This is a genomic window from Amycolatopsis orientalis DSM 40040 = KCTC 9412, from assembly GCF_000478275.1.
In the GTDB taxonomy this organism is placed as follows: Bacteria; Actinomycetota; Actinomycetes; order Mycobacteriales; family Pseudonocardiaceae; genus Amycolatopsis; species Amycolatopsis orientalis.
Genome location: NZ_ASJB01000031.1, coordinates 57,672 through 115,342 on the forward strand (window position 1 = coordinate 57,672; position 57,671 = coordinate 115,342).

Annotated in this window: 51 protein-coding genes and 1 pseudogene (2 of these 52 cut by a window edge); 38 read left to right on the top strand and 14 right to left on the bottom strand. The window is 65.0% G+C overall.

Annotated features, from left to right (window positions below; genetic code table 11):
- Positions 1-1,344, top strand: partial view of a helix-turn-helix domain-containing protein gene (locus L324_RS09420; RefSeq protein ID WP_161780837.1) — the 3' portion only. It extends 15 nt beyond the left edge of the window; only the last 1,344 of its 1,359 coding nucleotides appear in the window; its start codon lies off the left edge, out of view; the stop codon is at positions 1,342-1,344.
- Here the strand turns inward: L324_RS09420 and L324_RS09425 are convergent, their stop codons facing one another.
- A complete protein-coding gene (locus L324_RS09425; RefSeq protein ID WP_037305738.1) occupies positions 1,345-1,986 on the bottom strand; it encodes an HAD family hydrolase in 642 nt (213 codons plus the stop codon).
- 356 nt (positions 1,987-2,342) lie between these two features.
- On the opposite strand from L324_RS09425, the gene L324_RS09430 reads away from it, so the two are divergent.
- The 5 genes from L324_RS09430 to L324_RS09450 all read left to right on the top strand — a co-directional run bounded on the left by L324_RS09430 (position 2,343) and on the right by L324_RS09450 (position 7,377).
- Positions 2,343-3,263, top strand: coding sequence for an SAM-dependent methyltransferase (locus L324_RS09430; RefSeq protein WP_161780838.1), 921 nt, complete (start codon positions 2,343-2,345; stop codon positions 3,261-3,263).
- Between the two features lie 193 nt (positions 3,264-3,456).
- The gene (locus L324_RS42220; RefSeq protein ID WP_037305740.1) at positions 3,457-3,963 is read left to right on the top strand and encodes a hypothetical protein; all 507 of its coding nucleotides are present in this window, start codon (positions 3,457-3,459) and stop codon (positions 3,961-3,963) included.
- Between the two features lie 55 nt (positions 3,964-4,018).
- Positions 4,019-5,035 (top strand): ABC transporter substrate-binding protein, encoded by a 1,017-nt coding sequence (locus tag L324_RS09440; protein WP_152546767.1) that lies wholly within the window; start codon positions 4,019-4,021, stop codon positions 5,033-5,035.
- 150 nt (positions 5,036-5,185) lie between these two features.
- Positions 5,186-6,937, top strand: a complete 1,752-nt coding sequence (locus tag L324_RS09445; protein WP_161780839.1) for an SAM-dependent methyltransferase — start codon at positions 5,186-5,188, stop codon at positions 6,935-6,937.
- Positions 6,934-7,377 carry a hypothetical protein gene (locus L324_RS09450; RefSeq protein ID WP_152546768.1) on the top strand — a complete coding sequence of 148 codons (444 nt, stop codon included), beginning with the start codon at positions 6,934-6,936 and terminating at the stop codon, positions 7,375-7,377. The genes L324_RS09445 and L324_RS09450 overlap by 4 nt, the downstream gene beginning before the upstream one ends.
- Positions 7,378-7,420: 43 nt before the next feature.
- On the opposite strand, the gene L324_RS42225 is transcribed toward L324_RS09450, so the two are convergent.
- Entirely contained in the window at positions 7,421-7,606 is a 186-nt protein-coding gene (locus L324_RS42225; protein ID WP_152546769.1) for a hypothetical protein, read from the bottom strand.
- Positions 7,607-7,651: 45 nt separating this feature from the next.
- Here L324_RS42225 and L324_RS09455 point away from each other — a divergent pair, with 45 nt between their 5' ends.
- From L324_RS09455 to L324_RS09495, 9 genes are all read left to right on the top strand, one after another.
- Positions 7,652-7,942, top strand: a complete 291-nt coding sequence (locus tag L324_RS09455; RefSeq protein ID WP_152546770.1) for a hypothetical protein — start codon at positions 7,652-7,654, stop codon at positions 7,940-7,942.
- Between the two features lie 58 nt (positions 7,943-8,000).
- Positions 8,001-8,687 (top strand): helix-turn-helix domain-containing protein, encoded by a 687-nt coding sequence (locus L324_RS09460; protein WP_152546771.1) that lies wholly within the window; start codon positions 8,001-8,003, stop codon positions 8,685-8,687.
- Between the two features lie 363 nt (positions 8,688-9,050).
- Positions 9,051-9,911, top strand: a complete 861-nt coding sequence (locus tag L324_RS09465; protein WP_152546772.1) for a hypothetical protein — start codon at positions 9,051-9,053, stop codon at positions 9,909-9,911.
- A gap of 448 nt (positions 9,912-10,359) precedes the next feature.
- The gene (locus tag L324_RS09470) at positions 10,360-10,926 is read left to right on the top strand and encodes a hypothetical protein (protein ID WP_037305747.1); all 567 of its coding nucleotides are present in this window, start codon (positions 10,360-10,362) and stop codon (positions 10,924-10,926) included.
- A complete protein-coding gene (locus tag L324_RS09475; protein WP_037305751.1) occupies positions 10,927-11,514 on the top strand; it encodes an LppA family lipoprotein in 588 nt (195 codons plus the stop codon).
- A 266-nt stretch (positions 11,515-11,780) separates the two neighbouring features.
- Positions 11,781-12,308, top strand: coding sequence for a hypothetical protein (locus tag L324_RS09480; RefSeq protein WP_037305753.1), 528 nt, complete (start codon positions 11,781-11,783; stop codon positions 12,306-12,308).
- Positions 12,305-12,556 (top strand): hypothetical protein, encoded by a 252-nt coding sequence (locus tag L324_RS42715; RefSeq protein WP_161780840.1) that lies wholly within the window; start codon positions 12,305-12,307, stop codon positions 12,554-12,556. The genes L324_RS09480 and L324_RS42715 overlap by 4 nt, the downstream gene beginning before the upstream one ends.
- Positions 12,557-12,714: 158 nt before the next feature.
- Positions 12,715-13,437: a (d)CMP kinase gene (gene cmk / locus L324_RS42720; RefSeq protein ID WP_037305756.1), complete on the top strand. Its 723-nt coding sequence runs from the start codon at positions 12,715-12,717 to the stop codon at positions 13,435-13,437.
- Between the two features lie 33 nt (positions 13,438-13,470).
- Positions 13,471-13,965 carry an HIT family protein gene (locus L324_RS09495; RefSeq protein WP_063624580.1) on the top strand — a complete coding sequence of 165 codons (495 nt, stop codon included), beginning with the start codon at positions 13,471-13,473 and terminating at the stop codon, positions 13,963-13,965.
- A 189-nt stretch (positions 13,966-14,154) separates the two neighbouring features.
- Here L324_RS09495 and L324_RS09500 read toward each other — a convergent pair whose 3' ends face one another.
- The gene (locus L324_RS09500; RefSeq protein WP_051173802.1) at positions 14,155-15,036 is read right to left on the bottom strand and encodes an RNA polymerase sigma factor; all 882 of its coding nucleotides are present in this window, start codon (positions 15,034-15,036) and stop codon (positions 14,155-14,157) included.
- A gap of 158 nt (positions 15,037-15,194) precedes the next feature.
- Here L324_RS09500 and L324_RS09505 point away from each other — a divergent pair, with 158 nt between their 5' ends.
- Positions 15,195-15,965, top strand: a complete 771-nt coding sequence (locus L324_RS09505) for a GntR family transcriptional regulator (protein ID WP_051173803.1) — start codon at positions 15,195-15,197, stop codon at positions 15,963-15,965.
- Between the two features lie 1,310 nt (positions 15,966-17,275).
- Here L324_RS09505 and L324_RS09510 read toward each other — a convergent pair.
- A complete protein-coding gene (locus L324_RS09510; RefSeq protein WP_037305757.1) occupies positions 17,276-17,482 on the bottom strand; it encodes a hypothetical protein in 207 nt (68 codons plus the stop codon).
- A 195-nt stretch (positions 17,483-17,677) separates the two neighbouring features.
- Here L324_RS09510 and L324_RS09515 point away from each other — a divergent pair, with 195 nt between their 5' ends.
- The 4 genes from L324_RS09515 to L324_RS09525 all read left to right on the top strand — a co-directional run bounded on the left by L324_RS09515 (position 17,678) and on the right by L324_RS09525 (position 23,369).
- Positions 17,678-18,502: a hypothetical protein gene (locus L324_RS09515; RefSeq protein ID WP_037305758.1), complete on the top strand. Its 825-nt coding sequence runs from the start codon at positions 17,678-17,680 to the stop codon at positions 18,500-18,502.
- Positions 18,503-19,574: 1,072 nt separating this feature from the next.
- On the top strand, positions 19,575-20,891 hold the full coding sequence (locus L324_RS09520) for a toll/interleukin-1 receptor domain-containing protein (RefSeq protein ID WP_152546773.1): 1,317 nt from the start codon (positions 19,575-19,577) through the stop codon (positions 20,889-20,891).
- A gap of 528 nt (positions 20,892-21,419) precedes the next feature.
- On the top strand, positions 21,420-21,593 hold the full coding sequence (locus L324_RS42725) for a hypothetical protein (protein ID WP_161780841.1): 174 nt from the start codon (positions 21,420-21,422) through the stop codon (positions 21,591-21,593).
- Positions 21,594-21,938: 345 nt separating this feature from the next.
- The gene (locus L324_RS09525) at positions 21,939-23,369 is read left to right on the top strand and encodes a neutral/alkaline non-lysosomal ceramidase N-terminal domain-containing protein (protein WP_152546774.1); all 1,431 of its coding nucleotides are present in this window, start codon (positions 21,939-21,941) and stop codon (positions 23,367-23,369) included.
- A 364-nt stretch (positions 23,370-23,733) separates the two neighbouring features.
- Here the strand turns inward: L324_RS09525 and L324_RS43540 are convergent, their stop codons facing one another.
- The gene (locus L324_RS43540) at positions 23,734-24,801 is read right to left on the bottom strand and encodes an integrase core domain-containing protein (RefSeq protein ID WP_037305760.1); all 1,068 of its coding nucleotides are present in this window, start codon (positions 24,799-24,801) and stop codon (positions 23,734-23,736) included.
- A gap of 54 nt (positions 24,802-24,855) precedes the next feature.
- Between L324_RS43540 and ligD the strand changes: the two genes are divergently transcribed.
- From ligD to L324_RS40875, 6 genes are all read left to right on the top strand, one after another.
- Positions 24,856-25,035 (top strand): non-homologous end-joining DNA ligase LigD, encoded by a 180-nt coding sequence (ligD, locus tag L324_RS41510; RefSeq protein ID WP_081736268.1) that lies wholly within the window; start codon positions 24,856-24,858, stop codon positions 25,033-25,035.
- A 130-nt stretch (positions 25,036-25,165) separates the two neighbouring features.
- Positions 25,166-28,381, top strand: coding sequence for a hypothetical protein (locus L324_RS09535; protein ID WP_152546775.1), 3,216 nt, complete (start codon positions 25,166-25,168; stop codon positions 28,379-28,381).
- Positions 28,382-28,544: 163 nt separating this feature from the next.
- Entirely contained in the window at positions 28,545-29,291 is a 747-nt protein-coding gene (locus L324_RS09540; RefSeq protein ID WP_037305761.1) for a hypothetical protein, read from the top strand.
- A gap of 480 nt (positions 29,292-29,771) precedes the next feature.
- Positions 29,772-30,182 carry a Het-E N-terminal domain-containing protein gene (locus L324_RS09545; RefSeq protein ID WP_235783479.1) on the top strand — a complete coding sequence of 137 codons (411 nt, stop codon included), beginning with the start codon at positions 29,772-29,774 and terminating at the stop codon, positions 30,180-30,182.
- 293 nt (positions 30,183-30,475) lie between these two features.
- Positions 30,476-32,407 (top strand): tetratricopeptide repeat protein, encoded by a 1,932-nt coding sequence (locus L324_RS09550; protein WP_051173806.1) that lies wholly within the window; start codon positions 30,476-30,478, stop codon positions 32,405-32,407.
- Positions 32,408-32,627: 220 nt separating this feature from the next.
- Positions 32,628-33,350 carry a cysteine hydrolase family protein gene (locus tag L324_RS40875; protein ID WP_235783475.1) on the top strand — a complete coding sequence of 241 codons (723 nt, stop codon included), beginning with the start codon at positions 32,628-32,630 and terminating at the stop codon, positions 33,348-33,350.
- Positions 33,351-35,652: 2,302 nt separating this feature from the next.
- Here L324_RS40875 and L324_RS43215 read toward each other — a convergent pair.
- The 5 genes and pseudogenes from L324_RS43215 to L324_RS09570 form a co-directional block, all read right to left on the bottom strand.
- Entirely contained in the window at positions 35,653-35,802 is a 150-nt protein-coding gene (locus L324_RS43215) for a hypothetical protein (protein ID WP_173426364.1), read from the bottom strand.
- 472 nt (positions 35,803-36,274) lie between these two features.
- On the bottom strand, positions 36,275-36,520 hold the full coding sequence (locus tag L324_RS44110) for a hypothetical protein (RefSeq protein ID WP_369094787.1): 246 nt from the start codon (positions 36,518-36,520) through the stop codon (positions 36,275-36,277).
- 50 nt (positions 36,521-36,570) lie between these two features.
- Positions 36,571-36,866, bottom strand: a pseudogene (locus L324_RS41520) (transposase); the annotation flags it as partial.
- A 436-nt stretch (positions 36,867-37,302) separates the two neighbouring features.
- Positions 37,303-39,045 (bottom strand): ATP-dependent helicase, encoded by a 1,743-nt coding sequence (locus L324_RS09565; protein ID WP_037305763.1) that lies wholly within the window; start codon positions 39,043-39,045, stop codon positions 37,303-37,305.
- On the bottom strand, positions 39,042-40,766 hold the full coding sequence (locus L324_RS09570; protein WP_037305764.1) for an ATP-dependent nuclease: 1,725 nt from the start codon (positions 40,764-40,766) through the stop codon (positions 39,042-39,044). The genes L324_RS09565 and L324_RS09570 overlap by 4 nt, the downstream gene beginning before the upstream one ends.
- 699 nt (positions 40,767-41,465) lie before the next feature.
- On the opposite strand from L324_RS09570, the gene L324_RS09575 reads away from it, so the two are divergent.
- On the top strand, positions 41,466-42,317 hold the full coding sequence (locus L324_RS09575) for a DUF8757 domain-containing protein (RefSeq protein WP_037305767.1): 852 nt from the start codon (positions 41,466-41,468) through the stop codon (positions 42,315-42,317).
- Here L324_RS09575 and L324_RS09580 read toward each other — a convergent pair.
- Positions 42,303-42,755, bottom strand: coding sequence for a DUF488 domain-containing protein (locus L324_RS09580; RefSeq protein ID WP_037305768.1), 453 nt, complete (start codon positions 42,753-42,755; stop codon positions 42,303-42,305). The genes L324_RS09575 and L324_RS09580 overlap by 15 nt on opposite strands.
- A gap of 508 nt (positions 42,756-43,263) precedes the next feature.
- Here L324_RS09580 and L324_RS43865 point away from each other — a divergent pair.
- The gene (locus L324_RS43865) at positions 43,264-43,398 is read left to right on the top strand and encodes a hypothetical protein (protein ID WP_268871897.1); all 135 of its coding nucleotides are present in this window, start codon (positions 43,264-43,266) and stop codon (positions 43,396-43,398) included.
- Between the two features lie 486 nt (positions 43,399-43,884).
- Positions 43,885-45,240, top strand: a complete 1,356-nt coding sequence (locus L324_RS42235; protein WP_152546776.1) for an Ea47 family protein — start codon at positions 43,885-43,887, stop codon at positions 45,238-45,240.
- Between the two features lie 100 nt (positions 45,241-45,340).
- Here L324_RS42235 and L324_RS09585 read toward each other — a convergent pair whose 3' ends face one another.
- Positions 45,341-47,626 (bottom strand): nSTAND3 domain-containing NTPase, encoded by a 2,286-nt coding sequence (locus L324_RS09585; RefSeq protein ID WP_051173807.1) that lies wholly within the window; start codon positions 47,624-47,626, stop codon positions 45,341-45,343.
- Positions 47,627-48,033: 407 nt separating this feature from the next.
- Positions 48,034-48,801, bottom strand: a complete 768-nt coding sequence (locus tag L324_RS09590) for a hypothetical protein (RefSeq protein WP_037305938.1) — start codon at positions 48,799-48,801, stop codon at positions 48,034-48,036.
- A gap of 501 nt (positions 48,802-49,302) precedes the next feature.
- Here L324_RS09590 and L324_RS42730 point away from each other — a divergent pair.
- Both L324_RS42730 and L324_RS42735 read left to right on the top strand, forming a co-directional pair.
- The gene (locus L324_RS42730) at positions 49,303-49,449 is read left to right on the top strand and encodes a hypothetical protein (protein WP_161780842.1); all 147 of its coding nucleotides are present in this window, start codon (positions 49,303-49,305) and stop codon (positions 49,447-49,449) included.
- A 125-nt stretch (positions 49,450-49,574) separates the two neighbouring features.
- Complete coding sequence (locus tag L324_RS42735; protein ID WP_161780843.1) at positions 49,575-49,745, top strand: hypothetical protein; 171 nt, start codon at positions 49,575-49,577, stop codon at positions 49,743-49,745.
- A 623-nt stretch (positions 49,746-50,368) separates the two neighbouring features.
- On the opposite strand, the gene L324_RS09595 is transcribed toward L324_RS42735, so the two are convergent.
- Entirely contained in the window at positions 50,369-50,773 is a 405-nt protein-coding gene (locus tag L324_RS09595; RefSeq protein WP_037305769.1) for an arsenate-mycothiol transferase ArsC, read from the bottom strand.
- A 196-nt stretch (positions 50,774-50,969) separates the two neighbouring features.
- Here L324_RS09595 and L324_RS40880 point away from each other — a divergent pair, with 196 nt between their 5' ends.
- The 7 genes in view from L324_RS40880 to L324_RS09630 are tightly spaced (at most 10 nt apart) and all read left to right on the top strand, a layout consistent with a single transcriptional unit that may run on beyond the window.
- Positions 50,970-52,604: an NAD-dependent epimerase/dehydratase family protein gene (locus L324_RS40880; protein ID WP_051173808.1), complete on the top strand. Its 1,635-nt coding sequence runs from the start codon at positions 50,970-50,972 to the stop codon at positions 52,602-52,604.
- Complete coding sequence (gene senB / locus L324_RS09610; protein ID WP_037305771.1) at positions 52,601-53,581, top strand: selenoneine biosynthesis selenosugar synthase SenB; 981 nt, start codon at positions 52,601-52,603, stop codon at positions 53,579-53,581. Before L324_RS40880 ends, senB begins: the two co-directional genes overlap by 4 nt.
- A complete protein-coding gene (locus L324_RS09615) occupies positions 53,578-54,930 on the top strand; it encodes a YcaO-like family protein (protein WP_037305772.1) in 1,353 nt (450 codons plus the stop codon). Before senB ends, L324_RS09615 begins: the two co-directional genes overlap by 4 nt.
- 10 nt (positions 54,931-54,940) lie before the next feature.
- Positions 54,941-55,636, top strand: coding sequence for a TfuA-like protein (locus L324_RS09620; RefSeq protein WP_037305773.1), 696 nt, complete (start codon positions 54,941-54,943; stop codon positions 55,634-55,636).
- Positions 55,633-55,785 (top strand): hypothetical protein, encoded by a 153-nt coding sequence (locus L324_RS42740; protein ID WP_161780844.1) that lies wholly within the window; start codon positions 55,633-55,635, stop codon positions 55,783-55,785. Before L324_RS09620 ends, L324_RS42740 begins: the two co-directional genes overlap by 4 nt.
- Positions 55,782-57,161 (top strand): MFS transporter, encoded by a 1,380-nt coding sequence (locus L324_RS09625; RefSeq protein ID WP_037305775.1) that lies wholly within the window; start codon positions 55,782-55,784, stop codon positions 57,159-57,161. The genes L324_RS42740 and L324_RS09625 overlap by 4 nt, the downstream gene beginning before the upstream one ends.
- Before the next feature lie 9 nt (positions 57,162-57,170).
- Positions 57,171-57,671, top strand: the beginning of a protein-coding gene (locus L324_RS09630; RefSeq protein WP_037305776.1) for a nucleotide sugar dehydrogenase. Its footprint extends 759 nt past the window's final position; 501 of the gene's 1,260 nt are visible here — the first part of the coding sequence; it begins with the start codon at positions 57,171-57,173; its stop codon lies off the right edge, out of view.

The window sequence follows — 57,671 nt, forward strand, 5'->3', positions numbered from 1 at the left end:
CCCGGGTTGGTTGCTGATCGTGCTGCAGCAGGTCACACCCAGGAAAGCCTGGCGGCAGCCCTAGGAGTGGATGTGAAGACGGTTCGAAACTGGGAGAACGGTACCTATAAGCCCAGCACTCCCGACCTCCAGCGGCGCCTCGCCAAGGAACTCCGCATCACACGACGCCAGCTCACTCTGCGCCTAGAGTCGACCACTGAGAACACAATCGACCGACACGATGATGAACAGGTCGACGTTGAGCGAACAGCGGGCGACGCGTCGTTAGCGCAGGATCGGCTAGACGCCGTCCCTGACCTGGCAAACGGTGCTGAGTTCGTCGAAGGACGGCGAGAGGATGTGGCGCGGCCGGGGACCTCGGCCCCCAGTGTGGTGCATTCCGATATACCGCGGCTTCGTCGCGTCTTGGATACTCGGGATCTTCCCGATGACGGACCTGTTCGCTCGTTTTCCGAGTTGACGCTGGCGGTTCGAGCGGTCGTGGGGCGGCGGCTGCAATCGGACTATGCCGTTCTTGCGGCCGACGTCAACGACCTCTTGCCTGAACTGCACAGAGCAAACCTTTCTGCGCCTTCTAGGCTTGTGCACCAGTATGCTGCTTTGCTCACGCACGCCTATCGGGCGGCCGATGCGATCGCCGACAAATTCGGGTACTACGACCTGTCGGCGCGGATTATCGATCTGATGAGAGACACGGCAGAGCTATCGGGGGACGCGCTACTCGCCGGCAGTGCCGCGTATGTCCGTGGCGAGGTGTACTTCGCCTCCCAGGACTTGGAAGCCGGCGGTCGCATGCTGACGGCGGCGGCCGACAAGATCCGCGTCAGTGCGTCCGAGACCGCCGCGGCAACGTACGGCACATTGCACATGCGCGCGGCGGTCATGGCCGCGCGGGCGGGGAGTGCGCTACGAGCGCGCGACCACATCCAGGAGGCGCAGCAGGCAGCACAGCAGGTGAACGAGGGCGTCCACCTGGGAACAGCTTTCGGGCCGCCGTCGGTGCGTATCCATCAGTTAGCGCTCGCCGTCGAACTCGGCGACGTCGGCGCCGCCTTACGGCTCGCCAGCGGCTGGATACCGCCGACCACGATGCCCGCAGAGCGCCGATCGCACTTCTACATCGACCTGGGGCGCGCGTTCCACCTCGCTGATCAGCCCGACCGTGTGCTGAGGGCGTTCAGGGAGGCTGGCCGTATCGCGCCCGAGCACGTTCGCGAACATCCGCAGGTCATCGACGTGGTCGACCACCTCGAACTCACCACCCGCGGTGACTTGCGCGATGCCTTCAGAGGATTCGCGGCCGGATTGGTAAAGCCGCAGGGCCGGAGCGCTTTCGGACCGTAGTCAGGAAACGAGCAGACCTGGAAGTTCGACGAGCGAGTCGATCACCCAGTCAGCGTTCTCACGCACAACCGGATCATCGGCCCACAAGTACCCCCACGGGCCGCGGCGGATCAGCCCAGAGCGCAAACCGGCCGCACTGGCAGGGACCACGTCGTTGTCCCGATGATCGCCGACGTAGAGGATCTCGTGCGGCTCCCCAGGGGCGAACTCGATTACTTTCCGAAAGAACTCGGCGTCTGGCTTCGCGACTCCCCACTCCCCTGACGTGGCGATCGCATCGACGGGCAAGGCGAGCCGTCGAAGAAGCCCTGCGACACGGTCGGTTTGGTTGCCCGCGATCCCGACCCAGTAACCCGCCGCCCTCAAGGCTTCTAGTGCCTGCCGCACGTCGGGATAGAGATCTGACTCCTCGATCCGCTCGCCAACACCAGCTTGTTCCCGCAACTGACGCTCAGCGGCCAGATCGAAGCCGGGCCGAATGAGTTCGAACGCCTCAACGTTGTTGCGACCAGACGCTGTGACCGCGCCAACCAAGCCGGAAAGCGTGTTCAACGGCACGCCGAGCCAATCGGCCCACGCCGCCCACTCCCGATCGTCCTTGATCAGGGTTTCACCGACATCGAACACCACGGAGCGGATCACGCAGCTCCTACCTCTCTCCGATCCTCCACTGGTGACTATCGGACTCGCGATCCGTCCTCTGCCCCTCGCAACGCAGCCCGTAAGCGCCACTCATCTTGGTGCACAACCCTATCGGGCACGTTGACACCCAAAGGCCAGAGTGCCCACGGCCATCGAACCGATGGTTAGACCGCCTCACCCCAGGGTTACGCCGGACGGGTGGTTCCTTGAGAATACGCCAGACGTGAGCCGCTATTTCCGCTGGTCAAAGGGCCTGACCTTCCGGTTGCTTCCGGTCACCGCCCGGTTGACCTTCCTGGTCGTCCACCCCTCTCGTCAACAAGATCACTCCATCACATTTCGAGGGGTTGATGCACGTGACTTCCGATGTCGCCACACCGCGGTTGATGCCGTCAGAACAGCTGGCGCGTCAGCAGCGGCACAGTCGTGTTCGGGTGATCGACGCGCTGGTCGGCGGCAAGAACAACTATGCCGAGGACCGGGATGTCGCCGCCAGGATCGCGCAGGCGCTACCGGGTGGGTTCCGTGGGGCGAAGCGTTTGTTCACCGAGGATTTCTGGTTCCGGGTGCGGGTCTGCCGGATGCTGAGCAGCCGGGCGGAGATCAAACATTTTGTGCTGTGCGGCGTCGACCAGATCGCGACAGGTATTACCCCGTTGCATGAGCTCATTCAGCGGGATGAGCCCGATGCGGTGGTCGTCTATGTGGAGCCGGAGCTGAACAGCCAGCGCCACGCGCTGCGCGAATTCGACTCGACGCTCAAGTCGAGAGGGCCTGTCGTCCGTGTCGTCCATGACGACATCTACGACCCGGCCTTGCTCACCCGGCTGTTCGAGAACGCCAGCGTCCCGCTGGAGGACTCCGCGCCGGTCGCATTGGTGCACTGCGCCGCGACGCTGCCTTTTCTCCCGTCGGACAGCCACACGACCGCGGCGGACGTCACAGCAGGCCAGATCGACACGCTTCCCGAGGGATCGTTCTTCGCCGCGAGCCACCTCTGCATCCCTGACAACGCCGCGGATGACGCGGCAATCGTCACGGCAGCAAGCATCTTGGAAGAGAGCGGTTTCGTTGCCCGGATTTTTCAGTCGCCAGCGGAGATCACCGAGTTGTTCGCGGGCCTGCCGTTGGTCGTTCCCAGTCCGCACGCAACACAACCGAAGCCCGTTCCGTGTTGGAAATGGTACACGGCCGGTCCGCTGCTGGAGCGCTTCGACGTTGATGACTACAACGTGGGAGCCGTTGCCCATAAAGGCAAACCGTGGCCGTACGCCTAGTCCCACACGTCAGGCAGGGCCGCCCCGTCCGGCCCTCTCGTCCACAGGGGAGGAAACAATGCAGAGACAGCCTCAATCCACCGCGACCTTGGACTATGACGGACCGATATCGCTTCCCGTTCTGGTGCTGTCCGCGGTTGAGGAAGATCACCGGGATCACGTCATCTCCCGTCAGCCACATCGGGACAGATCCGTGTTCGCTCGTGGTCTGGTCGCCGAGTTCTTCCTCGCTGGCGCGCTGGAAATCCGTGACCACCATGTCGACGTCGTCGACGAGTCGGCGATCGAGTTGCTGGCCGCACCGTGCGGATCGGCGGTCCGCGCGACCCTTGCGCGGGATCTGCCGGTCGAGGACATGCTCGCCGCTCTCGAAGGGCCCGCGTACACGGTGGCCTGGACAGCGCTGCAGGGAAAGGACGCGGCACGCAAGTCGCGTGTCCGGGGCTGGGTCCTGACGCACCCGGAGGTCACGTTCCTGTGGCGTCGCGTGCTCGCGTCCGCGCACCAGGCCCCGGACACAACGAATGACCGGGCCGCGGCGCTCTGGACGATCCTCGCCGAAGCCGGGCTGCATCGCGACCAGCTACGCACGCCGGGTCTGCAGCCGCGCAGCGCCTGTCCCGACGCCCTCTGTGGCCTGCTGCTGCCCCAGCGCGAGCGCCACCGACGGACTCCGTCCCGGCGGCACCTGCACCGCTGACCCCGGGTGCCGCGTCCGTCGTTCCCCTCCCTGCCAGTACTCCCCCATTCCCGCTGTGGAGATCTTCATGTTCAGAACGGCTTTGGCTCGCCGCCGGCGCGCGTCCACCACTTTTGGTGCCTTGCTGGGTGCCGCTCTCCTCGTGTCCGCGTCCGCGTGCGGTGCGCTTGGGGCGGACTCCGACCAGGCTCCCGGCCGCCTCGGATCGACGAAGGTGGCGGCGATGCCGGTGCTGGACACGGGACCGTTGCGCCACGCGATCGCACGGGGCTATTTCACCGAGCAGGGGCTCTCCGTGAGTCTGGTGGACGCGGACAGCGGGCAGGTGGGTATCACCAAGCTGATGGCCGGCGATGCGGACATCGCCTACGCCGGTGATGTCGCGATCATCTCGGCCATCGCCACGAGCGGCCTGGATCTCAAGGTGATCGCGCAGGCCGCGATGGCTGGACCGGAAAGCATGTGGATCATGGTTCGTGACGGCGGTTCAGTGCCCACCGTGGCGGACCTGGCTGGGAAGCGGATCGCGCATAACGGCAACAACGGGGTGAGTCACATGCTCACCCGCACGGTTCTGGCCACGCACAAGGTCGACGCCTCGACTGTCCAGTGGACGACGGCGAAGTTCCAGGACATGCCGGGACTGCTCGCTCGTGGGGAGGTCGACGCCGCGCTGCTGCCCGAGCCGTATGTCCGCCCGGCCACCAAGCTGCATCTGACCCCCCTGATCGACCCCATCAAGGGTGGAGGCTTCGAAGGGGCGATCCCGATCGGAAGCTATGTGGTCAAGGCGGGCTGGGCACACCAGCACCCCGCGGAGATCGCGGCGTTCCAGCGGGCCCTTCGCCGCGCCGCGTCCGAAGCCACCTCCAGGCCGGACATCGTTCAGCAGATCGCCGTCCGCGAGATGAAAGTCGACGCCGGCGATGCGCTGTGCATGAAGATGCCGATCTATCCGCTTTCCCCGTCCGCCGTGCAGTTGCAGCGCTGGGCGGATCTGATGCGCAGCTACGGCGTGATCGACCAGCAGATCACGATGGCCGAGCGGATCATCGCGCCCCCACCGAAGTAGTAGCCCAGTTCCCTAGCGCTGCCGGGATGCACACGCATGTCCTCCGCCCGATCTCGATTCCCGCGAACGCGAAAGTACGCCACGATGCCTGACCAACCCTGTCACCCTGATATCCCTACGGCGCCCGGTGCGGACGGTCCACACTGGATCGTGACGCGTGCCGGGGTGCGGGCCGCGTTCGGCGGGCTACGCGATGACATCGGCGCCGACGCGGCGGTGTCCCGGCTCCGCCACTGCCTGCCCGGCATCGAGGCGACGATCGCGGCCGAGTACCGGGAGCGGAACAGGGTCATCAGGCGGGCACTCGAGGACGGACTACGACAGTTCGTCGTGTTCTATCCGGATCGTCCTCCGCTGCGCCCAGCCCACGAACGCCTGCCGGCCGGTGCGGGCTGCCGGGTGCTGTACGTGCTCGACGACCGCGAGGCCGCGGTGCGGTCCTGGCTGGTGAGCAGCTGCCGGGGCAACAGTGACGTGGCCTGGCTGCCTGATTACCCCGACATCGAGCGGTGTCTCCGCGCGGCCGATGTGGCTGGTGACATCACGCCGAGCGAACCGGTCTGTGTGCTGATCGGCGCCGCGATTCAGCACACCAGGACGCCAGAGACCATGCTGTCCGGGCTGTGGAACGTCATATCCGCCGGCAGCTGGGTGTGGGTGAGTCAGGTATCACCGCCGCGGACCGCGGCCTCCGGTCCGCGGCGTCTGCCGGTGGAGGCCGAGTTCGAGATGTGCACCCAGTCGCCCTTGGTTCTGCGCACAGCCGCTGAGCTGGAACGCCTCTTCGTCGACCCCTGCGAATGGGACTTCCTGCATTTCGGCGGGATCGAAACCCAAACCCCTTCGGGCGATGGTCCATCACCGTCCACTGTGCAGCCTGTGCCGGAGATGCTCACGCTGCTCGCCCGCCGCCCGGCCCGCACACGACGTTCCTCCTCCGACGGTGTCTCCGCCGTGCAGGAGGACCGGTCCACCGTCCCGTCATCGCCTGGCCCGTACTCGCTGACCCCACCCGGGACCGTCCCCGACCAGGCAGCGGAGGTCGACCACCCGACCGTCGGCCGTCTCAGCGCCTACCTCCTCGACAAACCAGGCGAGCCGGGCACCGGTGACCAACCACACGAGCCGCCCACTGACATGGGTGTCTTCGTCGCCGACCGGCACCTGGCCGACGCGATCGACGCTGAGGTGCCGGGCTATCGCTGGTGCCTGCGAGCACAGCGGCATTTTCTCCACCGCGTCGTCAACTTCGCGGCGCGGGACAGGGGGATCCGGCAGTTCGTCATCCTGCGCGCCTCACTTCCCGCGGGGCTGGGCGCGACCACTCCGCACACCGCGGTCAAGGCCGTCGTCGACGCACCCACCACGGTCCTGGTGGCCCGCGAGACCGTTACCTGGGCATACCTGAACCTCGCCCTCGCCAAGGCCGGCCGGGCGCGCGGCGAGCGGGCGGCGGCGATCATGGCGGGGATCCACGACGTGCACCGGCCCCTGCACATGACGCACAAGCCCGGAAACTGGTCACTGGACTTGACGGAACCCGTGTGCGTCACCGTGGTCGGTGACCCCTCACACTGGCCAGGCGACGTCGCGGCCCTGATCCGCGCCTACCGTGACGAGATCGCCGACGGCAGTGTGATCGGGGTCAGCGCCCTCGGACCCGCCCCGGCGGGGACAGCGGAAGCCGCCGCGCTCGACGCCCTGAGCAGACACCTGGGCAAGACGACCGAACCACACCTCACGCTGCGCAGCGACGCCGAGATCCTCGGCTGGTTCGACGGCTGGACCCTCGAGCCGCCGGGCGTGGCGCCGGTGTCGCACTGGGCGGGTCCTCCACCGGAGAACCTGCCCGGCCCGGAGCTGCCGGTGTGGTGCGCGATCGCGACGAAGGCCGCGTCGTGACCGCATCACCGCGAGTCGCCCCGGCCGCCACCCACCCGGCGCTGGAACACGGCGTCCCGCTCGCCGATCTGGTCGACCACGCCGCGGTCGCGCTGGCCGGCTGCAGCCTGACCAGGGTCACCGACGCCGCGGTGCTGGATCGCGACGACGCCGGAACGTGGCTGTCCAGCCTGTGCGGCCGCAGGATCGTGCACCGCTGCTCGGTTCGCGAACACCTTTTCGTCGACGTGGACACGCGCAGAGCGGTCCGGATCGTCATCGACCGTTCCGATGCCCATACCCCGGTGATGTTCATGGCCCAGTCCCCCGGTCCCGCGCGGGGCCTCTACCAGCAGCTTGTCGAGGCCGCCTGCGGCGCTCCGGTCGCAGGCCACCGACACACGCCGATGGCCGGGCCGCATCCTCACCCCTCGGCGCGTGCCGACGAGCGAGACCCCTGACCGCACCGGCGCGCCTGCCTCGCTCGCCGAGGACAACCCCGCCTCAAGCCCGCACCCGGCTGACACCGCCACCAGCGCGTTCGGGGAACGCCACGCGGAGAACCGCGATGTCCATGTCCTGACGTCGCAGCCCGGGGCGTCCGGGTGCCGGACCGCCGATGCTGCGAGCACCGGGTTCCGTCGTGCGCGTATTGCCGCCGTATCCGGTGGCCCACGGTCGCGCTCGCACACCTCCCGTGTCAGCGTCAGGAAGCACTACAAGAGAAGGGAAACAGTGACAGCATCACGTTCGAGACCCCGCCGCCGCGGCGGGTTGCGCGTCGCCGTGGCCGCCCTGGCGGCGGTTGTCGCCGCCGGTCTCGGTGGCGCGCCGGTCGCTGCCGCCGACGGCGGGATCCACGGTGGGGCCATGGCCGCACCGGCCAGCACCAGCAGCCCGGTCGCCACCGACAGCGGAGGCGACGATGTGTGGCCGATGATCGTCGGCCTCCTCGCCGCGCCGGACACGTCCGCGAGCCACAGCCAGCACCACGACGACAGCGATCACCCTCACCGCTCCGGCTGAGGGTGATCAGCCACCAACGCACGTCTGCTCCACATTCATTTCACAGCCTGGAAAAGCCATGTTGGACACGCCAGCTCACCAGCTACTTCGAGAGACCTGGGAGAAATCCGGGCTCACCAAAGCACAATTCGCCAGATCGGTCACGTTCACACCTGGGCATATCGGCAAAGTTCTCGCAGGCGAGATGTCGATCAGTCCGGAGCTCGCTTACCACCTACAGCAGCAATTCGAGGTCGAGGCGCTGGACCTGCTGATGCTCCAAGCAGAAGCACAGTTGGACAAGATCGCCTCGGAGGAACCGAAGGACCGCAGCAACCCCAACACCGGCAATCAGGTCACACTCGACGAGAACGCGATCGAGACAGCCTCCCGCAACGGCATGGCCATCGCGGACATCGCCAAGAACAACTCGGTGTCGTACGGCACCATCTGGCGCATCCTCGACCGGCGCGGGGTGCCGCTCGAGCCACGCGGCCGCGGTCACAGCAACCCGTCACCGGCACCGCCCAACCAGCCCCCGATCATGAATCGGTTCTATCGCCGTCAGCCCCCGGCAATCGACCGCCTCGCCGACGGCACGCTGGACGCGGCGACGATCGTGTCGCGCTATGTCGAGGGATACAGCGTCGCCGGAATCGCCCGCGCCGCTCACACAAGCACGACACCTGTGTACCGGATCCTTGACGCGAACGACATCGAAAGGCGCTCTCTGTCCGATTACCGCAGACCTCCGAGAGCGCTGTGAAGCGCCGTGATCACACTTGCCGTTCCTGCTGCCTTACCCGCAAACGCTCACCCGATCAATGCCAACCACGCACCCGACATGGAAACACCGACGTCCAACCGCCGCAAGGCGATGTCACCTCACGACGATCCTCGCGAACTTGCCGGCGGCAGTCGTTCCGCAACTCCAGTCACGGGCACCTGCCGACTAACCAGCCACCAACGCCACGGATCCCGCCGACACGCAGGTAGCCAAGACCCACATGACCAAGAGCGCAAACGCACCAGAGACCAGCGAAAGAGACGCAGGGCGACCCCGAGTTCCACCTCCCGCCAGCACCCATGCGGCCACACCACTGCTCCACAAAGGACGGAGAACGACGAGATGCGTGTGCTACTGGATCCCGATGACGACCTGACGGTGACCGACGTCCTTCGCGATGTCCTCGCCACCCACGATATTCCCCTGGCGAGACTGGCGACCGCGATCGGCCGGAATGTCAGTCATCTCCACCAGATCGTCAAGGTCGGTGCCCCGATCAGCGTGTCCTATGCCGACGCAGTCGCCCGGTATTGCGGGCTCGACCCCCTTGTCCTGCTCGCGCGCCAGGCGCGCTCCGACATCGATGATCTCCGCCGGCAGGGCACGCCGGACGCGGGGGCGCGGGTGGCTCACCCGGCGCCGGCGCTGATCCCCCGGTACGCGGGCGGGGAGCTCGATGACGAGGCAACGGCGCTCGAGCTGCTGGCGGCCATCGTCACCGACTCGGGTCTCGGCCGCAAACGGTTCGGAATGTCATTCGGCTTCCACGCTTCCATGATGTACAAGGTCCTCGGCGGACACCGGAACATCACTCCCACGCTGGCGCACAAGGTCTCCCAGCGCAGCGGAATCGACCCCGTCGATCTGCTCGTCCGACGAGACCGGCGACAGCTCGACGAGATCGCAACCCGCCAAGAAACCCCAGCCTCTCCGCCACGGCCATCGCTGCCGCCGATCCCGCGCCTCTCCGACGGTCAGCTGGACCACGACACCATCATCCGCCGCTACACCTACGGCTTCACCAGCCACGCCCTCGGCCACGCGACGGGCACGGACGCCGAGACGATCCTCCGGATTCTTCATGCCCGCGACATCACGACCCGTGGAGCGTTCAGCCATCCCCGGGAACCGTCCACGCAGCAGCCCGGATCCTGCGCAGCGGGCCTGTGTACTGCCGATCAACCCACTTTCACCAGTGGCTGAGCCCGGTGTCAGCGATGGTGCCCCCGCGAAGGCCACTGGCTTCCGCAGCCGCCCTTCGTCGCTACCGCGACGGGGCGCGTTCCGGACCGGTCAGCCGGGCCACACCAGGCGAGCGCGTGACCGGGGGCCGCGACACTCGGATACCCGCCCGGGGCACATGGTGGTCCTCGTCGCCGCGGTGCTGGTCGCAATGGTGTCCGCGAAGTCGCTCGCCGCATCGCGGACCTCACGCTCCTCCCACCCATGATCACCACCACCTGATGTGGACGCGCACCCGGCTCACCCACGGACACGAAGATCACGGAATTCGTCATCGAGAACCTCCGCACCCTGGCCTTCCGCCGTGAACTGCAGGACGGTGTGGCCGCGACTGGCACTGAATCGGTTCTCACCCGCCGGGCCCAGCACCCCGGAATCCCGCGCATCCACCCCTCGTGAAAGCAGGACCATGTCCGACACTCCACCCAGCCGGCATCACGCCGCCATCGCCCCTCTCCTCGCGCACCGCGACGACCCCCAGCTCCCACCCGAGGGCCAGCCGGTGGATCAGTTGATCGAGTACCTCAGCCGACGTGGCTGGACAGTTCTCGACCGCAGCGCGGACCTCAGCACCGCCGACCTCTACTACCCCGAGAGCTTCGGGGGCGTGCTCGACACCGACGATCGCGAGCTCACCGCCGCAGACCACTATCTGGCCGGGCTCGACGTGTCGATCGCCCGCCACGGCGAAGACTGGACCGTCATCGTCACGCCCTGTGGCACGATCGACGGCTGCCTCCAGCACCGCAGTATCCCCGTTCCGATCAGCACCGACGGCAAGGCCCTCCCCGAGCAGCTCGACCGCGTGGAACACCACGCCCGCACCATCGATCCCACAGAGATCGCCACCTGCCTGATTTTCGGCCCGTGCGGGAGCAACAGCCGATCCGACACGCAGGGCCCGCCGCCGTCGCCGTCACAGGACGGACCGCCTCGGCTGTATGCCGTGGCCCCACGCGGTGACGAGGTGGAATAGATGCGTCGTTTCCACTCACCTCGCGTACCGGCCGCGATCACACGCTCCGTGCTGGCCTTCGTGCTCTTGCTGGTGTCGGCATGCTCCTCGCACCAGGCCCCGCCCGCAGAACGGCCCGGCAGCGCGGACGCCGCGGCGCGAGAACTCGCCGTCCTGCGGCAACGCCCCGACATCACCACCGTGGTCACCCGGTACGAGCAACTCCTGACCGCTCTGCGGGACGCGCTGTCCGCGCGGTTGCCGTGGGGACCGTGGCACCGCGATAACCGGAGCCGCGGCAGCGCCAGGAGTTGTGATCCGGAGTTCACCGCGCTCGACGGACAGCGTGCGGCCCTGCCGCTGTGGTACACCGCGTCCGACGGAATCACACATCCACAGTGGACCGTGGCACGTGACCTGGTCACGAATATGGCCGCCAGACAGGGTTTCCGGCGTGCGGGGGTAGCCTCGGACCAGCCGGGCAACTACACGGCCACCCTCCTCGACTCCACCGGCGCTGTCCTCAGCTTCGGTGCCTCCCGCAACGCGGTGGTCGAGGTGACCACCGGATGCCATCTCAGCCAGCAGCACCCCGCGGTGTCGCCGTGACCATCCCGCGCTCGCCTCGGCCGTCCGGATCACCCTCCCGGAAACGCACTGCCCGATCTCATCTCCCCACCCAGGACACCGGCCACCGCCCGCCCACTCAGTGCCCTGTGCGTCAGAGCACGGTCATGGACCGATTCCGGGCGGCCTCTCAGCCTCGCCTGGAACAATCCGCCGCGACGGTGCGCCTGCGACCCTTACATGGCAAGGAGAACAGCCGGATCAGTCTCAAGCCGGCGCTCCACTCCGCGACCGAAGGCCCGGAGTAAATGGTCGGGCGAGAAGACGAAGACTCGGCGCGGATCCTGGAAGCCGGGATTCACCACGCGCTGCGCACAGGAGCCGATGCTGTGGTGGTCCACGGCTCCGCCGAGGTCGTCATCCCCCTCGTGGACAGCTGGACCGCCAAGCAGGAGCACCGGTGGGACACCCACCTCCGCAGTGACCTGAACGCCTACAGCGACAGACGCCACGTCGTGGACATCCGCGACGTCGCGGCGGACCTGCTCGCTGTGGTGAGCGGCTGGCGATACCGCCCGCGCACGACCGGAGGACGGATCTGGTGGTATCGCACCGTGGTGCAGAGGCGGAAGGTTCTGCTGCGCCTCCACAACGCGCACAGCGCGCAAGCCGTGCGCGCGTTCGCCGGCGGAGCCCCAGGAAGCCTCATCATCGCGACGACCAGAACACGGCTGCTCTGGCTGGTGTCCGAGACAGCGGTCCAGGTCGCCATCACATCCGCGCCCCACACAGGCCCGCCGCCCGCCGCCGTGCCCGATGCCGGGCAGCGACCGTGACGCCAATCAGCGTGATCATCGTCTGCGCGCTCATCCCCCCACGTGTCGGCGTCGCCGCTTTCCTCGCCCTCGGCGGGTTCTTCGCGCTGTATCTCCGCGCCGCCGAACGCCGCTCCGAACGCACCCTCACCCGGATCTTCGATCCGGACCAGACACCGGAACCGCCACACCCCGACACCGACACCGACGGCGCAACTGGACAACCACACAGATCGGCCGACGAGACCGACGGAGACAGGGATCGATGACCGATACCGAACCGTCCACCACAACGCCCGCCGGCGCCCACGACACCAGCCGGCTACGCGCGGACGACCAGGCGGCGCACGCGACACGCACCACTACACCAACGATCCGATCTGCCGCACCACGCTCACACGGATGCGGCACAACGCGAAGGAGACTCATGTCTGACACCACACCGTCCGCGGTGATAGCGGTCGACGGGCCCGCCGCGGCCGGCAAGACCACCACCAGCCTCGCCCTGGCATCCGCCCTCGGCCTGAACTATCTCGAAAGCGGCAAACCGTATCGCATCATCGCCTACGAGGCACTGCACCGACACCTGACCGTCGAGGACACCTCCGCGATCACCGAACTCTGCGACGAACTGCTCACAGCAGGCGGCTCGGCCACTGTCCTGGCCCCAGAGCAATACGCACCAGATGAGCTACGGCTGGACCCGGTCTCAGTCCTTGTCCCCGTGGTCGCAAGCCTGCCGCCCGTGCGGCTGCGCGTGACCGCCCTCATCCGACAGTGGGCCGCCGAACACCGGCGCTGCATCATCGAAGGCCGCGACATCGGCACGGCGGTGTTCCCGACAGCACCGGTGAAGTTCTACCTGACCGCGGAACCCGAAGTCCGGGCGCGGCGGCGCATGCTCCAGGACAACGCCCGGTGTCACGCGCAGGTCCTCGCGAGTGTCCTCCGCAGAGACGAGGCAGACGCATCCCGCTCCACAGGACCGCTGAGAGCCGCCGACGACGCCATCATCGTCGACACCTCCACCCTCAGCATCGAGCACGTCGTACACCGTATGGCGTCGATCTGCGGTGACCGCGGCCTGACGACCACGCCGATCACCCCGGCAAACCACCGCCCGCGACCACATCGCGACAACCCTGCCTAACCGACACACCCACCCCAGCAAGGACCACCCATCATGGAACCGAGCTCGCCGCCGAGCAACCCTGCCAGATCCAGCGCCACAGACTGCATCTTCTGCCGATTCCACGACCCCGAGATCAACACGATCATGATCGACGGAACCACGGCCTACGTCCGCGTCGACAACTTCCCCGCCGCCCGCGGGCACGTCGAAATCATCCCGAAACGGCACGTCGAATCGTACTTCGACCTCACCCGCGACGAACACACGGAGATCCACGACCTGGCCAAGCAGATCAGGCAGCAGCTCGACGAACAGTACAGACCCGACGGTTACACCATCGGCGTCAACGAAGGACGCGCCGCCGGCCGCACGATCGACCACCTGCACCTGCACGTGATCCCCCGCTACAAGGGCGATGTCCCCGACCCGCGCGGAGGCATCCGGCACGTCCTGCCCGGTACCGACCCCGACCAATGGCAACCCCAGAACCAGTCTCCCCGACCCGCCGTGGACGTTCCCAGACGGCACCTGAGACAAAATCCGTGAACGGGTGATCATTGAAGACGTCGGCAACCGAGAGTGGAGCATTTCGATCCACTCCCGCGTGGTCCAGGCGCACAGCATGCCAAGGACGCTCAGCACAAGGGGATGCAGCGACGCCGTTTAAAGTCCTTGCCCTTGATAGAACCTTGGCTTGGTGTGCCGGCTACCGGCGCTCGCCCGTGCGACGATCGCTCAGGCTGGAACCTCTTGGTACAGCTCGGCAGCGATGGCACCGCAGGCCGCGCACTCACTCAGGTGCTGACCGACCTGCATGTTCTCCCGCTTCCCCAGCCCCTTCCGTACCCACGCACCGAGCTTTCCCGCGGTCGCCAGACAGCCCCGCGAACGGCCGTCACGCTCAAGCACGTGCATCTGCAGGTATTCCTGCCGCAGGCGCTCACGAGCCCGATAGGCCAGAGCGGAGACACCGTTCGGGGTCAGCCCCATCACCGGAGCGACCTGGAGAGGAGTCAGCTCCTCGACTTCGAGGTGCCACAGCACTTCCTGGTACCGCTCCGTGAGCCGGGCGAACGCGCGCGCGGCGAACAGGCACTCCAGACCGGCGAGCGCGGTGTCCCGGAACGGCACGGTGATCGTGTCTGGGTTGCCCGTCTCGATCGCGGTGGTCTCCACGTCCGCGGTGACGGTGATCCTGCGTTCCCGACGTGTTCTGTCGTAGGCGATGTGCCGCAGGGTGGTGAGCAGGTACGCGCGGAACTTCGAGTCCTCCGGGCCACGGTCCCCGCCCCGCAGGATGTCGAGCACGCGAAGGAACGCCTCGGAGACCAGGTCGTGGGCCTCGTGGTCCGGACAGGCCGGCTGCCCGGCCAGATGGTACGCCGACGCGCGATGCCGCAGGTAAAGGGCGCCGTAGGCGGCCGCCCTCGTGGCGGGCTCTCCATGGCGCACGCTGTGCAGCAGTTCGGCGTCACTCCGTTCCGCGTCGGGAACATCGGCCGTGACGGCTGCCGCGGTGGTCTGGTGGTGCTTCTGGGGGTTCGTTCGCCGGTCGGCGGTTCGCTGTACGCGGAAAGCAGGGGCCGGCCGTTTGCTGGGCAACACGATGGTGGACACGACTGACTCCCCCGCTGGATGTGGTGCACGACGTGGTGCGAGGTACCGGCCGGATACCACCGCAAACCTAAAGTCCTAGGACTTTGAGAATTGCACGTCGGGGTCTTGATGCGCAATAGTCCTAGGACTTTGGTTTCCGGCGGCGTCGAGGGGCTGGTGTGGTGGTCAAGAAGCCGACGTACGAGGTGATCGCGGCAGAGCTGCGGGACTCGATTGTCGACGGCACGTACCAGCCGGGGGACATGCTGCCGCCGCTCAGTCAGCTCACCCGCCAGTTCGACGCGTCGAAGGAGACGGTCCAGCGTGCGGTGCGGGAGTTGATCGCGGAGGGCCTGGTCGAGACGAGGCGCGGGGTTGGCGGCGGCACGGTGGTGACGGCCGCGCCCGTGCGCGAGGTGATCGTGCGAGAGCGCAAAATCTTCCGCGACGAGCGGGGATACTTCTTCGACCTGGCGGCACAGTCCTGGGTCGCTGTTCGTGAGCCGCAGGTCCGGACAGCGCCGCCCCCAGCCGATCTCGCCGTGCTGCTGGGGACCACACCGGGTCAACCGGTGGTCATCCGCGATCGCGTGATGGGCGACCCCGACACCCACGAGGTGCACCACGTTTCCCTCAGCTACCTGCCGCCGTGGCTGGTCGACGAGCTCCCCGTCATCGCGGAAGCCGAGACCGGGCCGGGCGGGATCCTCGACCGGATGGAGGAGCACCTGCAGGCGGAGCTGGACATGGAGGAGCGAGTCGGCGCCCGCCCACCGTCCGCGCGGGAGCGCGAACTGTGGGCCTTACCATCCAGTGCACCGATGCTGCGGCTGCGGCGGATCGCACGCAGCCCGGACGGACGGGTCTGCGAGGTTAACGAGACCGCGTTGCCAGGCCACCTTTACGAGATCGGGTACGCGCTCGAGCGCACGGACACACCGGACCAGTGAACTCGTCCAGACCAGAAGAACGCAACGACGTGCGTGGGCCGATAGCAGCCCACCGACCTTGGGCTTCGTAGAAAACGTGGAAACAAGGTTGCCACCGAGCCGCGTAGAACGGGGCTCTAGCGGCAACTCAGTTACCGCTCCTGTTTCCGCGCGTGCAATACTGCACCGGTCGGGTTGCTGACACAGAGGACGCTAAGCGAACCTTCAGCACACGACACGGGACCGGCCCCCAAAGGGAGCCGGCCCCGCATCCAGTGACAGGCAGGCGGTTAGAGCCAGTGGACGAGAGACGCAACCTCTCGCACTAGCGTCGCCAGCCCGATGAGGAGCGGGGTGGCACTTGCTGCCACGCTCCTCATCTGGCGACGTCGTCTGCCTCGTTCATTACGCTCAGCACACGTAGTGCATGCACCGCACTCGAAACAGGTGGTGCACTCGCCGCACTCAGCGCAGTGTGGCCGTTCGGCCATCTGCAATCTTCCCTTCTGGCCCTGAGCCAGCTTCAGGAGTCCACCAGTGGTGGTGTTTCTCCCGAGACTGGTCCTTGGCGGCCATCACCATGGCGTGGTCTCAGGGTCAACGGGAGCACTTTAGCGCCTGTGCCCGGATGACTGTCCGCGCCTACCCTCCCGACACCCAAACCATCCGATACCGCCCTGCGCCCTCACTAGAACCGGAGCAGTCCCTGCGCAGGCCACACGTCGAGGCTGCCCCGCTCAGTTCACCAGGGCGAGTCGTTGAGTTCGGGTTGCTATGCAAGGACTTTAGCGATGATGTCGGCGATGCCGTGACCCTGGGCGGTGAGTCCGGTGACGGCGTGCGGCGCGACCGACGCGAGGTGCACGAGCTGGCGAGGGCGCGTTCGAGTCTGCCGATGTTGCGCACCAGGGTTTTGTGGGTGATGTCGTGGTGGGCGGAGCTACTACACTCAACCGAGCTGCGGTTCGCCAGGCCGCGGCGAGTCGCAAGGTCCCACTCGAACGGCCCATCGACCGGCAGACAAGATAAATCCCAGGCGGATGACCCCAGGGCCATCCAGGGCCAAGATCTTCGGGAAAGGGCCATCAAATCGGGGCCCCATACCCGACATCGAATCGCCAGGCCGCCCGTAGGGGCCCACCGCTCGTGACATGTCGACCTTGTGCGACCTGGGTATTCTCGGTCGTCTCACGGCGACTTCACCATGATCAGTCTCAAACCTGTGGCATTTCCTCTCGACGTCGGGGAGCAGGCCGAACTGTGACGCGCCGCCAACCCGACCACGACGACCCCGCGCCAGCGCGCGACCGGAGTCGGTCGTCGATGTTCGCTCACAGGAGCCCGTGGGCCAGCTTGGCGAGGGAATCCAGCATCGAAGGATCCCCCGTGCCGATCGCCAGGACGGCGACAAGCAGTATCCCGGCAAGCCAGAAAGTGGTGGCCGGCCTGAGCCGTGCCACGCGAACTCCCGCGACGGCCATCACCGTCAGCAGAACAGCGGACATGCCTGCGGCGATGAAGATGTACATGACGGGCATAGACGCCCCCTTTCGAAGAACTCCTCCCTTCATTTTTTGACAGCCGCCAATGTCTGTCCAAGGTAACTTTTCGGGGCGAACCCGATTGATCCAACCTGAATCTTGTAACACCAGACTGGCATGTCGAGATATTCAACCCAGACCGGGCGCCCCAGAGCTGGTTGCTCCATTTGGGCGAGGGAGTAGGAGGGTCTAATGCCTGTCACGGCGGGCTCGCGAACGCCGCGAGACGATGACCTCAGTGCCGTATTGCGCGACATCGCGGTCGGCCGCAAGCGCGATACCCGTCTACGGTTGGCCAACATGGCGGAAACAAGGGCTTTTCTCAATGTAGGCCTGGAGTTGCTGCGAGAGGACCTGATCGACAGTGCCGAGCCTGATTTCGAGGAAGACGAGAGGTCGAAACTTTTCGAATCGATCTCTCGTGATCGAATTCTGCGAAAATCTGCAGATGTCGCGCCCGAATTGCGACTCAGTGTCAATATGTTCCGATATCGATGGGATCGCAAAGACCGCTACACTGAAGACCTTATTTCTTACATGTTCCGGCTCGCTCCACAGAAGGCACACCTCGACGATATGGAGACACTAAGTCAAAGCATGGTCGCCGATTTGAGCCTTGGGCAGTTCGTTCGCCGCTTGGCGGACGAAGAGGTACGGTTGATGCTCGAAGATCCGCTTGTCAGCCTGCAGGGCATCGTCCAGAGCGCGATGCCCAACCATCCGCGGGTTCGCGAGTTTTGCCGAGCCCAGCTCAACCAGTTGCTCCCTCGCTGGGCCAGCCTCTATGCGCAGGTTTCACATGCTTACGGAGTGCGCCTGCGACCCGGCCGGACATGGCTCGATCTTGCGATTATGTTCAACGCAGTCGTCGAAGGCGAGCTGGCCTGGGCACGTCTCGGTCAGCGTCCGGTATTAACGAACGGTGATCACGTACTGGCTGGCGCGATCCTCGCGATGCTGCCCACCCTGGTCGAGGGGCTGGCTGATGATCTTGACAGCGTTCATGCATTAGGCTGAGCGTGACTTCGCGGCACGTCCGTGGCCGCGACGGGCAGGTCTTGCCCGGGCCCGCCAAAGGACTTGAACACCTCGGTGCCCGGACTTGCTCCGCGTTGGCGGGTACCACTGGCAATTGGAGCTGTCGCGGAGCGGGCTCGACATATGCGCGACCTCAAGCGGCATTTTATCGAACACCGTCTGCGCCCGCATGCTCGCCGATCAGAAACGCGTGAGGCCGTTCACAGTAGCAGACCAAAGCTTCCGGAATAGTAGCGCTGCCCTTAGCAGGAACGAAAAGTACGCCATGGCGCGGCTGCACGCAAGGTCTGTCGTCAATGTCGAGCAAGCTGGTCACCAGCGCTGATGCGTGGTCTGGAAGCCGAACATGAACCGACTATCGGAAGAGTTTTCGACGTAACCACGATCGTCTCCCACCGCAGGTGAGCCGGCGGACGCCACCCAGGCATACACCGCGCCGGCACACGAGGGCCCGACGACGATCGGCGAGTCGCCAAGGCCCACTCAGATGGCCCAGCGATGATCAATCTCAATCCGATGGCATATTTGCCAATGTTGGCCAAGATCAATGAGATTTGGCCACCGGATATGAGACCCTACACCGCCTGTAGGGTCTCGCCGCGGGTGACATGTCGATCTTGTTCCGACTGGCGTTCCTCGATCGTCTCACGGTGGTGGCATCAAGATCAGTCTCATTGTCGTGGCATTTCCTCAGCGGTGGGTCGCGGAAGCGAGGATGTGATCGCCTGCCCAGGGCTGTCGGAAGGTGAGATCGTCCCACTGCTCCTCGTCGAGGGATGCCGTTGCGCGGGAGAGGCTGTGTTGCCGGCAACGCCGGAGCCCTGGAAGGAGCTTGGCCGTCAGGTCTTGCTACCAGCGCCGCCATGTTCCGGCGAAAAGGGCAATAGCGACAAAAGACGTATTTAGCCCGGCTCAGGACGACCGACCGGAGGCGCGGCGACCGGCTCAACGTCATGATGTGCACATCGTCAGGACAACCACACCGAAGAAGACGAAGTCGAGCATTCCCCGGCCACGCCGGACAGGTCAGAACTCAAGCTATGGTGTGCTCGTGGCAAAGAGCGAAGACATCACCCGCCTGATCGAGGCCATGGTCGACGGTGGTGGCGCACGGGCTGAAGCCTTCTTTGTTGCACATGACCTCGGCTTGACCTACGACTCGGTCAGCAAAGGCTGGGGGATCCGAAAGCACGTCAACGCCGCGCTCCTGCAAGCTGAGCGAGACGGGCGACAGGACGAGATCGTGGAAGCGGGCCTGGAGGCATATGACCTCACGGCTGGTGAGTTGGCGAGCACCAAACGAACAAGTAGTGGAGGCACCGTGCCCCAAATCAGTGCAAACAGCCGGGTGTTCATCTCCCACGCCTCCGCTGACAAGGAACTCGCGGACGCCTTGGCCGACCTGATCCGGCTCGGCACGGGGCTCTCCCACGAGCGGATCCTCTGCACATCGCTCGAAGGCATGGGCATTCCTGTCGGAACGACCAACTACCTGGAGTATCTCCGGGAGCAACTCTCCGACGCTGGCCTTGTGCTGCCGCTTTTCACGCCAGCGTTCTTCGACAGCGAAGTCTGCCTGATCGAGATCGGCGCGATGTGGGGACTGCAGATGCCCGCGTTCCCCTTGTTGGTTCCGCCGGTCGACTACGGACGCGTGGAGAAACTTCTCGGCAAGTTCCAAGGAGCGAAGATCAACCAGTCAGCGGGACTGTCGCAGTTGCACGATCGGATCGTGCGCACCTTCTCACTCAAGGCCGAAACGTCCATGTGGGAGGAGAAGAAGGCCGGGTTCGACAAGCGGCTTCCAAGCCTACTGAAGAGCTTGGCCGAGTCGACCCGAGTCGACGCCAACGACCTAAGAGCTGCCAAGCGACGGACAACCGAGATCGAAGCCCAAGTGGCAGGGCTTGAGGCCAAGGTCAAAGAACTTGAGGAGCAGAATCGAGCGCTCCACACCGCCAAGACAGCGGATGAAGCAGACGTCGCGATGGCGCCCAAGGACGAGATCGAGCAGTTCGAGGAACTCGCTAAGGCAGCAGTAGAAACAGTGCGCTTGCTCAGCCGTGCTGTCCGCCTGGCTCTGTATGAAGACCTTGGACGAAGCGAATACTACCGGCCAGATGCGTTCTCAAGTGACGCGGAAGACGCTGAGCGAGCACAGCGGGACGATCTGCTGGCCTACGACGAGGACGACGGCGGCTACACGCCGAACTACGACGATCCGGCCATGGGCGATGCGCGAGAAGCGCTGGTCAGTCTCCTTCACTCACACTGGAGCGACGATTTCGAGCAATGGTTCCGCACTAAGTACCGCAAACGCTGGGCAGCGAACAGCCTCCCGGTCTGGGATGCGCTTAAACTTGTTTGAGGGGCCGCAGACAGACTCGCGTCGGAGCGTGCGTGCTGCGTGCCAGGCCGACGTCCCCCGTGCCTCCGACTCCATGCGCGAGGCTGCAGGCGGACGGATCAAGTCGGCACATGTAGCTAATCAAGTTGGCACCGCCGAACTTTGTGACTGAGCCAACGGTCGTGTTTGCGTGGCGCATTGGACAGCAGCCCACTCTGTTTCGGCCGTCTGTCTCAGATCGTTGGCCGACGCCACTTCCGCTGTAGGGTCTCGCCGCTCGTGACATGTCGATCTTGCGCGACCTGGGCGTACTCGGTTGTCTCGCGGTCACTCCACCATGATCAATCTCAAAATCTTGGCATTTCCTCGACTGATCAGCCGCCACGCTGTCGTCTACGTCCATTTACGGGACTGCGGTTGCATATCCGAGGCTGCCCCTTGCTGCCCGACGTGGGCGGCAAGGGCTGTTCGATCTACGACTGCCCCATCGCATCACGTCCTGCACGCGCACCACGACGCGGGATCGAACCAGTTCATCCGCTGCCCGCGTTGAGGACGTTGTCTAGCGCCCACTGGCGGCGGTGTCGCGCGCCGTTCGCCGCGAGCCTGGAGCTGGACTTCGACTCGCCCGCGGAGCGGCTGGCAGTGCGGCTCTACGCGACGGCGGCCGACCAACTCACCAGGGACTATCTGACCGAGGGGACGCGCTCGATGCGGGCGTGATCGTCGAAACTCTGGCAGGTGCGCTGCGCACCGCGCAGGTCGCCGACCCCGAATTGCGCGTCGAGTCAGTGCAGGAGGAGTTGGAGTCGCGCTAGACCCGTCGATCGTGTTGAGCGCCAACGACTCCGTCCCACACCGGCCGAGCGCGGGAGGGTCATGCCGAGGTCGCGTCCGAGCCGGCCGAGGTTCTTGCGTGCCCGGCCATATCGCGTTTGTAACGCGAGGCGGCTGTAGCTCGACGATGAAGCAACCGCCGCTGTCGAGATCTGTTACAGACGGCGCTGTAGCTTCTTCGAGCGGTCAAAGACCTGACTCATATCCATACCCACGCACGAGGGGGGCAAGATGGAGGTCCCGAGAAGACCGGTACTCAAGAGCGGCGTGATGCTGGCCGGCTACGGGCTCGCCGCACCGTGGCTGCAGCCAGGCCGGGCCGACGCGGCAGCTACTCCTTTGGCGATCGCGGTCGGCAAGGTCGACATCACCCCAGGCCTCGGAATCGCGCTGGCCGGGTACGCAGGTGACAGCCCTCGTGCGGCGACCGGTGTGAACCGTCCGCTGTACGCGCGGTGCACGATCATCTGGGACGCCGGCATCCCGAATGTCATCGTGACCGCAGACATCCTTGCCTTCCCACGCACCATCCATCAAGCGATCCGAACACGGATCACCGCGCTCGGCGTCGCGTCGTCCGATTTCGTGCTCACGGCAACGCACACCCACAACGGCCCGGTGATCAACGATGACGTCACCGCGTACACCCTCTACAACATCGCCGACCCATCGCCGGAGCGGGACGCAATTCGGGCCTACGTAGCCCGGCTGCAGGATCAGATCGTGGACTTGGTCCGTGAAACGCTCACAGAAACCCCGACGGCGTGCACCCTTGACTACCAAGTCGCCGACGAGGACTTCTCCTACAACAGGGAGGGCCTATCCTCCGTGGAACGCGATCTGCCGGTCCTGGTCGCCCGCACGCTCGACGGCGCCCCCATCGCCGTGCTGTTCGGTTACGGCTGCCACCCTGTATCCGGCCCCGGCGTGACCTTGATCGACCCGGACTACCCAGGGTTGGCCGTTTCGGTAATCGAAGACGACGCCGGAATTTTCGCGCAGTTCCTCACCGGCACGGCCGGCGACCAGAATCCCCGTAACGCTTCCAGTTGGCCCGCACTGACTGCGGACGGCACCGACCTCGGCCAAACCGTGCTCAACACGCTCTCCGCGCCCGGCCGTCCGATCAGCGGGCCCATCCTCACCGCGTACCGCGACGTCGACATCAAGCTGGACATCACCGACACACCCGACAACCTCGCAGTGGCCCGCGCCAACTTCGCCGTTCGCCAGGCGAACTCGCCGGGGTGGATCAGTCGGCATGCCGAGATCATGATCAACCAGATCGACGCACACAGCTTCACGTTCAGCACCCCGGTACCGGTACAGGTCTGGCGCTTCGCCGGTGGCACGCCGCTGAGGATGGTCATGATCGGCGGTGAACCGGTGTCAGGCTACGCGGCCCATTGCCGTGACAACTACGGCGGCAGCGACGGCATCTGGATCAGTGGCTACGCCGGCGAGGTACCCGCCTACCTGCCCAGCGACGAACTGCTGACCACCGGTGGCGCGTTGCACTATGCCTGCGGCTGGTCCACCGACTACCCGGGCATGGGCGGCGGCGCGATGTGCGCCTACGGCCTCATCGCCCACTACCTGCGCAACACCCAAGGCAACGGCGTGGAGCACACACTGATCGCCGCCCTGACCGCAATGCTTTAGATGCCGACGAGCCGGACACTGCTCGTGCCCGACTCACACGTAGCAACCGGCGCACTCACGACGACCGCTCACCGATTTGCGGGGATGCACGATCAGCCATGAGCGGACGCTGCTGGCTCGTTTGTGCCACCGCGTCTTCGATCGGGGGGCGGCTGCAGTGCTCGACGAGCTCCACGACCTTGGTGCTCCACGCCGACACGTTGGGGCGGCTCACCGCGACCGCCCGGTCGGCCAGCGCGACACGTTCGGCCCGTTGGCCGGAGAGGTCAGTGCCTGCTGGCAGCGGTGCAGCTTCCGCTGGCCCCCAACAGGCAAAACCCCCTGCGGGGTTCCACAAGTCTGCCGACGGCTCTGACCAGTAGGTTTACGCCGTCCGTTCGTACTCGTTGATCAGGCCTCCGAGAAGCCGCTGTCGCCTGATCCGTTGAGAGTTGAGGTCTGCCACGGGGTGGGTCGGCTGTGGTGGGCGAAGCTCGCGGGAGCGGTGCGGTCGTCGACCGTTGTAGTGCCGGAGGTACTCGGCGAGCACGGCGCGCAGATGCCGCTCGCCCAGGATCAACATACGGTCGGTGAGCTCGGTTCTGACCGTGAGCACAAACCGCTCGGCGTAGCAGTTCGCCCGCGGGCAACGCGGAGGGATCTTTACCGCCTCCATGCCGACGTCGGCCAGGACGGCGTCGAACGAGGCCGAGAACTGGCCAGCCCGATCACGGATCAGGAACCTGAACTCGTCGACTCGACCACCGAGATCCATCACGAGGTTGCGGATCTGCTGCGTAGTCCACTCGCCATCCGGATTCGTGGTCGTGCCCAGAATGTGCACGTAGCGACTGCCGACCTCCAGCACGAAGAACACATAGATTCTCCGGAGTGTCAGCGCGCAGTCGATGTGGAAGAAGTCGCACACCAGCATCGTCGAGGCCTGCGTGCGCAGGAACTGCCGCCAGGTCGTGTCGGTGTCCCGGACCGGCACGGGAGGTACACGTGCCCGCTTCAGGATCCGCCGGATCGTCGACGCGCCGACCCGGTGTCCGAGCTTGAGCAGCTCACCCTGAATCCTCTTGTAGCCCCAGCTGTGGTTCTCCCTGGCCATCCGTTCGATCAACCCAGCGATCGCGTCGTCGACCGGTGGACGACCGACCCGGTGAGGATAGAACCACTTCGCGGCTACCAGGCGCCGATGCCAGCGCAGGATCGTGCCCGGGGTAACCAGCCGGTGTGTCCGCAGCGTCTTGGGCAACAGGCGGACCAACGCGGCGAACACAGCACGGTCAGCCCAATCGAGACGAGGTTTCGGGTTGCCTCTGCGCAGCACTGCGACCTCATGGCGCAGTACCAGCAACTCGACATTCTTCGACGCCGACGAGCGGCCGAGCAACACCACCAAACCCACCAGCCGAAAGAAGATCAGATAGAGCAAACGCAACGACATGGCCGGCGATCATGCCCTACCCGTCGAACGCGCCTGTCGCCGCAGGTCCGACGCATGGACCGGATTTCTGAACCCCCACACCCCACCGTGTCCACCCCGCTCACCTGGAACGAGGTGGAGACGTGCCGGCACGCCAGCCAGCTGGTGTTCACCGCCGACGATGTCCTCGACCGCGTCGACGACCACGGCGACTTGCTGCTGGACCTGTTCGAGAAACGCGTCCCCCTTCCGTGACCTGAACAGATATGTTTCACTCTGCCGACGTCGGGTACGTCGACATCGTGGCCTGGGGCTACGCTCGGACGTCCGGATAACTGTGTCAGGCAGCAGAAACGGTGAGGTCCTTCCGAGCGACTATCTGATCATGACTTCCGCCGAAGAGGGTTCGCTGCCGCTGGAGCTGCCCGCCGACGTAGCCGAACGCATGGCGGAGGAGCTGCCGCTCAGTGCGAAGATCATCGATTGTGTGCGCACGGCGTCGGCTCTCATCCAGCAGGCCATCGTCGACGATCAGGGACTACGGCTGGCCGAGAGCGCTGGATACAATCTTCGAGAGGCGTTCGCAGCAGTCGTCGCGGAGCAGACTCCAGCTGACGGCCGCGGTCTCCATACCGTGCTGGAGGCGTGGCGGCGATACCGGGACGCACCAGAGTCCGAGCGGACAACCGGACTCGACGCCTTGGAACAAGAGCTACGAGCGGTCGCGGAGCAGAGACGACAAGACTCATATCACACAGCACGACTTGTGACCTTCTTGCGCAAGAGGACCGGGCTCGACCCGCTGCCCGATCTCGACCCCACTGATGACTACAAGAAGCTGCGAAGGCAAGCCGACGAGGGTGTGCACAACGACATGAGCCTCGCCGAGGTCCTTGTGCTGTACGACCTCACCATCGCCTGGTTCATTCGCATGTTCACGCCCCCGGACCAGATCGTGCGTGCGCTCCGTGCGCTGGCCGCCGAGCCGTGGCAGGGCTCGTCGCAGCTTGTGCGTCTGCGGGGGTTGGCCAACGACGCACACCACCTGCGGCTATTCATCTCGACGCTGACTGACGGTGCTTGGCTGATGCGTCTCTATGACGCGGGCCTGATTCAGTTGCCGGAGCCAAACACGCCCTGGCCAGTCTTTGGGCTGCTAGACGGGCTCGGTAAGACCGAGCCGGACGCGGTCGCCAACGTACTGCAGGCGCTGCTCAAAGACGTGAAGAGATCAGATCAGCCACGGCGCTGGGGGCAGCGGTTCGAACTCCTGCGCGTCGCCGCCCAGATCGGCGAGGCCGGACATGACGTCGTTGCAGCGATCATGGACTGCCACCCCGACGATCGCGGGGCGATTCGCGCGCTCGCGGTTGGCGTCGTCAAGGCGGCCGATCCCGCCGCGCGTGTCGTCGACCGAGTTGCCGATCGGGTTCTGTCCGGCAGCCCGCTCGACCGGAACCGCTACTACTACACCACCGTCCTCGAACAGCTCGTCGCGGGAATGACCGCAGTCAACGCCGCTGAGCGCATCCGCTTGCTGGCCATCAAAGTTCGCAAATTGGCACAGCATTCCGAGACGAAGTTCATTGCCCTGGACAGCGCACGGCTCACCAGCAGCCTGGGCGATAGCCACGACTTCCTCTCCATCATCACCCACTACTTCGCAGTGGCACTGACCCGCTCTCGCGAGCTCGGCGTCACTACTTTCGATCTTCGCCAGTGGACTGACACGATCCCGGGCGAGATCGGAGAACGCGCCACATCGCGGATCCTCGCCAACGCTGACGACGTCCCAGTGCAAGAGCAGATCGACCACATCACGGCACGCCTGGCCTCGAACATTACTGGCGACGACAAAGATCTCATCGACGCCATACTCGCTCGCGCCCCAGATCCGGCCCTTCTTGACGCATGGCGCGACGCTCTTGGCGTCCCGCCGGCGGCCCCAGAGCAGATAGACGGCCAGTTCCCGCGAGCGTGGGTAAGTTCCTGGGGATGGTCGGTAGCCCTACCCGACAGTGTTCTCACCGATTGGCAAGCCGCGATCGAGCAGGTCTCCGAGAAGTACGGCCATCCTAATGCGGCCGAGTTCGACACCCGGGTCAGCGCCTCCGGCTTCCTCGTCGAGCGTTCCGCTTACAGCACAGAGAAGCTCGCCGCATTACCTGTACTCGAGGCGGCGCAGCTGGTTGCGCAGTGGCGGCCAGACAACGCGAGTGACGGCCAGATGCTCGGGGCACGTGAACTCGCCCGTGCTCTTGAGGTCGTCGTGACCGACAACGTAGGCGCATGGATCCAGGACCCGGCCATCGTCGTCGCCACGCTACGGGAACCGCTCTACGTCCTGCACTACTTCTACGCCCTGATTGCAAAGGCCAGGGAAGCGGCAGCCGAGACACCATCTCTTCTCGACACCGTGCGGCGGGTACGAACGGCGCACCAAGACCCCACCGTCCTTGGCTACGACGCTTTCGACTACGAACTCAACTGGCGCAACGTTGACAGTGCGGGTATCGAACTCGCCCGAGCACTAGCCAACGCCGACGGCGACCTCTCCGCGCACCTCGACACCGTCTGGGACTGGGCGCGCGAATCTATCGACCTCACGCCCGATCCCACGGAGGTCGAGTCACTGACCGCGGACAGGGACACGTTGCGGCGCGCTATGAGCTCAGATTCCGGGCGAGCACTCCTCGCGACCATCGCGTTCGCTGCGTGGGAGTACCGCCGAACAGAGGCGGTGCGAGCGGACTTTTCATCGCTGCTTGATCGAGTCCTAGCGGTCGACGGCACGAGAGGAGCCAACTATCGGGCGCTGTTGGCCGTTCGAAGGCCACTATTGGAGACTCTCGTCCCGGACTGGCTAACGACCAACAGGTCGCTCCTGTTCGGCGACAATGAGGTGGGTGCTGCGACATTCGACATCACGCTCCAGCACGCACACCCGACCGCCTGGCTGCGCGACACGTTGCGCGAACGCCTGTTCTCCGCGGCGAACAGCGGCAGCAAGCCTGCAATCACCTCCCTACTGCTAGCGGTTTTGGACCGCAGCCCGGAGTACACAAGCGACACTGTCCTCACAGCTTTACGCGGCAACACAGCGAGTCTGTCGACCGCGAACGAGACCATGGCGTTTCTCGTGCAAGAATGCGACACGGACGATCCACGGATTCCCATCGCATCCGGCTTCTGGCGTGCCTTGATCGACGCGGACCGAGGCGACGTTCCTGCCGCGGTGTTGTCGTCGTCGGGCAGGTGGGCATTCGTGACCGGCCTCGACGACGACACATGGTCGACGCTGACCCTCCGAGCGCTCGACACCACTGCAGGCCAGATCGATCTAGTCACCGAGGTCGCCGACCGCTGTGAGACTGCAGCCGCAACGGAGTGTGCCAGCCGGATTCTGCTTTTGCTTCTCGGTCAGGGGGAGCCGTGGGAACAGCACTACGTGGCGCAAGCGGCGATCAAGGTTCTACCGGCTCTCCTCGGGCTCGGCGACCGGAACGCTCGCCGGCTGCGGACTCGTCTTATCGATCTCGGCTATCACGGTGCTGAGAACATCCCGCTGCCACCAGCCAACGGCGATGAGCCCATCGAGTAGCTCTCCTGGAACTCGGAACCGTGCAAACGAGGTATGCCTTTGGCAGGGGTGCTGACGGGAGCAGATTCCCCGCGTCCACTACGCGAACGAAACCGACGAAGCCGAGCGCCTGCGAGCAGCCGCCCACCTACCGATTTCCGCTCTGAACCCTTAGGAAAGCGCCGTGAACCCTGAGCTCGCCCCAGTCGTCGACGTCGATGACTCCAGCACGTGGCCAGACCAGCTCGCACATCGAGTGTACGAGCTGGCCGAGCAACGGCAGGGCCTGATCGATGACCCCGCCGAGTTCGGCTGTTCCGACCTCGACCTCTGGGAACGCGACGCGGAAGTCCGCCGGCTACTCGACGGCTACCTCTTGCGCGGCTACCACGCGACCCGGTTGCTGGCACACGAAACCGACAACATCCGCGCTCACGGACTGCGCCTGTTTGACGCCAAACTTGGTACTGCCCGGCTAGACACCGCTGTAGAACACGGTTACCTCACAACGGATGAACACGCGACCCTGATCCAAGGGATGGCCCTCACCAGTAATCGTGTCGGACAGATCTGCCTGTTTCTGTCCAAGACCACCCTCACCGAGGACGCAGAAGGTTTGAACCTCCTTCTCGCCGCCTGGGGCGGTGAAGCCATCTACATGCCTCACGTCCACACCGACAACCCGATAAACACGAAACTGCGATCGATCGGCATCCCCAGCATCGTGGTGGCCCTACTCGATCTCCGCGCCTCACCGACGACGACCGCGTTTCCCGGTGTGGCGAACGTGTTCATTGGCGCATCCCTCGGTCTGTCCAGCCTCACAGTCGATGTCTTCTACCGGGCACCGATTGCACCCGCACACATCGAACGGATCATTCATCCCGGCGACGTCGAATACCCCCAACATCAAGGTCTTCCTCAGGCGTAGAGATCTACCCGCTCCGCTCCCACGTCGTACGACGGCTCAGACCCGCGGTGCCGGGCATCGTGTAGCGGCGGTCTATTGCCATCGCAGCCCCTACCGAGCTACCCGAGCCGGCCTGTAAGGCGGCGCCGCCGGCTCGTCTCGGGTGCGGATGCTGCCGCGCCGCATAGAGGGGGACGGTGGCGTCTAGGCCGCCTGCGGCTGCGTGTGGGGTTCCAAAAGTCGTTCACCGGCGCTGACCAGTGAATTTACGCGGCCCGTTCGCATTCGTTGATCAGGCCTCCGAGCGGCCACTGTCGCTTGATCCGCTGAGAGTTGAGGTATGCCACGGGGTGAGTCGGCCGGGTGGGAGAAGCTCGCGGGAGCGCTGCGGTCGTCGACCGTTGATAACACAACGTAGTTCTCCGATTGCGTGGCGCCAGAGTGCATGCTTCGTAGACACTGACTGAGTAGCGGTGCAGGCCCAGCCTTGTCTACTTGGGGGTGTTCGCGGTGTCGATGGAGGCTGTAGATCTGGTTGTGACGGCGCTGACCGCAGGCGCGGCAGCCGGAATGAAAGACACCGCGACGTCGATGGTGAAGGATGCGTACCGTGGCTTGGTCACCGCCGTCCGCGACCGCCTGAGCCGAGACGGCGAAGAACCCGCCTTTGTTTCGATGGTCGAGGCACACGCAGCGGACCCCGATGACTGGCGTGAAGATCTGGCAGCGGCCCTGCGCGCCGTCGATGTCGCTGACGACGCGGTTCTACTGGCCGCGGCGCGCGACTTGCTGGCCTTGATGGAGGTACCCGGGACCGATACCTCGAAGTACACAGTGAGCATCCGTGACTCCCAGGGAGTCCAAGTTGGTGACGGCAACACCCTGCACATCGGCCACCCGAGCGGCCAGTAGCCCGCATGGCGCCTGACGACTCCGCCGGAGCGCGGCACGAGCCGCCCCGTGCAGCCGACACGGCGCGGTACGCCGCGACTATCGAGGGCGGGACCGGCGTACAGATCGGCGACGGCAACGTTCAGCACCTTCACCTGCCGCTACCGGAACCTCTCGCGTGGCCGATCCGGGTCGGCGTCGTACCACTGGCGGCGAACTGTTTCCAACCGCGAGCCCTATGCGAGCACCGGACAGGCACTGACCGTGCTGCCGTATCAAGGGCCGCGGTATCGCCGATACGTGTCCTGTCCGGGTTGGGCGGCGTTGGCAAGACCCAACTCGCCGCGGATCACGCGGAATCACAGTGGGCCGCCGGCGCGATCGACCTTCTGGTCTGGGCCACCGCAACCTCCCGAGAATCGGTGCTGACCGGCTACGCAGACGCGGCAGCTCGCATCATCAGCCCAGTCGCCACGGTTCCGGCACGTATGGCCGAGCAACTGCTCACCTGGCTGGCACAGACCACGCGCCGGTGGCTGATAGTCCTCGATGATTTGCAGGATCCTGGCGATCTGACGCGGCTGTGGCCACCAACTATCGCCACCGGCCAAGTCCTGGTGACGACGCGTCGACGGGACGTCGCTCTCGCCCGCGCGGACCGCACGATCACCGATGTCAACGTCTTCACGTCCGGTGAGGCAGATGCCTATCTTCACGACGTCCTCGCTGATCGGCCTTACCTACTCGAGGGAGCCGACGAACTCGCGCGCAACCTCGGGTACCTGCCCCTAGCACTGGCGCAAGTGGCCGCCTACCTCCTCGACCGGGATCTCACCTGCAGCGAGTACTGCACCCGACTGGCCGACCAGCGCACCAAGCTCCCGGACCTGCTTCCCGGCCCTGGTGAACTCCTGCCCGACGATCACCGCAACACCCTCGCCGCTACCTGGTCACTGTCCCTTCGCCTGGCCGACCGGATGGAACCAGCGGGCGTCTCGCGGCCTCTGCTGGTCATGGCATCGCTTCTGGACCCCAATGGCATACCTACGGTTCTGTTCACTACTCCCGCCGTCCTGCGACACCTCGAAAAGGTCCTCGACAAGAAAGTCACAGCAGAACAGGCCCGCGACGCCCTCTACATCGCCCACCGCCTCAACCTGGCAACCATCGGACGAGAGACACCGAATCGCATGATCCGAATGCACGCTCTCGTACAACGGGCAATCGGGGAAACCACCAGCGAATCCGACCGCGAGAACGCGGCGAGAGTCTGCGCCGACGCCCTGCTGTTCGTCTGGCCACCAGTCGAACGCGACACGGCATTCGCGCAAACCTTGCGCTCCAACACCGACGCACTGCTGGTCAACGCCGAAGCACACCTCTGGGCCCCTCGCGGTCACGAGGTTCTCTTCCGAGCAGGCGAGAGCCTTGGTGGCTCAGAACTGCTTGCCGCAGCCATCACTTACCACGAGAATCTCTGCGCCAGCGCTATGCACTACCTCGGCCCCGACCACCCGCAGACTCTCACCGCCCGCTATGCCCTGGCCGAGTGGCGTGGAGAAACAGGCGATAGCCACGCAGCGGTGTCCGCTCTTACCGGGCTGCTACCTGACCTGATCCGAATTCTGGGGCCCGATCACGAGGACACACTGGGAGCCCGGCACAGCCTCTTACACTGGAAGGGCCAATTCGAGCCCGCAGCGAGAACTGCCGCAGCTGACGGGCTTCTGCCCGACCTCCTGCGTGTCTTCGGGCCACAGGACGATCGCGTCCTCAGGCTTCGCCTCGATCTCGCCCGCTGGCTACGCAGATCCGGCGACCTGGTTGCTGCCGTCGAAGCGCTCCATTCCGTGCTCGCCGACCAGCAGGCGGCCTTGGGCGCCGATCACCCGAGCATCACCAAAACCCGCTTCAACATCGCCATGTGCCGGGGCGAAGCAGGCCATCCACTTGATGCTGTGGCGATGCTGGAGGAGTTGCTGGCCGACGAGTTTCGGGTCTTCGGTGCCAGCCGGCCTCACTGGCAGCTGTCAATTCGTGCCGAGGTTGCCTACTGGCAACACGAGGCGGGTGACACCGTCGCCGCGGTGGCGGTTCTCGAAGAACTCCTGGTCGACCAGGTCCGCCTCGGCGGTCCCGACCACCCGAGAACGTCCTACACCCGTAGGAAACTCGAAGCGTGGCGACAACCGCTGTCGATGCATCCCGATCCCGAAATACCTGGCCGCAGTCGAGAAGGCACCTAGACCCCGCAGACTGTGAAGGCTGTGCGGTGTCGGCCCGTCGGAGGTAGCCGACCTTGGTCGCCCAAGCAAGTTCGGAGCCATGAACCCGCGAGAGTTAGGAGAGAGCTGCGGTTTCGGCGTGGCCTTGACTGTTTCTGCCGCCGAACCGGAGCGGGAAGACGATCAACGGTTGGACTGTTCACCTAAGGAGAGCTGAGCGATGGGGTCTACTGCGCTGTCGATGATCGACATGCAGAACTCGTACGTCGCGGAGGATGGCGTCCGGGACGCGTTGGGCTGGCCGCCGATCTGGCGGTTGGAGGAGACGGTCACGGCCTGCGCGGATCTGCTGGCAGCTGCACGGGCCCAGGAATTGCAGGTCATCTACTCCCGGTCGACCGGCGGTGCTGCCGGGACACTCGGAGAGAGTCCCCGCATGGCTCGGTTGCTGGCTCACCGCGGGCACCTCATTCCTGAAGTGGGAGCGGCCGGCCAGGAGTGGAACCGGCAGATCATGGACGCGGTCGCGCCTGAGCAAGGTGACGTCATACTGGACAAGACCCGGGCCAGCTTCTTTGACTACACCGAACTTGATCCGCTGCTTCACAACCTCGGCGTCCAACGACTCGTCGTCGCTGGCTTGCAGACGAACGTGTGCGTCGAAGCCACCGCCCGAGCCGCGCTGGCCCGCAACTTCGAGGTCGCCGTGCCCGGCGACGCGGTGTCAACAGACGGCCCCGCCTTGCACGAGGGCGCGCTCAACTCCCTACGCGTCCTCTATACAGAGGTCGCCCCATGGCGCGAGATCCTCACACCCGACGCGCCCTGGGACCGTGCCTTCACCACGCCGAACTACGGCCGCGATCCGGCTTACTGGACCGAGACCACCGCAACCGCGCGTCAGAGACACGGTGAACAGAATCGCTCCAACCGGCCAGTCATCCACAGGTCGGTCCGCGGCTGATCCGATCGCTAAAGGCTGCGGCACGACGGCCCAGCGACGATGAACCAGTCACCAGCGCTGGATCGGGCAGACCGGTCACCTCGCCCTGTGGTAACGCTCCTTCACGGGATCGTGACGCCATCATGGAGCCCCGCACGGCGCGCCAATCACCGGCGACCAGGTGGGGGCCGTGCCGGACAGGGCGCGGCCAGGCTCCGGTGCGCGCGGCCGCCCACGAGCGCGGTGTTTCCTGCTCGACGGTACGGTAGGGCAGCCGAGCAGGAAGACTGACGCACTTCTCGCAATCCGCAGACTTTCATAGGCCAGCAACTCCTGGACCCAAGCTGACTGGACAAGCGTGTCCCAGTACTTGCAGGGATCACCAAGGCCACCCCAAGCCCCCTGTGGTACGAGTTGACAACTACTTTCCTGGTTGGCGCAACGTTGATCATCGTATGCCTACTGTCGACGACCTCACCGTGGCGATTGGACGCCACAGGATGAGGCCACCTAGACCAGCATCAAGCTCTGCTGCAAGCCCATGCTTACCAGTCAATGACCTGCGCAGAGGCTCCTCCGAGCCCGGCTGTGAGGACTACAAACCCACTGCCAACTCTTACCAGCAAGCTGTGGCGCCAAGGCCAGGCTTGTGCACCGCTCTGAGCTTGGCATTCAGCGACTCTTCCGCGCCCAACTTCAGTGACACGCGAGGGTAGCCAGCTGCCACATCGTGCAGCCTTGATGATGCGCCTCATCCAACAAGGAGACTACGTAGCGAACTGCTCCACACAGAGTTGGCTTCGACCTGAGGCGCATCGGCCACAAGACTTGTTGACCCTGATGCGATAACCACGTCAGGTCGACGCTTAACAATTCACTGCCGGATTATTAAGCATTTGAATTGAATTAATAGATTCCTCGCAATTACCCACCCTGCATTGTCCGCCACCATTAACTTACTCGGCGTGCCAACCTCTCTACCAGCGACGATGCGGCTACCGGGGGGTGGCTGATGGCCGAAAAATAAGCCTGGTACTCTTACCTCAGAGTTTCGGGCACGACAGCGTGCTGCGAAAACAAGCCCCGGGCACCCGCCCGGGGCTTTCGTCGTTTTGAAGGGAGGGTGAAGTGGGACGGCGTCGCAATAAGCGAACCGCTGACGAGTCGCAAAACACTCGTGGTGAACCCGAGTCACCGTCGGTTGCTGTGCGTCCAGCTCAGGACGCACCCCCTCCCATCAGCCCAACTGTGTCGTCAGCTGCGCCTACAGAGGAGCGAGACGTGCCTGACTCGCATGGCCCCGATGCCGAGACTCAGCGGGGGCAACAACTGGCAAGTACTACCGGAGACAGTCCCCGGTTCCCCAGCAGCTTGGGCGACTACGGTCCGCGTGCCGGGACAGCTCCCCAGAACTTCCTGGACCTGCTGGACCGCTGGTTCATCCGCGCCACTCAGTCTCCGCAGGCGACTATGTTGCACCTATTGCTGGTTGTAGGCATCCTCGGCCTACCGATTCTCGGCCTCAGCTACTTACCGACGGTGGTTGCGAACGTGAGTTCTGCCGTCAACATCCCGAAGTCCATCCTGTGGCTGGCAACCACGGGTACAGGAGCAGGCATCGTCGTGCCCTTGGCGAGGTGGGCGCTGCGGACCCACCGAAAGAAGCAGGCGTCTAGCGTGGCGCCAACTGACGATGCAGGTGTAGTCGACGAGTTACCTAGGACAGGTGAGACTCAACCCTGAGCCCTGCCCATATGGCGAACGCAGTAGTGACCACCATTGCAGCCACTACAACTGCCAGCGCAGGCGCAGCAGACAAGCCCACCAGGCTCGCGACGAAAGCGCCACAAGCCAAGCCGGCTAGCGCTGCGCCCACGCTCAGAAAACTTGTGACGGCAATGAGCACCACAAGCTGAGTTGGACCTGACTTCACGGGAAGCATCCTCTCGAGAGTACGGGATGAAGCATCAAGCAAGCCATCGAGCGTCCCCTCGGCATGATGAGCCCCACATCAACGTCCAGTCTTGACCTATGGTCGCAGTGCTGGGATCACAGCTGCACCAGGGCGTGACAAGGGTGTCTCGAACTCCTCTCCTGGGCGACCCACGCCTTCTCGACACCCAGATCAAGTGGAGCGCCAGACTGCTGGAGCAAGCTAGCAGCCTGTGCGCTGCGCTTATTGAACCAACTCTCGCTGATCGGGAACTGGGTTCCGGGCACCCGACCGAGGTCGCTGGGCGCAACCTCGCCAGCACCTAATCTCAGCGGGCGGCTTGACTAGTCAAGCACCCTATACGCGACCATCCCACGGTCTCCACCCCGTTCACATGGGGACGAAGTCCGTGCCTGCAGCCACCCAGCCCAGCTGGTGTTCGCCGCCGAGGATGTCCTCGACCGCGTCGACGACCACGGTGACCTGCTCGCCGACCTCGGCGCCACAAGCGCGTACTGCCTTAAGCCGGTCCCGGAACACAGACCGACGCCGACCCGAGAGCACCTCAGTCGTGCGAGACCGGTACACGCCGCTCAAGGTCTGACGTGACTGCTTGCTCATCGGACGACCCGCGGTTTACGAGTCGACGCGCTCGGTCAAGCGCTCCAGCACGCAGGGTGCAAGTTCAGCGGCGGTCGCCCGAATTCAGTAGCGCGGGTGACGCCGAAAAGCGGACACGCTGACAAGGGGAGCAGGCATGCACCGAGGGCCGCTCTCGGGCGGCGACGATGTCGTGGCGGTCAATCCTACCCCCCAATGGGGTCACGGTCACGTCAGCGGCCGCGAGCTAGGCGTGCAAGCCGGTCGTAAGGCGAAGCCGGTCCAAAGCCGTCACTCAGTCTTCGTCAGCCCTAGACTAGGCCGCTCGACATCGTAGCGAGTCCGTCTTCCACCACAACTGTGATGGAAGACGGACTTAACGGGGCGATCGCGTGCACGGGTTTGCCTGCATCTACCAACATGAGCTGCGCCTGGGTGATTGGGTCCCACAGGCGCACCTGTGATCCCCGCCGCCGGTAGTTAGCAGAGTACGGCCGTCGGGCAGCGGCACCGCAGCCACGGCATCCACTGGCCTGGTGTGGCCGGTGAGCGATTCACCGACCGGCTTACCGGTCACCGGATCCCGCAATCGCACTGTGGCATCCCCGCCAGTGGTAGCCAGCAAAGTACGACCATCAGACAACGACACCGCAGCCATCGCCAGCACTCCAGGGCCTGTCCCGTGATCGGTGTTTCCGGCGTTGTTGTTCAGTAGGTTTCGGCTCCCGACCAGCGGTCACCGAACGTGATGGCGAGCGCGTTGATCACTGGCTTCCAGCGCATCGTCCGTCGGGCGCGGCCTGTTCCGGTCAGGTCCAGGCTGCGGGTGACAAGGTATAGGCACTTCATCGCTGCCTGTTCGGTCGGGAAGTGCCCGCGTGCGCGGATCGCCCCCCGGTACCGGGCGCGTTGAGCGATTCGATCGCGTTCGTGAAGCAGATCATCGTCCGGACCTCGGCGTCGTAGTCGAGGAGCGGCGTGAACTCGTCCCACGCAATGCGCCAGTGTCCGAAACAGCCCAGCTGAGCACGATGTGGAGGTCGGCGCGTTCGATCATCAGGATGTCGCAGTCCAGAACGACGTCTCCGAGATCAGGTGGACGACGGTCTTTCGCGAGCGTCCGATCGGCAGGGTCTCGTAGCAAGTCCAGAGGCCAGCGAAGCTGGGATTCGCTTCGCGCAGACCACGGAGGAAACACCCGCCATGACCACGTACTAACCTTGCCTACTGTCGTAGCGACCGCGGCACAATCCCGGTGAAGTCCTTGTTGATCGGGACGTTTGTCACGTCGTCACCAGCCACCGCTGCTGGCTTGGCGAATCCCCGCACTGAGTACCGCAAGCGATGAGATGGTTCCCGCCACGAAAAGTCCTTCCCCGACACGGGAGGACCGGCCGCCCGTCGCCCCGCCCGACTACGGGGCAACGAGCATTCGCTGGATTACGCGAGCCCGATTTCCTTCACGAACCGACTCACTCCGGCGTTTATCCTACGATTGTACTTGGTCACGACGAAGCCCGAGAAGAAGATCCGGAGCTCCTTACGAGCCCGGGTGATCGAGACATAGAACCGGCGACGATCTTCAGCAAGGTCCTCCGATGTCTTCGACTGGTAGCTCGGCATCAGCTCCTCGTCCGCGCCGACGATGAGCACGACGTCGAACTCAAGCCCCTTGCTCGATGTCGTAGTGGTCACTTCCACCCGGTCGCGCGGCAGGGCACGCATCGCCAACTCGTCCAGGGACAGCAGTCGCATCACCGCCGCCATCCTTTTCACCTCGGGTGCGTCCGCAGCCAATATGACCTGGCGCAGCGCCTTGCCGAGCCCGACAGCGTCGAGGTCGTCCAGGAACGTGGTAGCCGGCTCGTCGCGTCGGTCAGCCCAACTGATCAGCCACGCGACCAGGTCGCGGTCGTGCTGATACGTCCACAACGAACCCAGCAGGTACCGCCAACGCTTCAGTAGATCCCCGAGCCGGTAGCCGCTCTTCTCCCGGCCCGCGGCAGCCCACGCTGCTGCGGCCTCGACGAACAGCGTCACCGAGGTCGCCCGGTACTCGTTCGAGTCGCGAAAGAACACTGGGATCCCGGCTTCGCGCAGTGCCGTGGTCACCTCCACACAGATCTGCCGGGTCGGGCACAGAACCGCGATCTCGTGCAGATCCACCCCGGACGCGTGAGCCTTCCGCGCCGCGGAGATTACCCGCGCGTACTGATCAGGCAAACCACCAAGGCAGTAGGAGCCCGACACTTCACCGCCTGGCCGGTCACCGACAATCGGCGGACGATCGCCTCTCATCCGGTTCGCGACCTTGATGATCTCCGCACCACACCGGTAGTTGCGGGTGAGCTCGACGGTCCCGACGTCGTGCCGCGCGGCGAGTTCGTCGAGCAATTCGGGCCGCGTGCCGGTGAACGCGAACAGTGCCTGGTCGGGGTCACCAACCGCGAACAGTTCCGAGTTCGTGTAGTGGTCGAAGCACAACGCCTTCACCACCCGGTCCAGGCCGGGCGCGAGGTCCTGGTATTCGTCGACGTAGAGGTGCGAAAACTGGGCGGCCAGGGTCTGTCGCACGACGTGGTGGTTCTCGATCAGGTCCACTGCGGTGGCGATGAGGCCGCTGAAGTCGTGCAGCCCACGCTCGGCCAGTTTCACCTCGTACAGCCGCGCCGCCTTAATCACGCCCTCGCCGGTCTTCGCCCAGTCCTCTTCGGAGGCCATTCGTTGCCGGAGCTTGCCGATCGTCGACGGCACCAGCCAGCTGTCGCCGAGAGGGAAGGCTTCGGCAATCGCCTCCCGCAGCAACTTGGCGCTCTCCTCGTTGCTTGCGATCGTGATCCTGGCGAGCTCCGGGCGGGCGACCACATGCGCAAACGGTTCCACGACCTTGCGCAGCAAGAAGCTGTGCACGGTGCCGATGACCAGATTGGGGCGTTCCTCGACACCGAGTTCGTCGACCCGCCGCCGAAGCTCGTCCGCGGCAGCGTTTGTCAGGGTGATACACGCGGCGCCCTGCGGTTTCCTGATCTTGTTCGCGAGATCGTAGGCCATCCGGGTGGTGAGCAGCTTCGTCTTCCCGCTGCCGGGCGGGGCGAGCACGACGCAGTGGCCCTCGGTCGTGAACGCCTCCCACTGACGGTCATTCTTCTTGAGGTCGTCGATCGACGTCGAGAGCTTGCTCAACGAGACACCAGGTATCGGAGAGCGTCCTCGACGTGACGCGCCGGAGCGACGTCGTGCAGCGAGAGTCGCTGGGCGTACCTGCCCTTGCCACCCGCGTTCTTCAGCATCTTCATGAACTCGTCGTGACCAGGGTCTGCATTCCCCCACGACTTGATCTTGGCCACCGACTGGTCCTTGCAGAGCTCCTGCAACGCAGTGAACGACGGTTCCAGGTTCTCCGGCTTGGTGGTGATGAGATCATGTTCGAAGGTGGTGTTACCGACGAAGATGCCGTGTTCACTCGGCGTGCCTGACAGCCCCAGAACATCCAGGAGGTCTGCGGCTCGCGTGGCGCCGGCCGAGGTGCCCTTGGCGTCGACGTCGCCATCGGTGATCACTGCCCATGGCAGTCCCAGCGCGGTGCAGAAGCGCACGTATGAGGAGAAGTGGGTGCCGTGGACCGCGCACACCGTGATTCCCTCCTTGTCTAGGTCGATTCCCATTGCATGCGCGAGCTTCGGCATCAGCACCTGCTCCGCGAAGCCCTCGACGAGCAGTACCTTGCGCGCGAAGACCAGCTCGGCGCGCGTCGCGTCGAGGTAGCGCGCGATGTCATCCCACTCGACCGTGGTCAGGTCTGCATCGCGTGCCTGCGAGGCCACTGTCGTGCCGTCTACGTTGCGCAGCACCACCAGGCAACGCGGGTCGGTGACGCTGGCGATGTGCGGAGATTGGGTCGTCACCAGGGCGGTGTGCGTGCCGTCGCGATCTGCCAGCAACCGCCGGAACACCAGCCGCTGTAAGTGCGGATGCAAGTGCGCCTCCGGTTCTTCGATGGCCATCACCACGTGTGCGATGTCCGGGTCGTTGATCATCCGGGCGTCCAGGCCCAGCTCCTGCAAGGCGAGGTAGAGCACGTTGAGCGTGCCGAGGCTGGCGCTGCTCAGCGGCCGGTTGGCGTCGCCGTCCACGAACAGCTTCATCGCGCGGATCAGCTTCGTCGGCTCATCAGGCGCCGCCGCGAGCCTCGTCTCGACGGCCTGAGCATCTCCTACCATCTCGATCAAGCGGGCACCGATGCTGCCGCCGAGTTCCTTGATTACTTCCAGGTCGTTGAGCTTGTCGTTCGCCACCTTCATCGCGGCCTTCACGTCGTGTAGGCCATCACCGTCGGCCGCAGCGGCGGCTGCGGCCATGAGCAGTTCCCGTAGCGGCGAGCGCCGCCAGTTGCGAATGTCGGCCTCGACGTCACGCAGCGCGTGAAGGAAGACCAAGTGCAGGCTGGCCAGGTTGTCGACCCTGATCGGCTGCTCGACGTTCTCCCCGCCGAACACAGCGCCCTTGTAGCGCGGCCTACCTTCCTCGTAGCCCGTGTCGACAGGCGCGAATCGGTAGGTGAGCCGAGCCCGGTCCTCGGAGATGAGCGCGTTGGCGTGGGCGAGAGCGGCAATGAGCCCGTGATCGTCGAAGAAGTCCGCCACCTCGATCGACGCCTCGATCACATGCACCCCGGACATCGGATCCCAGTCGGACTCGCCGGAGGACAGCCCGTCCCAGAAGTCCTCGGCGCCCAGCTGGCGGTCCGCGTAGGACAGGCGGCCGTCGAGGATCAGGCGCAACGCGTGCACCAAGTTGCTCTTACCCGCCCGGTTCTCCCCCACGATCACCGTGCCGGGGCACAACTCCAACTCGATGTCAGCCAGATTCCGAAAGTTTTTTACCGCAAAACGGGCGATGCGCATGACCTTTGGACGCTCCAACAGATCGAGGGTTGAGCACGAAAAGGTACCCGATCGGGTGATAGCGCCATCGGATCGACTGACAAGCTGTCAACAGAAATTGGATTGAACCTCTCCGACGACACTGCTGAACGACTGGAGATCAAATTTGTGGCCGCTGTCCGTATCGAAACCGAGGCCAATTAACACCGACCGCCTTGATCGACCTGCACGGTAACAGCTGGGTTAGGAACCCAACTCCATAGCCGGATGCGACAGTCCGCGCCTTTCCGTGCGCAGCACCCGCGTCAAGATGCGGGAACGCTCCGCCCCGACACACAAAGATTTGTGTAGTCCTTCGGCCGAGATCGGCCGCTGATGCAACTCTTGTTGATGGGCATACCTGCTTCGCACGCTCAACTAAGCCGCGGTCAAGTCCAGCCACGGTCACGCACGGCGACGCCTCCGACGAGATCGCCTGCGCGACGTTCGAGGATGCATCGGCAGCACGGTTCTGCCTACCCTCTTGGAGATCAGCGAGCGCGTGCAGCAGGCCCGGCCCAACCTGCCTGTTGCACCGACGTCCTTGTGCTTGATGCCAAGTGTGCTGAGGCAACGCCGAAGACTGCTGGCCAGCAGTTAGATCACTCCTTTGGACGTTCACGCAGTGACCGCTATCGGGGTTACGTTGGATAGCTCAGGTGGACGGATCGGGGAGGTCCGATGACACAGCTACCGATGTTCGGTCAGCCACCGGACACCCCGACCGCCAAACCGGTAGGTGATCAGGCGGTAACGCTACAGGTCCTGGTCACCGTGAAGGCGGCACCCAACCCTTCCGAGAAGTACGGCGAAACAGTCTGTGTAGCCGGACTAAGTCTCGACCCGAACCGTCAAGGCTGGATCCGCCTCTACCCGATCAACTTTCGCGAACTCGGCCCCGACGCGAGTTTCGCGAAGTACGACGTGGTGTCGGTCGAGGCGGTACCGGCCAGGCAGGACAGCAGGCAGGAGAGCTGGCGACCGCGCATGCCAACCCTGAAGGTAGGGAAACACCTGACCAAATGGTCGCATCGCCGCCCGTGGCTCGATCCGGCGATCAGCAGCCAGACGACCATGTGTCGCCTCATCGGCGCCACCATGAACACGCAGTCGTTGGCCCTCATCCGCCCGAAAAGGATCACTGCGCTACGGATTGTTCAGCATCAGGGCTGGTCGAAGGCGCAGCAAGCCAAGATCGACACCTACGTCGGCCAGCTCGATCTTTTCGGCAACGAAGACCGGACGCCGCTGCATGCGCCACGGTTCGCCGGCACCTACCACTACGAGTGCGAAGAGTCCGACTGCAACGGCCACAAGCAGGGATTCATCGACTGGGAGTTCGTCGCGTTCCAGCTCCTACGTCTCCGCGGCATGAACGACAATGAGGCCGCACAACGGCTCGAGCAACGGTTTCTGCACGAAGTCTGCAGCCCTGATCGCGACATCGCCTTCTACGTCGGCAACGTCGCGGCGCATCCCCGGACATTCAGCGTCCTCGGCGTCTACTGGCCACCGCGATCAATTAAGGGGTAGACGGCCGGCGATCTCACCCAGCACGACATCACGGTGACACCGGCGCTGATCGGCCTCGAAGCACAGCACGGCAACACGCTCACCGGCCGCAAGGCGAGCCAGTTCGTCCAGGCTGGCTTGGGCCTCGGCGTTCTCCAGCAGCTCGACGTAACGATCCTTCGCCTGCTTGAGCTCGGTCTCGTCACCGGCGAAGCCGGCACGATTCGTCTTGACGTTCCCCAGCTCCCGTCGATGGTCGTACTCGATCCCAGCCTCGGCCAGCGCGGCACGTAACGCCGTTTTGCTGAACCCCCTCTTACGCGAGATCGGCGTCAACCGGACATCGACGAGACGCGTCACACCACGCCGCACAAGCCCGTCAATGAACTCGGAGATCTCCTGCCCCTCGTACCCGACACCGATAGCGCCGGCACAAAGCCGGGTCGCGCTGCTGGTCATACTCACACCCTGTCATGGCACATCCTGCGAGGGCGAGCCCACCCCACTCCCATTTCTGCATAGGCGCTAGGTCGAGCGTCCGCATCAGCAGTGGGGCTAGCGGCTTTCGTTTCCCTCATTCCTCTGGTCAAGCCACTCGACCCGAGCGGCATCGTCGCGATCGTTGCCAGGAACAGCGTGCTCGGACTCCCAACACGCACGGACCGTGCGCATCAGCAGGCGTGAGCGCTCCGCTCCCAGGCCGAAGAGCCGCATCAGGCCTTTCCGCCGAGATCGGACGTTGGTGCTCCTCACGATGACGACGGTCCACCTCGATGGCTTTCACCACGAGGTCGTCGTCGATCTTGGACAAGCTTGACCGCTTCGTTGGCTGCGGGGATGAGTCGATCAGCCGAGTCCCGTCCGTCCGAGGGAGCTTCGGGAGTTGTCGACGCGGGTGCGCTCGGCGACGATGCTGATACATCAGGTTGCTCGACAGACGGCGCCGTGGGCGCGAGCTCTCGAAGTAATGCTGGGCCGACGTCGGCCCAGCGATCAGCAGGAGTGGGCCGACGGCGTCGAACAGCGCTCGGCCGATCTCGCCCGCGATGAGCGGTTCGGCCACGTTCAGGGCCAGCGTGACGACGCTCGAGACCAGCAGTAGTCGATGTGCTGGTCGGATCACCTCAGCGGAGGCGCCACGCAGCGACAGCTGCCGGATCGCGATCAGCAGCGCCAGGACCTGCCGAACCCGAACAGGAACGTGAGACCAACGGATGACCGTGACCAGCTGCAGAACAGCGTCACGCTCATGCGGAAACCACCAGCCTTGGCAGACACGAAGTAACTCTTCGCAACCAGCAACCAAGATCAACTGGCGATATTCAGGCGACCTGAACCGTACCGCAATCGTGCGTCCGAGCCAGCCGGCGAGCAGCGCAGTTCAGGGCAGTTGCTTGAGGAAGTCCTCCTCGGCGACAAGATGATCCTCCTAGGAGAGCATCCCGAACGCGAGATCGTTCTACTTTTGGTTTCGACACTTTGTTAATGAAGTACGAACTGTTTACTAAGCCAGCAACACTCCGTCGTGACAAGGTTGTCACCGATAAATTGGTCGAACTGAGACCACCAGGCACTTAGCCTCAGCACGATGAGCGTGGAACCAGCATCGAAGCCTGAGGGCAATCAGGACACACCCCCTGCCGAGACCACGTGTCCGACGCCAACTGCGCACAAGCGGCTCGAGGAGGGACACCGTTGGTGGCATGGCTGCCTGGACAACTATGATGACCCACCGGCCTTCCGAGCAAACCTCAATGCGTGCCTTCAAGCACTGCGCAACGTGACTTGGGTTCTTCAAAAGGAGAAGCGACTAGTTCCCGAGTTTGATTCCTGGTATCCGCCCCAGCAAGACACGATGCGCGGAGACCCCCTGCTGAAGTGGCTGGTCAACTCTCGCAATCGCGTGGTTAAATCCGGGGATCTTGAACTGCTATCGACAGCGCAGATGCAATTAATTCTTCAGTACAAAGATGTCGCGGCGGCCGTGACGCAGTCTTTACCAAGCGCGACCAGTACCCAGCGCGTCAAGGCGCTACCGTTAGATGCGCGACCAGAGGAGTATCACAAGTTTCTTGCGAATATCCCTACCAGCGTCCTCAACCAGTCAAGCATCTTCATCGAGAGAAGCTGGATTGACAAAGCACTACCAGATAAGGAGCTTCTAAACGCCTTAGCTCATTGCTATGGCACCCTGTCCGACCTGCTCGACAGTGCTCACGAGCAGGCCGGCATAGAAGGCCATTCCGTCATGGCTCACGGGGTCAAACACGACTCCACGCAGCTGTCCACACATGGTGGGCGCCTACCCTGCATGGTCACCACTCTCGACATGCGCACGGCGCACTACCGTTTCGGAGACGCGAAGTTGGTGCGCGGCGAGTATCGAAAGCTCGAAATCCCAAAGACCATAGCCAAACGAACCGTGAAACGCTATGGGCTCGACCAATTCAAAACGGAGCTAAATCAAGACAAAAGCAGCTTATTTGACTTCATGGAACCATTAATGAACCAAGCCTGCCGATTCTTGCAGAGCGACAAGGCTCACATTTTTGTCACATTCCTATTCAAGGGCCCCGAGCTGGTTCACATTCAATCGGCAGTTTTTAACGACCGAGCAAGTAAGCACGCTTACGCCCGCGAACTCGCCAATCAGGTCGCAGCAAATAGCATTGATGGCGTCATCACACTCGGCGAAGTTTGGCAGTCAGGAGTAGTAATCGACGAAGAAGGGGCCGTGATACCACCAGGCGAGGTACCAGACAGACGTGAAGCCCTCGAGGTTTACGCCGAATCGAAGACCGGCGAAAACCGCTCGCTAACAACCTACTTTCACCGTCGCTTTGGGCGCATCATTTTTGATGAAACTATTTCATGCGAAGATCAGTCCACGGAAAACAATTTTATGAGCCCCGTTCGCGCGGTTTGGGCATCCGAGAAGACCTAAATAAGGCACTGAACCAAGCGCTACCCTGGTAGTAGGTCTGCTTCGTTGCTGGGAAACCCAGCAGGCCACCAAACCGGACCACGTCATCGCTGCTAGTGTTCTACCTGTCGACGTCGTCGAAAGGATCGCGCCCGGTTCGCAAGTTTGACGGACGAGGCGATGTGGTGGGCGACGCTATACGCTCATGGCTGCGCGACCTGGCCGGTCCGCTCTCGGGATGGTCTTCAAGGAGACTTTCTTCAAGCGAGTGCGCATGAGCCTCCACACCGTCTAGAGCGTTCAGCGCAGTAGGATCGTCAGCGAATTCCTTACGGAGATCAGCAACGGCCTCGACCAACGGATCAACGTAAGATTCAGGGGAACCCCAGTCGATGCCCGGGTAGTTGAAGGTATCCCATCCGTTGACCAGATCGTCCGCGCCGTCCTCCAGCAAGGCAGTGCGAACGACTTGGCGGATTGATAGGCGTTCCGACTCGGTTAGAATCTCTACAACGTTCCGCACACTGCACCACGCGGTATCCGGTCCTTCAATGGCGAGCTCGGTAACGTGCTCAACGAACGCCAACCGGGCCGCTTCGGGGAGCACGCCCTGAGAGTGCAGGACATTCAGGAGAAGCACGGCCGGGGTGAAGTTGCTCAGGTACATACCGGGGTGGGTCAAGGGCTCGGTGAGCTGCGGGCGATCGGCGAGGATAGCTCGGGCGAACTCTGCGGAGCAGCGACCGGACAGGAACGTGAGTACCTCCATGATCTTCTCCCGAGGGCACGCATCCAGCCTGCCGACCAGGTGTGAGTGAAGGCTCGGCGGGATGGCGACACCCGGTCGGTCAAGGTCGTCGATATTGACAGTGGCTTCGGTCAGGATTTGCTGCATCGGCGCACCTTGCAGCCAGATCACCAGCTTCTCTGGTTGCTGCGCCAGCAGTATGGCGTACGCGTCACCGACACTGGGGTGGCGGAACTCGTAGTGACCGCGTACTGCGTCGGTGTGCAGGAGCGTGCCGTTGAGGTTTCCGAGCGACGAGCGGACTTCGGCAGCCGTGGTACCGATATCGCCGATGAGCACCTCGTCACCGGACGTCGGCATCAGCGGGCATGACAGCCGCCCGCCATGCGCGAAGACGAGCGCGATGGCCGCTTCGTGCGAAGCGTCCAGCTTGTCGAGCAGATCCTGGAGATACTCCTTCGGATGGGCGATGAACAGCTTCAGGTCATCGGGTGAGGCGGGGTCGATTCCTTCGGTGAAGAACGGGTCTGCTAAGCGTCGCGCGGTTTCCGGAAGCAGGTCGACCTCGTCGCACAACGCGCGCAGGTGCGGTTTGGCCACCGTCCGGAACTCTGCGGGCTGTCGGCCGGCGCGGAGGTGGGCGTAGAGGATCTTCTCCTTTTCGAGGCGGGAGAACGTGGTTACGTCGATGGTCACGCGATCCTCGGCCAGAAACGGGAAGGCGGTCTCCTTCAGCAGTCGGCGGGCCGCTCGCCAGATGTAGTCCCGGCTCGTCAAGATCACCCTGCTTCGGTTCCGGACGATCGCCCGAACGAGTGAGAGGGTCCGGTTCCACGGGTCCATCAGCGAGCGGTCGAGGTTCATCGCACCGAAGGCGTCGTCAGCCCACAGCAGCTGGGGCTCTTCAGGGTTCCAATGACGCATCTGCGCGGGATGGTCGATCTGTGCCACGCGCAGGCCCCATTGATCACTAGCTGCCGCCGCGATCGTTGCCGCAGTGACGGTCTTGCCCGCGCCGGGTTCGCCGAGCAGCAATACGAACCCGTGAGCGTCCAAGGCGTCGATCGCTGCGCGGTACCCGTCGGTGACGACGAACGTCGCGAGGTCGTCTTGCAGTGAGTCCAGGACCGCCCTGGTCTGGTCGTATATGCGATTGTCGAGGATCTGTCCTAGATCGCCCAGCCCGTAGACCCGGGGCACTAAAGCGCGAAGACGGGGGCTCTCGCGGATTGTCTGAGACAGCCATTCGGCGCCGAGGACGACCACGCGCCCGACGCCGCGATCGCGCAGCTGTTCCTTAACGTCCGCCGCCACTTTCCCGGTCACTTGGAAGTTGGTGAGCACAATGTAGCTGTCACACAGCCCGCGCTCGACCAGCCTCTCGACCTTGGACAACTCGTCGGCCAGATCGGAGAGCGCCAAGTGCGCGCCGGCCCTGCTCGTGTGCTTCATCTGGGCAACGACAGCCCCGTGGATTCCGCGCAGGTGTCCGGCTGGCACGGGCGTGGCCCGCCCGGCGAAGGCACCGTCTTGGCCGATGTCGTTGGTGTCGCTGTAGACCTCGAGCTCCTGCCCGAGAACTTCGCGCAGCACCACCTGCCCCATATCCTGAAAGGCGCGCCAGCCGAGCGTATGCAGCTGGAATCCGGTGATCGTCAAGCCGCGCGCTCCTCCGATCCTAGGGCGAGGCCCACAAGCTTACGTGCCGTTAACGGCACGCCTGGATGGTAGGTCCGCGACTCGCGTCACGTCCGATAAAGGCACGCTAGACTCTCAGGTAGGCGTTCAATCGAACGTAGCCAGTGAACCCACTTGGCGGGCGTCCCCTCATACAGCAGGTCGGTTTTGGTGAGTGCTGGCGCTGCGTGGCCGACTTGCGCACCCAGTGCCGCATTCTGCAGATAGCTTATTAGCAGAACTCGGAAGGGGCAGAGGAGCAGCTCGGAGGGCGTGCTCCGTGGCCATCGTGGCGACGGCAGCCGCGGCATTGAGGAGTTGGTTCAGCCGGAACGCTACTGCAAACGGACTAACCGAGGCGGGGACAGTTAAGACGTTACTGGTGGTGCTCAACAACCGGCTCGACCATCGTAGTCGCCGTGAACCAAGTGCTCAGCCTCCCACTTCGCCCGTACCGTACGCATCAGCAGTCGTGAGCGCTCGGCTCCCAAACCGAAGTGTCGCATCAGGGCTTCTGCTGAGATCGGGCGTTGATGTTCCTCGCGATGACAGCGGTCCACCTCGATGGCTCGCTCAACGAGGTCGTCGTCGAGCTTCGACAAGCTTGACCGCTTCGTCGGCGGCGGAGACGAGTCGATCAGCTCAGGTCGCGTGTCCGCGGGGACTTCAGGAGCCACTGGTACGTATGGACGCGGCGACGCCGACGGAGCGGCCGTTTCCTCTTCGGGCGGAGTCGTAGAGGCGAGCTCCCGGAGTAGTGCTGGGCCGACGTCGGCCCAGCCGATCAGCAGGAGCGGGCCGACTGCATCGAACAGCGCTCGGCCGATCTCGCCCGCGATGAGCGGTTCAGCCACGTTCAATGCCAGCGTGACGAAGCTCGAGACCAGCAGCAGGCGCCGCGCCGGTCGGATCACCTCGACAGAGGCCCCACGCAGCGACAGCTGCCGGATCGCGATCAGCAGTGCCAGGACCGACAAGTCCACGGCGGGCGCAACCAGCGGCGCGACCCAACCAGGCACACCGAGCCGGAGGCCGAAGGCCAGGACGTTGCCGAACCCGAACAAGAACGTCAGCCCCACGATCACCCCGACCATGACAGTGACCAGCTGCAGGACAGCATCACGCTCGACCGGAAACCCAATAGCTTTGGCAGACACGAAGTAACTCCTCGTAACCAGCGTTTTCAAGATCAACCGGCGATATTCAGGCGACCGAAACGCGCCGAAACGCGTTCGAAGCCGCCCCAACGAGGAGGAACGAGGGACCGCATACCTGCGGAAACAGATGAAACGCCTGGTCAGGCACTGATTCGATCTTCCCTGACACGGAAGTGCTCGCCGCCGACTGTCGTCGTGCTCAAATACTACTGAGTGTTACGTTAGCCAGAGGCGTGTGGATAGTGAGCAGCTCGCCCCTCGGACACGCATTAACCCTACGGGGGGCGGATGGTCACATCGACCGTCCGCTCTTTTGCGTTATAGACCATCTCCAGGCCGATCTCGCCGTAGAGCTCCTGAAGTCTCCCTGGGCTTCCAGTTCGGCTCTGCCGATCGACGCACGTCCTGCTCCATCCGGGTCGAGGTTGGTCGCCCTGGTTCGAGTGGCAAGACGGCGAGATGTCACGGCGCCGGTGAGTTCACTCCAACGGCCCAAGGCCGGTGCCTGATGAGAAGGTTCGCCTGCTGATCGATCACCTGGGGCACGCTCTCCACCGCGCCAGCGATGACCGCCGGGTCGAGGCCGTCAGTCTGGCCGACCTCGGCACCACGCTCACCGAGGCGGGCCATCCCGTCATCGTCCGCTGACTCTGGCGAATCGCGTTCGTCATGCTGACCGAGTTCGGGGACCAGCGCCCAGAACCTCTACGTCGCGCCCACCCATCTCGATGCAGCCGAACCGCCGTCCGACGGCACCACCGAGCGACGCCACGGTGTCAGCCTGCGTCCAGCGACTTAAGTTCACCGAACGCTACCGCGGCGCGACCTGGCTACTCGCGGAAGTCCTCTCCGGTGTCGGCGCCTCCGACGGTGTGATCATCCGGGCGGTGAAGCTGGACCTCGGCCCAACCCGAGCCGCCGCCGAAGCCGGACGGAAACGGTGACGCGGCCGTACAGCGCCCTGCTCCGCCGGACGAGGCGGCGGAGCTGGCCCAGTTGGTTGCGGCCAGCGCCGCCGGCGGATGCCGAGATCGTCGACGACGCGACCGCCGGGCCGCTCGCGTATCTGCTGGAACTGCCGGCCGACGTAATCGGCGAGGAGAGACCGGAGTCGTGGCCACCACCGACTTCGCCGCCCGGATCAGCTGGGGTCCGAAATCACTGGGGAAGCGTTGCGGCGCTTGGAGCTTCCCGCGCCACGGCCATCCGGATCGGCGGGAGCAAGCATCCGGTGTCGGCGCAGCAGGCTGCCGCGATCGTGGAGCACAGCGAGGGTGGTTAGCCCGGTTGGGCACCGTGGGTAGCGTGGCAACCATGGGGGCCGGCGATCTGGAGGTCGATACCCATCAAGACCGCGTCCGAGAGCAACCGAGCCGCGGGATTCGCTCTGGTCCGGGAAATCTCGGTACGTCGCCGGGCCGGTGTGCCTGGCATCATCCGAATCGACCGTACGACCACGACCAACGCCGTGTCGTTCGCGTCCTTCGACTGAGCCATGCCTACAGCACTGGACCTGGGTCGGCACACGTGTGCCGACCCAGGCCGTTCGCAGAAATCCGACCTGAAACTAGACGTGTACGGGACTGTCCACAAGGGACGCGAGAAGTTCGCGAACCCGACGGTCCATATCGTCCCGCAACGGCCGGATCCCGGTGACCCCTTCGGTTTCCGGATCGGGGACGACCCACTCGACGTAGCGCGTCCCCTCGGCGATCGGGTAGGTCTTGCACCCCATGGTGATCACGATGTCCGCCGCCGCGACGTCGGCGTGGGTGACCTGACTCGGCACCTCCGCCGAAATGTCGACGCCCCATTCCGCCAAGGCTCCCGCCACCAGTGGATTGATCCGTTCCGCCGGGTCGCAGCCCGCCGACCGCACGGTCACCCTGCCGAATCCGTGATGCTTCAGCAGGGCGGCCGCCATCTGCGACCGGCTCGCGTTGTGCACGCACACGAACAGGATTTGCGTCATCGTGCCGTCCCTCTTGTCGGTGTTGTGTACTCATACCGAGGTTACCCGTGAAAACGTCATCCATCCCGGGTGAGGAACAGAGTGGCAATCGAGGAGAACCTCACCATTCCGTCCCACGCGCATCCACGGAGATGAGCTTGCTTTATAGGCGCTGCCACACTTTTCCGGTGCCCGGGAAAACAGGTGGGGGTTATCGATGACCGAGGTCCGGCTCAGCGGCGCCGTGATGGCGCATCCCAGACGCAGGGAAGCGGCGGAGGAACTCGCGCGCCTCGACCCCGCCGGCGCGCTGCGCGTGGTGCTCGACCCCGAGCCGGACGGGCCGCCGACGGCGTTGCGGACGGCGAGACTGGCGTGGAGCAGTGTTCCCGGCGACGCCACGCACTTCCTCGTGCTGCAGGACGACGTCGAGCTCGCGGCCGGTTTCTTCGAGCACGCGAGGAAAGCGGCCGAACAGCTGCCTGACGACGCCATCGCCTTCTACGCCAACTGGAACTCCCGCAATGGCGCGGCGGTGCGGATGGCCGCGGCGGCCGGTGCCGCGTGGGCGACCGCGGTCAACGAATACGCGCCGTGCGTCGCCATCATGCTGCCCGCGGCGGCCGCGCGTGGTTACGCGGCCTATTCCGACGCGCACTCGGAAGGCTGGCCGTGCGACGTGCTCATGTTCCGGTACCTGAAGGCCATCGGGGTGCCGATCCGCATCGCCGTGCCCAACACCGTCCAGCATTCCGGCCTGCCCAGTGTGGCGGGCAATGACGCCCACGGACTCCGGCGTTCTTCGTGTTTCTCCGCTGTCGCGCCGTCCTTCGCCGGCGGCGCGATCGCCGAGCCCGAGGTGATCCCCTTCCACAAGCATGTCACGTCGGAATGCGCCGTGCGGGCAGGCGGCTACTGGGAGTATCTCGGAACAGAACGGCTCCTGCGGCGATCGGGGATTTCGCCGCAGGAGTGCAGAACCGAATTCGAGCGCGGCGAAGACCTTTCCGAGGGGGCTTGGCAGACCTGGCTGACCGCGTTCGCCATGGGACTGTCCTCTGTGGACTCGCTCGGTGGCGACGCGCTCGATCTCGCCCTCGCGAGCATCGGCCCGGGCGGTCTCTGCGATCAGCACACCGCGTCCGAGATCGAGGCGATCACGGCTTCACACCACGAAGTCGCGATCAACGCCTTCGCCGCGGGACGTGCCCGGGCGGCCCTCCCCCGCCGTCCAGCCGCCCGGAGTGGTCTCCAGGTCGCGATCACCGGCCCCGGCGGCACGCTCACCGACCATCTGGCCGGGCTGCTGTCCGAATTCGGCCACGAGATCGTCGACGGCGAAAACCCGTCCGCCTCGACACGGCTCGTCCACCTCGGCGACGAGAACGATCCCGGCGACGTCTTCTGCGCCATCGTCGACACCGGTGCCCGTGAACACGTCCTGCGGTTCGCGACCCCGATCGGTCCGCACACCCCGGAGGATTCCTTGGTGGCGCGGTGGATCCGGCTCGCGTGGACGCGTAAGGCACTGCCGGTCGATCCCGATCGCGTCCACCAGTTCACCGACGTGCGAGACCTGGCGAGCGCGATCGACGCGGTGCTGACCGGCGGGCCGGTCTCGCCGGTGTACGACATCGCGACGGCCACGCTCACCGGGAACGAACTGGCGAAGATCGTGTGCGCCGCGGTTCGCGCGGTGCCGACGGAACAGGTCACCGAACCGTCGGAGACTCCCCTGCTGAAACTCGGGCTCGCCGCCGCGGAACTCGGCTGGACCGCCACCATCCCGGCGGACGAAGCCGTCCGGACCTTCGGGAAATGGCTGGCCTACGACACGGACTGGGACCGATGAGGATCCTCGTCGCCGGTCCGGTCCCGGCGGCCAGCGACTACGGGAACGGCGTCACCGCGCGCCGCTGGGCGAGTCTGCTCGGGGGCCTCGGCCACGAGGTCCGGGTGGTCCAGGATTACGACGGCGGCACCTACGACCTGCTCATCGCCCTGCACGCCCGCAAGAGCGAGGCCGCGATCCGGGCCTTCCGCGCCGCCTGCCCTGCCGCCCCGATCGTGATCGCGCTGACCGGCACCGATCTCTATCCGGACCTGGTCAGCGGCGGGGTCGACCTGACCCTGCTCGAAGCCGCGGCCCGCGTCGTCGTTCTGCAGCCGCAAGGGGTTCTGCAGGTGCCGGAGGCGTTGCGGAGCCGGACCAGGGTGATCACCCAGTCCATGCCGCCGATCTCCGGCGAGGCGCCCGCTGGGGACCGGTTCGAAATCGCGTTCCTCGCGCACGCCAGGCCGGTCAAGGATCCGCTGCTGCTGAGCGAGGCGGTGCGGCTGCTGCCGCCGTCGTCCCGGATCACCGTGACCCACGTCGGCGGTGTCCGCGAGGACGACATCGGCGACCGGCTGCGTGCCGAGTCCGCCGGGAACCCGCGCTATTCGTGGCTCGGCGCGTCGCCGCGCCCCGAAGCGCTCGCCGTCCTCGCCCGCAGCCGTCTGCTGGTGCTCACGTCCCGGCACGAGGGCGGGGCGAACGTCGTCACCGAGGCGCTCGCCGCCGGCGTCCCGATCGTCTCCACCCGCATCCCGGGTTCGGTCGGGCTGCTCGGCGAGGACTATGCGGGCTATTTCCCCGTCGGTGACGCGGCCGCGCTGGCCGCCGTGCTCGACGCCGCCGAGCACGACCGCGACGGGCTCTACACGCAGTTGCGGCGGCAATGCGCCGCCCGCCGCGCTTCGGCGGATCCGGAGCGCGAAACCGAAGCCTGGAAGCGACTGCTCGCCGAAGCGGTCCCCGAGAAGGCCGGATACGAAGGAGTTCGATGAAACTCAGGAAGAGCGTTCCGAAGGTCGGCGGCGGCGGGGTGCACCGGGAGTTCACCGCCGAGCAGACCTACGCGCGGATCGAACCGCATCTGCGGCGCGCCGGGGTCACCCGGGTCGCGGAGATCACCTGGCTCGACCGGGTCGGCATCCCGGTCTACAACGCCATCGCGCCCCGCTCCAACGACATCATCTCGGTGTACAACGGCAAGGGCCTGACGAACATGGACGCCAGGACGTCCGCGGCGATGGAGGCGATCGAGCGGTTCTCCGCCGCGCTTCCGGTGCGGCCGCAGGTCATCGCGTCCTACGAGGAGCTGGTCGCCGAAGGCCGCACGGTGCTGGACCCTCGCGAGAACAACGCGGAGCTTTCCGCGCACTACCGCGACGATCTCCCGATCTCGTGGGTCGAGGCGTACGACCTGATCAACGAAGAGTCCATCCTGATCCCGCAGGCCTCCGCCGTCTACGGGCTGAAGTTCCACGAACCTCCCTGCTACAAGGTGCTTTCCACCAACGGGCTGGCGTCGGGCAACAGTCTCGAAGAGGCCATCTGCCACGCGCTCACCGAACTCATCGAACGCGATTCGATGACCAACGCCGAACTCGTGAGCAGCCAGCTCGCGCAGGTGCTGGAGAAGGGCATCTTCGTCGATCCGCAGCCCGAGCACATCACTTCCCACCTGCGGGAACTGCATCCGCACGTCGACCTGGACTCGCTGCCACCGCTGGCGAAATCCCTCGTGGACAAGTTCCACGACGCCGGGCTGAAGATGCGGATCGTGCACATCACCTCGGATCTGGAGATCCCGAGTTTCCTCGCCGCCACCTCCGAAGACCTCGGCCCGACGACGTCGCAGGGCCACGGCGGGTTCGGCACGCATCCCGACGCGAACGTCGCGCTCATCCGCGCCATCACCGAATGCGCGCAGGGCCGCGCGGTGGACATCCAGGCGATGCGCGAGGACATCCGGCTCCCGACCGAGAACGTGTCCAAGTACCAGAACCACGTCCAGCGGTCGGCGACCATCGACAAGGGCGCGTGGGCCTGGCAGCCGATGCGCAAACAGGTCGCGTTCGCCGACATCCCGTCGTGGACCACCGACGACGTGATGACCGACATCAAGCTCATCCTGGACCGGATCCGCGCCGCCGGTATCGAACGCGCGCTCGCCGTCGACCTCTCCCCGCCGGGGATCCCGGTCAGCGTGGTCCGGGTGATCGTGCCGCGGCTCGAATCGTGGGCCGTCGACCACTGCAAGATCGGCCCGCGAGGGGCGACGGTCTGGAACAACGCGCTGGTCGAGTTGTCGGCCCGTAAGCGCGCCGCCGAACTTTCCAAGCCCGCCTAGGAGATCTCTCATGCGCGCAGTGGTTTTCATCGGCCCGAGCATCGACCGGGAAGCGGCGTCCGCCGAACTCGACGTCGAGTTCCTGCCGCCGGTCAAACGCGGCGACCTCGCCGAACTGCTGGCCCGGCCGGAGCCGCCGGAGGCCATCGGCATCGTGGACGGCCGGTTCCTGCAGAGCCTGTGCATCTCGCCGAAGGAGGTGCTCGAAGCGATGGACCGCGGCGTCACGATGTTCGGTTCGTCGAGTATGGGTGCCTTGCGGGCGGCGGAATGCTCGCCGTTCGGCATGGTCGGCATCGGCAAGATCTACGAGGAGTACTTCTCCGGGCGGATCGACGCCGACGACGAGGTCGCCGTCACCTACGACGAAGAGAACCTGTCGGCGCTGTCCGAACCGATGGTCAACATGCGGTTCGCCATCGCCGCCGGGATCGAGCAGGGCGCCTTCGCCCCGGAAACGGGTGAGCGGTTCCTCGAGATCGCGAAGGAGCTGTACTTCCCGCAGCGCGTCAACCGGACCGTGCTCATGTTGCTGCGCAAGGAGATCGGCGAGGACGAGTACGTCAGGATCGCCGCATTCTTCGCCGGCGGGGCACCCGACACGAAACGCGAGGACGCGCTGCTCCTGCTCGCGGCGATGCGGGAGTTCCTCGACCCGGCAGGAAAACCGCAGATCAAATCCGTCGAACACCGAGGTGCGCTGTGACCGACCCCATCGACCCGTCGCTCGCCCCGCTGGCCGGGTTCACCCCCGAGCAGCTGGAGCGGTTCCTGGAGGCCGTGCGGACGTCGTCCGACGGCGTCCAGGGCACGCTGGAATCCCTGACCATGACGATCATGACCTCCATCGAATGACCGCCGCGCCGCTGACGGAGGAGGACGTCATCCCGGCGAAGGCGGGCATCTTCTCCAAGGAGTACCGGGCGAGCACCATCGGCTTCGCGTCGGTGATGTTCCTCGAAGGGTTCGCCGCGCTGGCGCTGGTCACCACCCTGCCGGTGGCGGTCGGCCAGCTCGACGGGCTCACCGTCTACGCGCTGGCGCTGGGCGGGTTCGTCACGATGAGCCTGTTCGGCAGCGTGCTGGCGGGCGAGATCGCCGACAAACGCGGTCCCCGGCCGCTGCTGGTGCTCGGGCTGGGCCTGTTCCTGGCCGGGCTGCTGCTCGCCGGGACCGCGACGACGGTGTGGCAGCTGATCGCCGGACGCTGCGTGCAGGGTTTCGCGAGCAGCGTCGTGGTCGTCGGCCTCAACGTCACCATCGCGCAGTCGTATCCGTCGAAGCTGCGGCCGAAGGCGCTCTCGCTGATGAGCACCTGCTGGATCGTGCCGTCGATGATCGGCCCGGCGATCGCCGGGACCGTCACCGAACTGCTGTCGTGGCGCTGGGTGTTCTTCGGCCTCGCCATCCTGGTCTCGGTCGCCGCGCTGATCCCGCTCGGTTTCCTGCGGCGGCTCAGCCCGGTGGCCGACGCGGAACGGTCGACCCCGCCGGGGCTCGTCCGGGCCGCGGCCATCGTCGCGGTGGCCGCCGGGATCCTGCACTTCGGCGCCTCGGGGCTGGATCCGGTGCACCTCCTGTTCGGGCTCGCCGGCGTGATCGCGCTGGTGATCAGCGTGCCCCGGCTGCTGCCTGCCGGGACACTGCGCGCGGTCAGGGGCATTCCCGCGGCGATCCTGTTGCGCGGGCTGGCCTCCGGTATCTATTTCGCGCTGGAGTCCTACATCCCGCTGATGCTGATCAACCAGCGGCAGATCTCGGTCACCGCCGCCGGGATCTCGTTCACCGGGGCCACGCTGCTGTGGGCGGGCGCGGCGTGGCTGCAGGGCCATCCCTGGTCCGAGGTGCCCCGGCACAGACTGGTGCTGCTCGGGTCCGCGGTGATCGCCGGGTCCAGCCTGATCGCGATCTTCGGCGTCCTGGGGTTCGCGCCGCCGATGACCGCCAGCGTCGCGCTGATCGTCGCCGGGTTCGGCATGGGGCTCGTGCTGCCGAGCCTCACCGTGCTCGCGTTCGACCACTGCCCGCCGGAGGACCAGGGCCGCTACTCGGCCGCCATGCAGGTCTCCCAGGGGCTCGGCAGCGTCGTGATGATCGGCGCGGCGGGCGCGCTCTTCAACGTCGGTACCGCCGTCGGCTATTCCGGCGGCCTCGTCTACGGGGTGGTTTTCACCTTCGTGGCACTCATCGCGCTCCCGGCGTGCCTGTTGGCGCTGAGGACCCGCATCTAGGAGGCACTCGTGCAGAAGGATCTCGCGGTCATCGGCCTGGGGTACGTGGGGCTGCCGTTGGCCAGGGAAGCCATCCGTGCCGGGCTCACCGTCACGGGGCTGGACCAGAACGAGCGCGTCGTCGCCGCGCTCAACACCGGACTGTCGCATGTGGACGACATCCCGGACGCCGACGTGGCGACGATGGTGGAGGAGGGATTCACCGCGACCACCGACGAAGGCGTGCTGGCCTCGGCCGACGTCATCGTCATCTGCGTGCCGACGCCGCTGGCGTCCGACGGCGGACCGGATCTCGGCGCGGTGAAGGCCGCGGCCGAGGCGGTCAGCCGTCACCTGAAGCCGGGAACGCTGGTGGTACTGGAATCGACCACCTATCCCGGGACCACCGAAGAGGTCGTCGCCCCGATACTGGAGTGGTCGGGGCTGCGCGCGGGGAAGGACTTCTGCCTGGCGTTCTCGCCGGAGCGGGTCGACCCCGGCAACGCCGTCTACGGCATCCGCAACACCCCG

Excerpts from the sequence above, each read along its gene's own strand:
- L324_RS09615 (WP_037305772.1), top strand. The coding sequence starts at position 53,578 with ATGAAACTCAGGAAGAGCGTTCCGAAGGTCGGCGGCGGCGGGGTGCAC.
- L324_RS42235 (WP_152546776.1), top strand. The coding sequence starts at position 43,885 with ATGAGCGTGGAACCAGCATCGAAGCCTGAGGGCAATCAGGACACACCC.
- L324_RS43540 (WP_037305760.1), bottom strand. The coding sequence starts at position 24,801 with ATGTCGTTGCGTTTGCTCTATCTGATCTTCTTTCGGCTGGTGGGTTTG.
- L324_RS09525 (WP_152546774.1), top strand. The coding sequence starts at position 21,939 with ATGGAGGTCCCGAGAAGACCGGTACTCAAGAGCGGCGTGATGCTGGCC.
- L324_RS09515 (WP_037305758.1), top strand. The coding sequence starts at position 17,678 with ATGCCTGTCACGGCGGGCTCGCGAACGCCGCGAGACGATGACCTCAGT.
- L324_RS09475 (WP_037305751.1), top strand. The coding sequence starts at position 10,927 with ATGCGTCGTTTCCACTCACCTCGCGTACCGGCCGCGATCACACGCTCC.
- L324_RS09595 (WP_037305769.1), bottom strand. The coding sequence starts at position 50,773 with ATGACGCAAATCCTGTTCGTGTGCGTGCACAACGCGAGCCGGTCGCAG.
- L324_RS09480 (WP_037305753.1), top strand. The coding sequence starts at position 11,781 with ATGGTCGGGCGAGAAGACGAAGACTCGGCGCGGATCCTGGAAGCCGGG.
- L324_RS09535 (WP_152546775.1), top strand. The coding sequence starts at position 25,166 with ATGACTTCCGCCGAAGAGGGTTCGCTGCCGCTGGAGCTGCCCGCCGAC.
- L324_RS09570 (WP_037305764.1), bottom strand. The coding sequence starts at position 40,766 with ATGCGCATCGCCCGTTTTGCGGTAAAAAACTTTCGGAATCTGGCTGAC.
- senB (WP_037305771.1), top strand. The coding sequence starts at position 52,601 with ATGAGGATCCTCGTCGCCGGTCCGGTCCCGGCGGCCAGCGACTACGGG.
- L324_RS09510 (WP_037305757.1), bottom strand. The coding sequence starts at position 17,482 with ATGCCCGTCATGTACATCTTCATCGCCGCAGGCATGTCCGCTGTTCTG.
- L324_RS40875 (WP_235783475.1), top strand. The coding sequence starts at position 32,628 with ATGATCGACATGCAGAACTCGTACGTCGCGGAGGATGGCGTCCGGGAC.
- cmk (WP_037305756.1), top strand. The coding sequence starts at position 12,715 with ATGTCTGACACCACACCGTCCGCGGTGATAGCGGTCGACGGGCCCGCC.
- L324_RS40880 (WP_051173808.1), top strand. The coding sequence starts at position 50,970 with ATGACCGAGGTCCGGCTCAGCGGCGCCGTGATGGCGCATCCCAGACGC.
- L324_RS09575 (WP_037305767.1), top strand. The coding sequence starts at position 41,466 with ATGACACAGCTACCGATGTTCGGTCAGCCACCGGACACCCCGACCGCC.
- L324_RS43865 (WP_268871897.1), top strand. The coding sequence starts at position 43,264 with ATGCTGGGCCGACGTCGGCCCAGCGATCAGCAGGAGTGGGCCGACGGC.
- L324_RS09625 (WP_037305775.1), top strand. The coding sequence starts at position 55,782 with ATGACCGCCGCGCCGCTGACGGAGGAGGACGTCATCCCGGCGAAGGCG.
- L324_RS44110 (WP_369094787.1), bottom strand. The coding sequence starts at position 36,520 with ATGGCTGCGGTGTCGTTGTCTGATGGTCGTACTTTGCTGGCTACCACT.
- L324_RS09620 (WP_037305773.1), top strand. The coding sequence starts at position 54,941 with ATGCGCGCAGTGGTTTTCATCGGCCCGAGCATCGACCGGGAAGCGGCG.
- L324_RS09470 (WP_037305747.1), top strand. The coding sequence starts at position 10,360 with ATGTCCGACACTCCACCCAGCCGGCATCACGCCGCCATCGCCCCTCTC.
- L324_RS09495 (WP_063624580.1), top strand. The coding sequence starts at position 13,471 with ATGGAACCGAGCTCGCCGCCGAGCAACCCTGCCAGATCCAGCGCCACA.
- L324_RS09465 (WP_152546772.1), top strand. The coding sequence starts at position 9,051 with ATGCGTGTGCTACTGGATCCCGATGACGACCTGACGGTGACCGACGTC.
- L324_RS09460 (WP_152546771.1), top strand. The coding sequence starts at position 8,001 with ATGTTGGACACGCCAGCTCACCAGCTACTTCGAGAGACCTGGGAGAAA.
- ligD (WP_081736268.1), top strand. The coding sequence starts at position 24,856 with ATGGACCGGATTTCTGAACCCCCACACCCCACCGTGTCCACCCCGCTC.
- L324_RS09580 (WP_037305768.1), bottom strand. The coding sequence starts at position 42,755 with ATGACCAGCAGCGCGACCCGGCTTTGTGCCGGCGCTATCGGTGTCGGG.